A 57,671-nucleotide genomic window follows, 5' to 3' on the forward strand; every position below is an offset into this window, starting at 1 on the left:
CAGCATACTGGCAGCATAAGGGAGCAGTAGCAGCCCGACGATGATCCAGACCGTAGCGGCTCTGTTACTGACGCCTTCCGGGATTTCTGATTCTTGTTCATTTGTTAACGGATCGCCAGCCTGTTGGGCTTTGCGGCTGATTTTTAACATCGCCAGCAGGAAGAAAACGAATAAGACGACCAGTAATACACCTTCCCTGAAGCCCAGGTAGTTATCCCATAGCAGGAAACCGGCGATTAAGGTAACAGCCAGCATCAGCGGTAATTCCCGACGAATGATTGCAGAGCTGATGGACAGCGGTTTGATCAGTGCGGTCAGGCCCAGGATAAGCGCAATGTTGGCGATGTTCGAGCCCAGGACATTACCGACAGCCGTATCGGTTTTTCCAGCCAGCGAAGCGGTAGCCGAAACCATCATTTCCGGTGCCGATGAGCCCATCGCGAGGATGGTCATACCGATCACCAGCGGTGTAACACCTAAATTTTTTGCTAGCGCGGCAGCACCAAAAACGAGTCGATCTGCGCTCCATACCAGTAACACTAAACCAATACACAGCAACACAATGGATTCGAGCATTCTTATCCCTTTAGTTTTAAAACAAAGTTTGATTGTTATTCCAATCACATTAACTCACCGCATTGAATGGTGTGCTGGCAAATGCAATTGGCATATATAAGAGGGGGTAATTTTGACGGTAAGCAAGACAAAAGGGAAGGGAAAGCCGTGACTAATTGATTGGGGCAATACCTATTCTTATCAATACCGGTATTTATTGTGCCATTCTTTACTCAAATCATAATCGTGTGAAGGATCGCCATGGCTAAAGACGAGCTCATTGAAACGGCGTTCAAAAAAACTGTTATCCTTGAGCGAGGAAAATTATAATAGGGCTGCAGAGCAGAAGATGACAACCAGTTATCAGAGAACGAAGTTCGTGCAATTGGCCGTTTAGTGATGAAATAACAAGAAACTAACAATTAGTATCTTGAGTCGGTTGCATAATGTACTTATGATCGGCAGCTCTGATTAATGATGAATCCCTTTGTTGTTGAAAGATTGACTGTTGTTGAAAACATTTTTGTTAACAACAATGACGGCGAGCTAAGCCGCGGCAGAGGTCAATGAGATGAATGTGTTTGTATCCCTGTTAATGCATGGATATTGACCGGGAATAGGTTGAGGTGGCCAAAGTGGCCGACAGGATGGATATGGAGCCGACTGAAACGCTAGTTTCAATAAAAAACCTGACGTTCTCGCGAGGAGAACGGAAGATCTTTGATGATGTCAGCCTGGATGTGCCTAGAGGTCAGATTACCGCCATTATGGGGCCATCAGGGATCGGGAAAACCACCTTGCTACGCCTGATTGGTGGTCAGTTAGCCCCGGATAGCGGGGAGGTCTGGTTTGAGCAATGGAATATTCCCCGCTTAAATAGCCGGGAGCTCTATGTGGCACGGAAACAAATGAGCATGCTATTTCAGTCTGGCGCACTGTTTACCGATATGACTGTGTTCGATAATGTGGCCTATCCGCTTCGCGAGCACACAGACTTACCAGATGACTTGCTGCGTACTTTAGTGCTACTGAAGTTAGAGGCGGTCGGGCTGCGTGGTGCTGCGGAGCTGATGCCTAATGAGCTCTCTGGCGGCATGGCACGACGTGCTGCGCTGGCGCGGGCGATAGCGCTTGATCCAGATTTAATCATGTTCGACGAACCTTTTGTCGGTCAGGACCCGATCACCATGGGGATCCTGGTTAAACTTATCGACAGCCTGAATAAGGCGTTAGGGATCACAGCTGTGATCGTTTCCCACGATGTGCCTGAAGTGCTGAGCATTGCCGATCGGGTGTATTTATTGTCGGGCAGTAAAATCATTGGCAGTGGTACACCTGATGAACTTCAGGCCAATCCTGATCCTCGCGTCCGCCAGTTTCTTGATGGCGATGCAGACGGCCCGGTGCCATTTGACTTCCCTGCCCAACCATTGGAACAAGATTTGTTTACTGGCGCTGGCAGTAAAAGTATTAGCTGAAAATAAAAGGCAAGTCTAATCATGATTATTGATTTTATTGCGCGACTGGGCCGGAGAGGGATCGACAAATGTCAGCTCTTCGGACGCGCAACGTTACAGCTTTATGGCGCATTGGTAAGTAAGCCTCAGCCGAGAAAAATGTTTCCGCTATTGGTGAAGCAATTGTATTCGGTCGGGGTGTTATCGGTCGCCATCATTATGGTTTCCGGATTGTTTATCGGTATGGTACTCAGCCTGCAGGGCTACATTGTCTTAATCGATTTTGGGGCTGAAACCAGCCTCGGGCAGATGGTTGCCTTGTCGCTGCTACGTGAATTGGGCCCTGTCGTGACGGCCTTGTTGTTTGCCGGACGAGCCGGCTCAGCGCTTACTGCTGAAATTGGCTTAATGAAAGCAACAGAACAGCTTTCCAGTCTGGAAATGATGGCCGTCGACCCGTTGCGCCGGGTGATCGCCCCGCGTTTCTGGGCGGGAGTGATTTCGATGCCACTGCTGTCATTGATTTTTTGCGCCGTAGGTATCTGGGGCGGCCAACTGGTCGGTGTCGACTGGAAGGGTATTGACTATGGTAGTTTCTGGTCAGTAATGCAGTCTTCCGTCGAGCTGGGGCAGGATATTGGTAACAGTATTATTAAAGCGGTGGTCTTTGCCATAACCATAACCTGGATCGCGGTGTTTAATGGCTATGACACCGTGCCGACGTCTGAGGGGATCAGTCGGGCAACCACACGAACGGTGGTTAACTCATCTCTCGCGGTATTGGGATTAGACTTTGTACTGACGGCCTTAATGTTTGGGAACTAAAGGCTGTTTGGTCATTCATCGATTTTTGGGAATTAACGGATGCAACAGAATAAAAAATTAGAGTTATGGGTCGGATCGTTTGTTCTGGCTGGCATTGCAGCCTTGCTGGTGCTTGTTTTTAAAGTCGCTGATGTGCAGAACATCGGGGGCAATGATACCTATACGTTAAAAGCACAGTTTGACAATATCGGGGGACTGAAAGTGCGCTCCCCGATCAAGGTAGGCGGGGTCTCTGTCGGCAGCGTGACCGCTATCACGCTGGATGCTGAAACCTTTACGCCGGTTGTGACATTAGCGATCGAGAAAAAATACGGGAATTTTCCTGAAACCAGTTCTGCTGCCATCCTCACATCAGGGCTGCTGGGTGAGCAATACTTAGGCATAAGCCCGGGCTTTGTGGATGAGGGTATTGCCATGCTGGAAGATGGCGATCTGATTGAAGACACCAAGTCGGCATTAGTGCTGGAAGATATGATTGGCCAAGTGCTTTACAGCATGAACGGCGATAGTGATAAATAGGTGAGATGATGAAATTAGCACGATACATATTATGGTGGATGGTAAGCCTGCCACTGTTTATTCATGCAACATTTGCTCTCGCTTCCCCCGTGGATACCTCGGAACCTTATCGGATGATCGAGAAAGTTTCACAGATAACGTTCGACCGTCTGAAGTCTGAGCAAACGGTGATTCAAGGAAACCCGGACTATTTACGCACGGTGGTAAAAGATGAATTACTGCCGTACATCAATATCCGTTATGCCGCCTATAAAGTACTGGGTCCGCAATTAAAGAAAACTACGTCAAAGCAGCGCAACGAGTTTGTAGATGCGTTTAGTCATTATCTGGTGGCTTCTTATGCTCAGGTGCTGACCCAATATACGGATCAGGATATTAAGGTTGAACCGCCAAAAGCCATTCCTGCCGATCGTACCATTGTCTCGGTTCGGGTTGAAATTGTGGACAAGCAGCGCCCGCCGATCCGTTTGGATTTCAAGTTACGTAAAAACAAGAAAACCAATGAATGGCAGTGCTTCGATATGATAGCTGAAGGCGTCAGTATGATTTCCACCAAACAGAGCGAATGGAGTGGACAACTTCGTACTGAAGGCGTGGATGTGGTTACCCAAAGTCTGAAAGATCTTGCAGCCAAGCCGATCCGTCGGGAGGATAAGACGGATGAGTGAGCCAAAGATTGCATGGCAGGTGCTGGGAAATGGCCATTATCGCTTGTCAGGCGAGTTAGAACGTGACACAGTTCCGGACTTTTGGCGGCAAAGACGTGAATGGATGCCACAAGATTCTAAGGTAACGCTCGATCTTTCAGCCTTAGCTCGGGTAGACTCTGCAGGCATGGTTATGTTGCTTCATTTATCTCAAGAATTGAGCAGCACGGGGTGTGACTTCACCCTGTTAAACGTGCCGGAGCAGCTTAAAACTTTGCTACGCCTTAGCCATGTAGAATCAATGTTAGCTGCCTGTATAAAATGAGCAGCAAAGAGGATAGCTTGTGGAAATCTCTGAAATCAAACAAATTCTGGAAACAGCCTTAGAACTCGATGAAGTTATCGTGAAAGGTGAAGGCAGCCACTATGAAGTGATAGCAGTGGGTGCTCTGTTTGACGGCATGAGCCGCGTGAAGAAACAACAAACCATCTATGGTCCTCTGATGGGACATATTGCGGCTAACGATATCCATGCGCTAAGCATTAAAACATTCACGCCACAAGAGTGGGCGCGTGATAAAAAGCTAATGTCGCTGTCTTAAGAGGTTAATGATGCAGAAGTTTCAAATCCAGGGCGGTGGCCCATTAAGTGGCGAAGTCTCCATTTCTGGTGCCAAGAATGCAGCATTACCGATATTATTTGCTTCGCTGCTGGCCGAAGAGCCCGTTGAAGTGGCGAATGTTCCGAAGTTGCGCGATATCGATACCACGATGGAGCTGCTGGGCCGTTTAGGGGTGAAAGTTTCCCGTAATGGCTCTGTGTATATTGATGCTAGTGGTGTGAATGAGTTTCGTGCGCCGTATGATCTGGTAAAAACCATGCGTGCGTCGATTTGGGCGTTAGGTCCATTGGTTGCGCGTTTTGGCCAGGGCCAGGTATCGCTACCGGGTGGCTGTGCGATTGGCGCCCGTCCGGTAGACTTACACATTCATGGCCTTGAGCAGCTCGGAGCAAAAATTACGCTGGAAGAAGGCTATGTCAAAGCTTCCGTCGATGGTCGCTTAAAAGGCACCCATATCGTAATGGATAAGGTCAGTGTCGGTGCAACCGTGACGATCATGTCGGCAGCCACGCTGGCGGAAGGTACGACGGTCATTGAAAATGCCGCACGTGAACCTGAAATTGTTGATACGGCAGATTTTTTGAATGTGCTGGGTGCTAAAGTGACTGGCGCAGGTACCGACACCATCACGATCGAAGGTGTTGAGCGTTTAGGTGGTGGCTACCACGAAGTCGTTGCAGACCGTATCGAAACCGGTACGTTCCTGGTTGCATCAGCGGTATCTGGCGGTAAGATTACCTGTCGAAATACCCGGCCTTCACTGTTGGAAGCGGTGTTAGCTAAGCTTGAAGAAGCTGGGGCGGCAATTGAAACGGGTGATGACTGGATCAGTCTGGATATGACTGATCGCGAGTTGAAAGCGGTAAATATCCGCACCGCCCCGCACCCGGGTTTTCCGACTGATATGCAGGCACAATTTTCACTGCTTAACCTCGTGGCAAAAGGTACTGGCATTATTACTGAAACCATTTTCGAAAATCGATTCATGCACATCCCTGAGCTTATCCGGATGGGGGCGCATGCTGAGATCGAAGGTAACACGGTGATTTGCGGTGATACTGATGGCCTGAGCGGCGCCCAGGTGATGGCGACAGATTTACGTGCATCAGCAAGTCTGGTTATTGCAGGAAGCATCGCTGAAGGTGAAACGATTGTTGATCGTATCTACCATATTGACCGTGGCTACGAGCATATCGAAGAGAAATTCAGTGCGTTAGGCATGAAGATCAAGCGAATCAACGAAAGCGAATAAGCGAACGGCGGATTTGTTGATAACAAGAAAAAGCCTCGTTACGACGAGGCTTTTTGCTATTCTTCTTATTCCATCGCGACGAGGCCATAAAGCCAGACGTAAACGCTACATTAATAGCCGTTAGGCTCATCAGACACCAAAACAGACAGTATTTTGGGTTCACCATTGCGCAGAATCTTCATTTCAACAGTACTGCCCGGGCGGATCTCCGTCACAATATCCAGTACATTACGCTTGTCGGTGACAGGCCTGCCATCAATTTCCACCAGTATATCTTGGATTTTGAAGCCGGATTTAGCGGCTGGCCCTTCCGGATCCATCCCCATTACAATAATTCCGCTGATTTGGTCGGCATCATACAAGCGCGCCATCACGGGATTAATGTCTCGCCCGTCAATACCAATATAGCCGCGAATGACGCGACCATCAGCGATAAGCTTTTGCATGATTTTATGGGTCAGCTCGTAGGGAATAGCAAAAGAAATCCCATAGGTCTCAATGTCGGTTGCCTGCTGAAATGAGGCCGTGTTAATACCGACCAGCTCTCCTCGGGCGTTCACCAGTGCGCCACCGGAGTTGCCGTCGTTAATTGCGGCATCCGTTTGCAGGAAATCCTGGCGACCAAAGCTCATACCTGAACGACCTGTTGCCGAAATAATGCCGTAGGTCGTGGTTTGACCAAGGTTATACGGGTTACCAATAGCTAACACCACATCACCCACTGCCGGTTGGTAATTAGGGTTTAATGGGATAACGGGCAGGTTATCAGCCTGAATTTTTAAGACGGCAATATCGGTACGACGATCTTTACCAATCAGCTGGGCGGTGAAAAAACGCCCATCCTGTAGTGCAACAATCACTTGGTCGGCTTCTGCAACCACGTGATAGTTCGTCACGATATAGCCTTTATCGCTCATAATAACGCCGGAGCCTAACCCTTGCGTGCTTAATTTCAGGCGGTCTTCTGCGTTGTAGCGGCGGTTGTAAATATTAACGACGGCAGGTGAGGCCCGGCGAACGGCATAATTAAATGACATTTGGCTCTGGCTTGTTTCTACCGTACTCAGAGAGTCTGGTGCCGTGAAAACTTTATGACGTAACTCAGGGATGGCGACGAGTAAAACAACGGCCGTGATGATGCCAAGTAAGATGGATCGACTAAAAAAAGCCAGCATCAATGCTCCCCTGAAAACGGTTGGAAATAAAATATGAAAATCGTATTAAATAACTGAGCTGAATGTCACTTACTTAATATAATTGCAATTAATACGAGGCAGGATATCACTCCAGTGCCTTTATCAACAAGTTTTGATGGTGTGAGCCCCCCAGACCGTGATGATCTGGGGGGAGGGGATCAGGAGCGGAGGGGATGATTAACGAATAACCAGGTATAAGATATTGTCAGCACGCTTAATTTCCAGTGCGAGGACGTTGGGATTCTTATCCAGCGCTTTGCGCAGCTCACCTAAGTTCTTAATTGGCTTGCGGTTTAGTCCTATAATAATGTCATCTTTTTGCAAACCGTAACGGGCAACGAGCGATTTTTCATCAACATTGATGACCTTAACCCCGTTAACACTGTCGCTGCTGGTGGTGTTGGCAAACTCGGCACCGGCCAAACCCGGATGAAGGTTGTCGGCTTTAACCTTGTTCTGGGTTGCTTCTTGCAGGGTCACGGTAAAGTCTTTTTCTTTACCGTCTCGAATTACGCCTAAGCTGATCTTTTTGCCGGCACCTAATGTCGCAATTTTTGCGCGTAATTCACTAAACGTACGAATTTGTTTGCCGTTGACGGACACAATAATATCGCCGGCTTTAAGGCCCGCTTTTTCTGCTGCAGAGCCAGGCATAACCTGATTGATAAAGGCCCCCTGGTTGGTTTCATAGCCGAATGCTTCAGCCAGTTCAGCAGTGAGCTCCCCGCCTTGAACCCCGAGTACGCCGCGTTTGACTTCACCAAACTCCAGGATCTGTTCGGAGAGGTTTTTCACCATATTGGCAGGAATTGCGAAGCCAATACCGACGTTGCCGCCGTTTGGACCTAAAATGGCAGTGTTAATACCAATGAGCTCACCGTTGAGGTTGACTAAAGCACCGCCAGAGTTGCCACTGTTGATCGCAGCATCCGTTTGAATAAAGTTTTCAAAGTTCTCGATATTGAGGCCGCTGCGGCCCAGCGCTGAGATAATTCCCGATGTAACGGTTTGGCCTAAGCCGAAGGGGTTACCGATTGCGACGGCAAAATCACCGACGCGAAGTTTATCGGAATCAGCCAGTTTGATCTCCGTAAGGTTTTTGGCTGTTTCCACTTTTAGCAGTGCAATATCGGACATCTTATCGCTACCGATAAGTTCGGCCGTTAGCTCTCTGCCGTCATACAGTTGTACTAATATCTTGTCGGCACCGTTGATAACATGATGATTAGTTACAATAAAGCCCTTCTTTGCATCAACAATAACGCCGGATCCTAAGCCTCTGAACGGCTGCTCACGGACTTGTTCGGCGGGAAAGTCAGGACCAAAGAAAAAGCGGAATGAGTCGGGGATCTGCTGCCTTGAAACGTGCTTACCTTCTACCGCAATACTGACGACTGCGGGAGTCACTTGCTCCACCATTGGGGCAAGGCTCGGAAGCTGCTGGTGATCCACTGATAATGGCAGGGCAGCGGTTGCGGGAATTGGCGCGATAACAGAACTGATGCTTAATGCCAGCGCACTTAAAACAAGCAAAGGTTTTTTCATCATAACTAAACTCCGGGTGAACAAGTGATACCAATCCCCTTAAGCGATATGGAACAGTCCAGATCTTTAGGGGGATTGGTATATTTCGACTTAAAAACCGGAGTTTAGTTCAAAAAAATACCAAGTGGATCAAATTCACGTTAACAAACTACCAATATAACGGTGGATTAACTTGCCTTTGATTCTTCGAGTTTTTCCGGCCCACCTTTCAGCAAGCCAGTGGCACCGTTGGCATAATCTCGAGGTTGATCATGAATTGGCTCGGCTATTTGCTGCACCGATTCCAGAGTGCTGATGCGGCGAGAGAACGGGTTGTCCTGTTCCGGTAGATTCGGCATTAACTCGGTTGACGTTTTTGCCATGTGTTCGTAAAGCTTGCTGTAGTCTTTGGCTATATTATCAAGCAGCTCAGCACTGCACGCAAAATGGTCGACCAGCTCTTGACGATACTGTTCGAGTTCGTATTTTGATTTATCGAGATCTTTCTTAAGCTCTTTTTGTTGTTTTAGGCTTTTGTTTCCTAAACGGGCTGCAAACGCACCAATGACGATACCAGCAGATAAAATAAGAAGCGCATAAATCCAAGCCATAAAATACTCCTTGTGACTGAATTGAGAACGAGGTCAATACCTGTCTACTTACTATACATGCTGAAACATAGGCATGGTACTCTATTCGTTTGTTAATAGTGGTCGATCAAAGAGATGAGAATCAGTGGGGTGGTAAAGGATGACGCCAAAACAAAAATATCAGCAAGATCTCCAGCTGCCGGCATTTTTTGCTGATCAAGCGCAAGCGATCGCAGTCTCGCATCTTGATGATCTTTACCATCGCATGCAGGCCCCTAAACCTGAAAGGAAAAACTCCTTCGTCGACCGTTTCTTTAGGCGCCATCACAAGCAACCAGAGATTACACCTGTTAGAGGGTTGTATTTTTGGGGGGGAGTGGGGCGAGGCAAAACCTATCTCGTTGATACGTTTTTTGAGTGTCTGCCGATCGAACGAAAAATGCGGATCCACTTCCATCGATTTATGCACCGTGTGCATCATGAACTGCAGCTGTTATCGGCACAACCGGATCCTTTAGAGCGGGTGGCCGATACGTTTAAAGCTGAAACGGATATCATCTGTTTTGATGAGTTTTTTGTATCGGATATTACTGATGCAATGATCCTCGGGACGTTATTTGAGGCCCTGTTTCAGCGTGGTATAACCTTAGTGGCCACTTCAAACATCCCCCCTCAAGACCTTTATCGCAATGGTTTGCAGCGCGCCCGCTTTCTACCTGCGATTGCGCTGATTGAGCAGCATTGTAAGGTTGTGAATGTCGACTCAGGCGTTGATTATCGGCTGAGAACCCTAGAGCAGGCAGAAATCTATCACTCGCCACTTGATGCGCAGGCAGAGCAAAATATTGAGCAGTATTTTTATCAGTTGTCGGTTGAACCGCGAACACTCGACATAGAGATTGAGATTAACAATCGGATGCTGCCGACCTGCCATGAAGCGGATGGGATTGTGCATTTTACGTTTCAGGCCTTATGCCAGACAGCCCGTAGCCAGAACGACTATATGGAAATTGCGCGTATCTATCATACCGTATTGCTTTCAGAGGTGACTGTCATGGGCGAGAGTGAAGACGATTCTGCGCGTCGTTTTATCGCGATGGTTGATGAGTTTTATGAACGTAATGTTAAATTAATTATTTCTGCCGCCACCGGACTGGATGGCTTATATCGCGATGGACGATTGGAGTTTGAGTTTAAACGATGCTGCTCTCGACTTACTGAGATGCAAAGCCACGAGTACTTAGCAAAACCGCATTTGGCGTAATAGACTGATTCAAAATTGGCAGACTGGTCGTAGATTAATTGCCCGTCGATGAACCTTGTGAAGTGGGCGATATCTTTCTGTTTTAATCTGTGATTAGGCCATAGAGAAAAAATCGCATTTTTTTTTGAAAAAAAGGTGATTTTTTCTCCACCCTTCCCTATAATCTTGCGACCCACCGTACCTGTACGGCGAAAGCCGGGAGTGCCAACCGCTCGAAGGGGTGATGACTGGGCTCTGTACAGTAGGGAACGTTTTTGACGTTCCTTGTAGTGAATCAATTTAATATCGGGTAATTATTAGCATGAAAACTTTCGTTGCTAAACCAGAAACAGTAAAACGTGACTGGTACGTTGTTGACGCTGAAGGTAAAACTCTTGGCCGTCTGGCAACTGAAATCGCATCTCGTCTACGTGGTAAGCACAAGCCGGAGTACACTCCGCACGTTGACACTGGTGACTACATTGTAGTTATCAATGCAGAAAAAGTTGCTGTAACTGGCGCTAAGAAGACTGACAAAATGTACCACCACCACACTGGTTTCATCGGTGGTCTGAAGTCAATCAGCTTTGAAAAGCTTATCGATAAGAAGCCAGAAATGGTTATCGAAACTGCTGTTAAAGGCATGCTTCCTAAGGGTCCTCTAGGCCGTGCAATGTACCGTAAGCTGAAAGTTTACGCAGGTACTGAGCACAACCACGCGGCACAACAGCCGCAAGTACTAGACATCTAATTGGGGATTATGACAATGGCAGAGAATCAATACTACGGCACTGGCCGTCGCAAAAGCTCAGCTGCTCGCGTTTTCATTAAACCGGGTACTGGCAACATCGTAATCAACAAGCGTAGCCTTGACGTATACTTCGGTCGTCCAACAGCACGCATGGTTGTTCGTCAGCCGCTTGAGCTTGTTGAAATGACTGAGAAGCTAGACCTGTACATCACTGTTAAAGGTGGTGGTATCACTGGTCAATCTGGCGCTATCCGTCACGGTATCACTCGCGCTCTTATGGAGTACGATGAAACTCTACGTCCTGTTCTACGTGCAGCTGGCTACGTTACTCGTGACGCTCGTTGCGTTGAGCGTAAGAAAGTTGGTCTACGTAAAGCACGTCGTCGTCCACAGTTCTCTAAGCGTTAATATTACGCTCCAGAATTTATTCTGGTTACTGTGTACAGAAAAGCTCAACCTTCGGGTTGAGCTTTTTTTTTGCGCTCAATCTAGGGTCTGTTTATCTTTCAGCTGCAATGTCGAAAGATAAACAGGCCTTAGGCTTTTGGGCCTTTTCCGGCGATTTTTTATTTTTAAAGCAAAAAGAACATACCTCTCACATTTGTTGCGGAAAAGTAGCTTTATCTTGTCAAAATGTAGGCTTTTCTTTATCATTTAGTGGTTAGCAACAGCTAGAAAATGTAACTAAATATCTGTTGTTTCTTTCCGTTTTAAAGTTAGCCGCAAGCTCCAGGGACGCAAAAGGACATAATAATAATCCAGCGCGGGAGCACATTGGAGAAAGTTGGATGAGCAAAGCGCCAGTAAGTAACGGCCGACGCCGCTTCCTGACTGCGACGACTTCGGTTGTTGGAGGTTTGGGTGCAGCTGCTGTAGCTGTGCCTTTTATCAAATCGTGGAACCCGAGTGCGAGAGCGAAAGCAGCCGGTGCGCCAGTTGAAGTTGATATCAGTAAATTGGAAGATGGCCAGATGGTACGCGTCGAATGGCGTGGTAAACCTGTTTGGGTCGTGCGTCGCAGTGATGCAATATTAAAAGAATTGGCTGGTCATGATGGCCAGCTTCGCGATCCGGCTTCGGCTGAACCGCAGCAACCCGATTATGCCCAGAATCAATTCCGTTCAGTTAAGCCTGAAATTTTTCTGGCTGTGGGCATTTGTACTCATCTTGGTTGTTCCCCTACCTATCTGCCAGACAGTTTCAGTGAACAAGTGAGTGGTGTCAGTGCAGGTTTCTTCTGCCCATGTCACGGCTCCAAGTTCGATATGGCCGGTCGGGTATTTGCGGGAGTTCCGGCACCGCTAAACCTGGTGGTACCGCCTCATTTGTTTGTGGACGATCACACGATTATTGTCGGTGTTGATGAGGGGACAGCATAATGGACGCTTTACTCGGTTGGATTGAAAAACGTTTACCTATGATGGATGCTTACAAAAAGCATTTGTCTGAATACCCGATGCCGAAGACCTTCAATTTCTGGTATCTCTTTGGTTCGTTAGCCATGCTGGTGCTGGTTAACCAGCTTATTACGGGTATCTGGCTAACCATGAACTATGTACCATCTGGTGATGGTGCGTTTGCCTCTGTTGAATACATCATGCGTGATGTTGATTACGGCTGGCTGCTGCGTTATATGCACTCAACAGGCGCATCGGCGTTCTTTATTGTCATCTATCTGCATATGTTCCGAGGCTTGATCTACGGCTCATACCAGAAGCCCCGTGAGCTGCTGTGGCTGTTCGGTATGCTGATCTTCCTAGTGCTGATGGCAGAGGCCTTTATGGGTTACCTGTTACCTTGGGGACAGATGTCTTACTGGGGGGCCCAGGTTATTATTTCGTTGTTTGGTGCTATTCCCGTTATCGGTGATGATCTGACGCTGTGGATCCGTGGTGACTATGTTATCTCGGGGGCAACGCTGAACCGTTTCTTTGCACTTCACGTTATCGCGCTGCCAATCGTACTGTTGTTACTGATTGTTCTGCACATACTGGCACTGCATGAAGTGGGGTCAAACAACCCGGATGGTATTGAAACCAAGCTGCCTAAAGGCAGCAAAGGTGAAGGGTACAAAACGCAGTTCAAATTCCATAAGCAGTACAGTGATAAATACGACATTATCGATTCTATCCCGTTCCATCCTTACGGCACGGTAAAAGATATGGTCGGCATCGCAGTATTTGCCTTTCTGTTCAGTTATGTCCTGTTCTTTAACCCGGAAATGGGCGGCTATTTCCTTGAGCCACCTAACTTTGAAGCGGCTAACCCGCTGAAAACACCTGAGCATATAGCACCAGTATGGTATTTCACGCCGTTCTACGCCATCTTGCGTGCGGTACCTGATAAGTTATTAGGTGTTGTAGCCATGGGGGCGTCAATCGTCGTGCTATTCCTGTTGCCATGGCTGGATCGCTGTAAGGTTCGTTCATTCCGCTACCGCAGCAAGTTTCACCTGATCAACATTGCTCAGTTCACGATCAGCTTTATTGCACTGGGTATTTTGGGGGCCTTGCCGGCAACGGCAGCGTACACCCTGATGGCGCAGATCTTCAGCTTAGGTTACTTCATGTTCTTTGTTTTGCTGTACTTCTACAGTAAGAATGAAGCGACTAAACCGCTACCAGAGAGGGTGACATTCAAATGAAAAAATGGATTGTAATGCTACTCGCTCTGTTGCCGTCGTTTGGGATGGCAGCTGGTGGTAACCTGCATTTAGATGCTGCGAATAATGATATCTCTGATCAGGCATCGTTGCAGAGTGGTGCTAAAACATTTATGAATTATTGTTTTGGTTGCCATGCTACGCAATATCAGCGTTATGAGCGTGTCGCAACGGATTTGGGGATTCCGTTAGATTTGATGAAAGAGAACATGATCTTCGATAAAGACGCGAAGATTGGTGATCTGATGACAAATTCAATCTCTACCGAATATGCTGCCGCTTCGTTTGGTGCACCGGCACCGGATCTAACCCTGGTTGCTCGTGTCCGTGGTCCCGACTGGATCTATACTTATTTACGTTCTTTCTATGCCGATCCTAGCCGACCGTTCGGTGTCAACAATGTGGTATTCCCGAGTGTGGGTATGCCTCATGTTCTGGAAGAGCTGCAAGGCGTACCAACTAAAGTGTATGAAACTCGTCTGGTTGATGGCGAAGAAGTTAAAGAGTATGTGGGTATTGAGTCTGACGGTACGGGCGAGTTAAACTCGGACGAATACGACGAAGTAGTTCGTGATTTGGTTAACTTCCTTGAATATTCAGCCGAGCCTGTAAAACTTGAACGTCAGCGTTTAGGTTGGTGGGTAATGGGCTTCATTGTTATATTCTTTGTTCTAACTCTGCTGTTGAAGAAAGAATATTGGCGTGATGTCTACTGATCGGGTAATCTAGTCGGTTAAGAATCTCGCAATGGGGGCTCCAGCCCCCATTGCTTTTTGTGTATTTGATTATACTGGAGGGGTCAATGGCTGTTGCTGCCAATAAACGCTCTGTGATGACTCTGTATTCTGATGCTTCAGATATCTATAGCCATCAGGTGCGTATTGTACTAGCAGAAAAAGGTGTTAGTGTTGAAATTGAGCTGGTTGATCCAAATAACCTGCCAGAAGATCTACTGGACCTGAATCCATACAATTCTGTTCCAACTCTTGTTGATCGTGAGCTGGCTCTGTACCAGGCTGGTATCATTATGGAGTACTTGGATGAGCGTTTTCCTCACCCGCCTCTAATGCCTGTTTACCCGGTTGCCCGTGGTAACAGTCGTTTGATGATGTACCGTGTTGAACGAAACTGGTACACCCTGGCTGAAAAAATTAATAAAGGTACGGCGGAAGAAGCAGATAAAGCACGGAAACAATTACGTGAAGAACTGCTTGCTCTTGCACCTGTATTTGCTGAATACCCATACTTCATGAGCGACGAGTTTAGCTTGGTAGACTGTTACCTTGCTCCGTTACTATGGCGTCTGCCTGAAATGGGTATCGAATTAAGTGGTGTCGGCGCGAAAGAAGTGAAAGCATACATGACTCGTGTGTTTGAGCGTGATTCGTTCCTGGCATCTCTGACTGAAGCTGAACGAGAAATGCGCCTGGCTGGTCAATAATGGATATGGAAAAACTAACGCCGCGTCGTCCTTATTTGATGCGTGCGTTTTACGACTGGTTAGTGGATAACGACCTGACGCCTCACCTGGTAGCAGATGCTACTTTACCGGGTGTTAAAGTGCCGATGGAATTCGTTAGCGATGGTCAGATTGTTCTGAACATTGCACCACGTGCGGTAGGCAATCTGGAACTAGGTAATGAGGCTGTCAGCTTTAATGCCCGTTTCAGTGGCCGCCCACATTCTGTCATCGTACCTTTGTACGCCGCTGTTGCGATTTATGCGCGAGAGAATGGTGCCGGGACGATGTTCGAGCCTGAACCGGCTTATGCCGGCGATATGGCAGCTTTTGACGAACACGACGAAGCAGAACATGACAGCAGTGTCGAGCAAAAGGAAGAGGCGTTAACACCGGTTTCAGCTTTGGTTGAAGTCAGTGATGGCGGCGAACCTGATGATGAGCCACCACGCCCTCGCGGCCGGCCAAGTCTTCGAGTCGTAAAATAAAAAACGCAGCCAATTGGCTGCGTTTTTATTTATAGGTGTTTAAGATTTCGAGTTTCGAGTTTCGAGTTTCGAGTTTCTAATTTTCTCGCTTCTCGCTACTTTCCTATCCTTCCGGATACTCGAATACCTTCACCACTTTCTTTACCCCTGAGACATTACGGGCGATATCTGATGCGGTGTCAGCTTGGGCACGAGTGACATAACCCAGCAAATAGACTTCCTGGCCTTCCGTTACCACCTTGATTGAGACATCTTTCAGCTTTTTACTGCCGACCATCTGCGATTTGACTTTAGTCGTGATCCAGCTGTCTTTGCTCACTTCCGCCAAATTAGGCAATGGGCGAATGCGTACCTGGTTATAAACAAACCGGACGTTATCCAGCTGGCGAACTTTTTGGGCCAGTAACAGGTGAGTATCCTGATCAACGGCCTGGCCAACGATCAAGACTTTGCCCTCGATGGAAATTGCATTTATCCGAACTTGCTGGCGAAATGGCGGCTTATTCGCGAGTCCGCCAACTTCCATTTCAATTTGTTGATCATGCCATTGCTGTTTGGTATCGCGAGGATCTGCCGAAGAGAGTCCTGAACAGCCTTGGAGCAAGACTAACAAGGCAATCACCAACAAATGGAAATGGTGCCGTTTCATTGCTTATCCTTCATGTTGTGGAAATAACACCTGGTCAATCAGATCACATAAACAGTGTACCGTCAGCAGATGACCTTCCTGAATGCGAGCGGTGCGCTGGGACGGGATCCGAATTTCAACATCCTGCACCCCCAGCAGACCGGCCATTTCACCGCCGTCTTTTCCCGTCAGGGCGATAATGGTCATATCGCGGGTCAGGGCCGCTTCCATCGCCTTGATAATGTTCTTGCTGTTACCGCTGGTTGATAAGACCAGCAGAATATCGCCGGCCTGACCCAGCGCACGAACCTGTTTCGAAAATACTTCATCGTGGTGGTAATCATTGGCCACCGCCGTCAGGGTTGTGGTATCAGCGGTTAGCGACAGTGCTGGCAGGCTCGGGCGCTCTGTTTCAAAACGGTTGATCAGACAAGACGCGAAGTGCTGTGAGTTAGCGGCTGAGCCGCCATTACCGCAAGATAAAATTTTATTACCGTTCAGCAGGCTCTGTACCATAATCTGCGCGGCTTTTGAGATGGCATCAGGCAAAGCTTCCGCTGCCGCGATTTGAGTTTGAATACTTTCGGTAAAACTTTCTTTAATGCTTTCTAGCATGGATCAACCTTCAACTAGGATGTTGGTAAACCACTCAATCTGGTGATCGGGGCCTTGGATAGCGACCACATCAAACCGAAACGCGGTGTGTTCGGATGATAAGCCATTTTTTTGTAGCCAAAACAGCGCAGCACGCTTCAGCTTTTGCTGCTTGCGCCAGTTTACGGCTTCGGCCGGGGAGCCGAAGTGGATCTGCTTTCTGTACTTTACTTCGACGAAAACCCAGCAATCACCATCGCGCATGATCAGATCGATCTCACCGCTGCGGCACTGAAAGTTACGCGCAACAGGGATGAGGCGATGGCGCTGTAAAAAACGTTCGGCCATCACCTCATATACCTGGCCTTGCTGGCGCTTATTGAGCAGGCTCAATGCCGTTTCCTGTAAAGACAGCCCAACTGATCTGGCGCTGCACCACACACTGGTCGTCAATGCCAAGCTGGCCGGTTTTACCTGGCGTGGTGTAATTGTCGACGACACGCATTTGCGGCAGCTCAGTGATCATCTTATAGGCATCCATCCCGAAGGCGTGCAGACGAACAGTGGTGTTGTTCTGGTTCGGCCACAATTGGCTGAAACGTTCCATAAAGCGCTGGTCAGGATCAACCAGCAATGGAATATCACTGAACTCGATGCCTCGCAGCTCACTCATGTCAGTGCTGTTGCCAGGATTACTGCGCGAGCTGGCATACAGCTGCGGCGGTTTAACATCCGGGTTAATGGCAACGTCAATGAATGGTTTCAGCAGGGTTAATTCATTATTGCTGGCCACCAGGTAGACCGCATCGGTATCACGGCGGCTGCGTTGCTGAGATTCCAGCTCAATCTCTAACAGCTGCTGCATCTGATTGATGCGGGCCTGGCTGTCGTTAAGACCAAAAATGGTCGCGATTTGCTGCTGGATTTCTTTGCGTGAGCCGAAGTTCCTGGCATCCGGCGACTTGCCCGTCAGCTGTTGCCATTGCTCGGTGAAAGCATCGCTTACGCGCTGGCCAAAATTATTGTCGGGTGCCAGTACCAGCGGGTAACGATGACCCTTGGCAAACAGGTGCTGGGCGGCCTGCTCGGCTTCCTGCTCCGGCGACAGCGAGAAATAGCAGGCATTGGTCTGACGCAGATCCAGTTGTTCCGGCCGGTTCAACGCCAGCATGGTGATCTGTTCAGTATTATCTTGCTGGAATTCAATGACTTTATCTTTACGCAAAGGGCCGATAACAAATTGCACGCCATCTTGCTGCAGCTTGGCCATGATGGCATTTATCGATTCGGCTTCCGTATCGTAAATCGTCAGCTCGGTGTCGGCATCGCGGCCAGTGTCATCAAGCATGGCATTGACAAAGCCATCACGAACGGCCTTACCCTGCGATTCAAAACGTCCGCTAAGCGGCAATAGCAGGGCAACATTATCCAGCAACGTGATTTCCAGTGCCATAATGGCTTGCAGTTCAGCTGGCAAATACTGGTTAGCCGGATGGTAAGGGTTGCTGCCCAACCACTCATCCACCGCACTTTTCAGCCGTACCGGGCGCGGTGAATAGGTGTTTTTCAGAATGCCCAACTGAACCCAGCCACGCAGTACGGTTTCATCCTCGTTAAGGCGAAGTGACTGCAGCTGGTTATTGTTATAGCGTGACAAATCATGCCACAGGTTTTGCCAGTTAGCGTTTTTTTGCTCTGATGTCAGATACTGATCCAGCGCGGTACGTTCACGAGCCGCTTTGAACGCCTGATCGAGCTGGGAGAAAAGCTCAGCTCTTAGCATATGGAGCCGCTGATACTGGTTGTCGGCCAGCTGCCACCATGGCTGGAAATTCAGGGTATCCAGCGCCTGCTGTGGCTGACCTTGCTGGTAGCGAAGCGTTGCCCGGGCCAGTTGCCATTCAGCCATTTGGGCCTGGCTGAGTGACATCCGGGCAAGGCGTTCGGCCTGCTGCTCGGCTTGTGGCCAGCGGCCTTCTTTGATGAAGGCTTTCAGTGCCAGAATATGCCAGTTAATGCTTTCTAAACCTTCACTGGATTCGGCTTTTATCAGATAATTCGCGGCGCTGTCAGTCGCGGCGGCGGTAATATCAGTGTCCACGGCCTGCTGTTGATCCGACGAACTACAACCCGCCAAAATCACAGCAAGGGCTACAGGCGCCAACAGTCGTGATACACTTTTACGCTTATGGGTAAAATTGAGCATTGAATTCATTCAACTGTGAAAATTACTCTCTATATTAATTGCAGATGAGATCTTAAACAAATGAGTGAGACCAATTCATGCACGGTAGATGTCGCAACTTTGTACATCGTACCTACACCGATCGGTAATTTAGCGGACATCACGCAGCGTGCATTGGATGTTTTAGCAAATGTAGATTTAATTGCTGCTGAAGACACACGCCATACATCGCGTTTGCTGTCACATTTCTCTATCTCTACCCGCACCTTTGCGCTTCACGATCATAACGAGCAGCAGAAAGCTGACTTTTTGATTGAGAAGCTTCAGGCTGGTACCAGCATTGCACTTGTGTCGGATGCCGGTACTCCCCTGATTAGTGATCCAGGATACCACTTAGTCAATCGTTGTCGTCAAGCGGGTGTCAAAGTTGTGCCATTACCTGGCCCATGTGCCGTTATCACCGCGCTAAGTGCTGCCGGCTTACCTTCTAACCGATTTAGTTTTGAAGGCTTTTTGCCACCCAAAAGTAAAGGGCGTCGAGATTGTTTTCAGGCACTTGCCGCTGACGAGCGTACGTTGATTTTTTATGAATCTCCGCATCGAATTACAGACTCTCTGGCTGACATGTTAGCGGTGTTAGGCCCGGATCGCCAGGTTGTACTGGCTCGCGAGCTGACGAAAACGTTTGAAACCATTCATGGTGCCCCGTTGGGTGAGCTGATTGAGTGGCTGAAAGAAGACAGTAATCGTACTCGTGGCGAAATGGTTGTGCTGGTGACGGGTCATCGGGTTCAGAAAGATGAACTGTCGCCAGACGCATTGCGTACGGTTGGTTTATTGGCGAAAGAGTTGCCATTGAAGAAAGCGGCAGCGCTGGCCGCTGAAATCCATGGTGCGAAAAAAAATGCCCTGTATAAATGGGGGCTGGAGAATTTAGACTAGATAAAGCGGGAAGAGCGGTTCTATGGCCCTGAGGTTCTAGGGATAAGAGGCTTCGAGTAACTAGGTTCGAGCGGCGAGAAAAAGCGAATAGCTTGATTTTCAACTTGGATCTGTGAACCTGTCCTGCAGGACCCCAGGACGATCCTCAAATCTCGCCTCTAGACACTCGAATCTGACTTTTTTGCTCTCTTTTTGAGCGTTTTGGCGTGTTGTTGGAATTTTCTCTGGTAACCTGCGTCTGACTCTTATAATATCCGTCGCCGGAGTTGGCCAGGTAATCGCTGCTTCGTTGATGTCCTTAGGGAGACTGACGAAGGGGAGGAAAGTCCGGGCTCCAAAGGGCAGGGTGCCAGATAACGTCTGGGAGGCGCAAGCCTACGACCAGTGCAGCAGAGAGCAAACCGCCGATGACTCGCTTGCGAGAACAGGTAAGGGTGAAAGGGTGCGGTAAGAGCGCACCGCGCGGCTAGTAATAGTTCGTGGCACGGTAAACTCCACCCGGAGCAAGACCAAATAGGTCCCTAATGGCGTGGCCCGCGTTGGGGACGGGTAGGTTGCTTGAGCCTGTGAGCGATTGCAGGCCTAGAGGAATGATTACCACCGCGCAAGCGGTACAAAACCCGGCTTATCGGCCAACTCCCCTCTTTTAAAATAAAAGGTGGTGTTGATTTCTCTTGAGAAGTTAGCATCGCCTTTTGTCGTTTATACGGTCTAATATTTTTTCCGATTGGTGTAATATCAATATTCCACCCGAAAACTTGATCTGGCAAGGGATCTCTGGCGCTAAATCCCCAGCACTCGCTTGACAACTTTTTTGTCTCATACGTACACTTTGTGACGGGTTTTGTGGAAAATTGTGGTACAACAGCCCGTAATCATCGTTATTGTGTCAACAACACGTTGAACTCGATATACAACTCCAGGCTAAGGCCGCGACAGAACTGTCTGAGTGCCTTAGTGAGCTTTCACTTTAGCTGAACCTATTTTTATGTCTGAACAATTTGAGCACGTCTCCGTTTTACTCCATGAATCTGTTGATGGCTTAGCGATTAAGCCTGATGGTATCTATATTGATGGTACCTTTGGTCGCGGTGGCCACAGCCGCTTGATCCTATCGAAATTAGGTGCAAATGGCCGGTTGTATGCTATTGACCGAGATCCACAAGCTATTGCTGAAGCTCAGAAAATCGATGATCCCCGTTTTACTATCATTCATGGCCCTTTTTCCGGAATGGCTAAATACATGGAAGAACGTGACTTAATTGGTCGTGTTGATGGTGTCTTGTTGGATTTAGGGGTTTCTTCGCCACAACTTGATGATGCCGAACGTGGCTTTAGCTTCATGCGCGATGGCCCGTTAGACATGCGTATGGATCCAACGTCTGGTATATCTGCTGCTGAATGGCTAGCAGAGGCAGAAGCTGATGATATTGCCTGGGTGCTTAAAGAGTTCGGTGAAGAACGTTTTGCTAAACGCATTGCACGTGGCATTGTTGAGCATAGAGAAAATCCAGAAAAAGAACCGCTGACACGTACCAAGCACTTGGCATCACTGATTGCAGAAGTATCACCGTTCAGAGATAAGCATAAGCATCCGGCAACCCGTAGCTTCCAGGCGATCCGTATTTATATTAATAGTGAGCTGGAAGAGATTGAAATTGCACTAAATGGTGCGATGAAAGTGCTGGCACCACAAGGGCGTTTGTCGGTGATCAGTTTCCACTCGCTAGAAGATCGCATGGTTAAACGTTTCATGCGCAAACATAGCAAGGGGCCAGATGTGCCTGCAGGTTTACCATTAACGGAAGATCAAATTAAAGCGTTAGGCTCTGCCAGTCTAAAGCTCGCCAGCAAAGCCATTAAGCCATCTAAAAATGAATTGGGTGATAACACGCGTGCACGCAGTTCCGTCTTACGTCTTGCTGAGCGTTTATGACTCAAGAACCTGAATTGTCCTCTAATCTCGCTCGCCTGATCGCCCGTGATATCGTGTCGGTAGGGCGTGTTCCTGCGATTTTATCGGTTTTTATTCTGATTTCAGCCCTGGCGGTGGTGTATATCACACACCAGTCCCGCCAGCTGATCGCGCAGCAAGAGTTGCTGCTAATCGAGCGTGACCAGCTTGATATTGAATGGCGAAACCAAATTTTAGAAGAGAATTCATTAGCGGAGCATAGCCGTGTGGAACGGTTGGCAGAAACCGAGCTGGGGATGAAGCGACCTTCTGCGAGCAGCGAAATCGTTGTGCATTAATCATGTTTATGAAATTTTTCAAGCGTCCTGAAACTAAAAATCAACGTCGCCATGAAGCGCCACCGGTATTTATACCGTGGCGCTTTGGTGTTATATGCGGGTTTGTTGCTCTCGCCTTGTTCGCACTGATTGGCCGTGCGGCCTATATCCAAGTGCTGGAACCGGGCCGGCTAATTCAGGAAGGGGATCTACGATCGTTACGTGTCAAAGCAATGCCTTCAGCCCGAGGTATGATTTCTGACCGTAATGAAGAGCAACTTGCCGTCAGTGTACCTGTTCAGGCTATTTGGGCTGATCCGGTCCAAATCTACAAAACTGGCGGCATTCAAGAAGTTCAGCGCTGGCACGCCTTAGCGGATGTGCTGGGGGTCGACCGCCAGCAATTACTTACCCGCCTCGATAAAAATAAAAATCGCCGCTTTATCTACCTGCAACGTCAGGTCAGTCCTGCAATGGCTGCTTATGTCAGTAAGTTAAAGCTGCCCGGTATTGGCTTAAAAGATGAGTCCCGCCGTTTTTATCCCGCAGGCGAAGTCAGTGCGCATATTATCGGGGTAACCGGTATCGATAGCCATGGTCTGGAAGGCGTCGAGCGTACCTACGATGGTTGGCTGACGGGTGAGCCGGGACGACGTACCGTGCGAAAAGATCGCTACGGCCGTGTGGTCGAGAATATTTCATTGCAAAAGCGTGAGCCGGGTAAACCGTTGGTTCTGAGTATTGACCAGCGTTTGCAGGCTGTCGCGTACCGTGCGGTGAAGCAAGCTGTTGTGGATTACCGGGCGACTTCAGCGTCAGTGGTGATGGTTGATGTCCGAACCGGTGAGATCCTGGCGATGGTGAACGCGCCATCTTACAATCCCAATAACCGCAGTCAGTTACAAAGTTACCGGATGCGTAACCGCGCCATTACGGATGCCATGGAGCCGGGCTCGACCATTAAACCGTTTGTGGTGTTGGCGGCGATGGAAAATGGCACGGCTGATGAAAATACCATTATCAATACCGGTAACGGCATTTTTCAAATCGGTGGCAGCCGGGTACGGGATGTCTCAAAAGCCGGTAAGGCCAACTTGGCTAAGATTTTGCAAAAATCCAGTAATATCGGTGTAAGCAAGCTGTCACTGGCGATGCCGGTTGATGCTTTACTGGGGATGTACAGCAGTGTCGGCTTAGGTGATGAGTCAGGTATTAACTTAATTGGCGAGGCGATGGGATTTTTTCCCGATCGACGTCGCTGGTCTGATTTTGAGCGTGCGACCCTGGCATTTGGCTACGGGATTTCCGTCACGCCTATCCAATTGGTTCGGGCCTACGCCACGCTAGGGGCGCTGGGAGTAAATCGTCCGCTTTCGATTTTGAAAACAGAAGATGTAGTGCCGGGCCGTCAGGTGGTATCGGCTGAAAACACCCGTAAACTACTCAACATGCTGGAAACAGTGACCCATCCCGAAGGAAGCGCCAAGCGAGCGGCGGTACCGGGATACCGTGTCGGTGCGAAAACCGGTACTGCGAAAAAGGCCGCTGCAGGCGGTTATAGCGACGAATATGTGGCGATGACAGCTGGCCTTGCCCCTATCAGTAATCCTCGTCTGGCGATGGTGGTAGTGGTGAATGAGCCGCAGGGTGATCAGTACTACGGCGGGGCCATCGCCGCGCCGATCTTCGCCGAAGTCATGGGCAGTGCCCTCCAGATCTTAAATGTCCCGCCGGATGCCGGTACGGGAGATCAGTTAAATATCGTTCATAACAAGGGCAATACGCATGGCGACACCTAGTCATAACCGTAAGATAGGAGCGTTGTTGTCTCCATTGTTTTCAAACTTATGGTTTTCCAAATTACGGCTTTCCAATTTGCCTTTACCCCAACCTCTGGCTGAGCTTGAGGTCAATAGCCTGACCCTAGATAGCCGAGAGGTGCAGGCCGGCGGTCTGTTTGTGGCGATAAACGGTCATGCGGTTGATGGCCGTCGCTTTATCCCTGCGGCAATAGACGCGGGGGCGAGTGTTATACTGGCTGAAGCCGATAGTATTGCGGACCACGGTGATATCGTCGAGCAAGCGGGTGCCATCATCATTTACGTTGCCAATCTCGGCTCACAGCTTTCCGCCCTTGCCGGTCGTTTTTATGGCCAGCCTGACAGTCAGTTAACGCTGATTGCCGTGACCGGAACCAATGGTAAAACCACCATCAGCCAGTTGCTGGCCCAGTGGGCCGATTTGCTTGATTACCGGTCTGGCGTGATGGGGACAACAGGCAATGGTTTACTGAACCAATTGAAACCCGCCTCCAATACCACAGGCAGTGCCCTTGACATTCAGCAGGTGCTGGCCGATTTGGTTGCTCAGGGCGCGAATTTAGCGGCCATGGAGATCTCTTCTCATGGTTTGGTCCAGGGACGAGTCAGGGATCTGAATTTTAGTGCCAGTATTTTTACCAATCTGAGTCGTGATCATCTCGATTATCATGGTGATATGGAAAATTATGCAGACGCCAAGAAAACCCTGTTTACGGAGCATAACGCAGGCATCCCGGTGATTAATGCTGATGATGAAACGGGCAGAGCCTGGCTGTCAGAGCTGCCGAATGCCGTTGCTGTTGCGACAGATAAAGCGTCGTTCGCTGGACATCAAGGGCCGGCGTTGTGGCTTACCGCTGTTACGTATAGTACCCAGGGCGTGAGTATTGCGTTTGACTCCAGCTGGGGACAAGGACACTTTACCGCACCGCTAGTGGGATCGTTTAATGTCTCCAATCTATTGCTGGCACTTGCCACGTTATTAGCATTAGGTCACCCGTTAGCCAAGCTAACCGCGACAGCACCAAAGTTACAAGCTGTGATTGGGCGCATGGAAGTTTTTCAAAGACCTGACAAATCAATGGTTGTAGTTGATTATGCTCATACCCCTGATGCACTGGAAAAAGCCCTGCAGGCTTTACGGGTACATTGTCGCGGTAAATTGTGGTGCATTTTCGGTTGTGGTGGCGATCGTGACAGCGGTAAGCGGCCGATGATGGCACAAGTGGCCGAACGTTTGGCCGATCATATTATTCTGACCGATGACAACCCGCGCAGTGAAGATCCGGCCATCATCGTTGCTGATATGCTGCGGGGATTATGCCAGCCGGAAATGGCGACGGTGATCCATGATCGTAAAGCGGCGTGTCTGCAGGCGCTGGAACATGCCGATGCCGCTGATATTGTCTTGCTCGCAGGGAAAGGCCATGAGGATTATCAAATTCTGGCCGATCGAACTATCTATTATTCTGACCGTGAAACGGTACAAGCCCTGCTTATGGAAAGCGATGCTTCGGGAACAACAAATGGGGAAAACGCATGATCGACGTTCAGCTAACACAACTGGCTGACATTCTGGATGCTGAACTGATTGGTTGCGATGCCAGGATCGCCGAGGTATCAACGGATACCCGGAACATTACCGCTGAGACGTTATTTATCGCCCTGAAAGGCGAACGTTTTGATGCCCATGATTTTTGTCAGAGTGCCATGGATAATGGTGCCGCGGCACTATTAGTAAGTCGTTACTTACCTGTTGGCTTACCGCAACTGGTCGTCAAAGATACCCGTATTGCGCTGGGCCAGTTAGGTGCCTGGTTGAAACATACCATGCAGCAAGAGCAGGGACTTAAGACGTTGGCGCTGACTGGCAGCTGTGGCAAGACCACAGTGAAAGAGATGGCGGCAGCGATTTTAAGTCAGAAAGGCAAAGTACTGGCCACGGCGGGTAATTTTAATAATGACATCGGTGTACCGCTGACCTTATTGCGACTGACCCCGGAGCATGAATATGCGGTGATTGAGCTGGGTGCCAACCATCAGCATGAAATTTCTTATACCGTTAATCTGGTAAAGCCTCAGGTTGCCTTGATCAATAACCTGGCGGAAGCACACCTTGAAGGCTTTGGCTCCTTGGCTGGAGTCGCCAGGGCCAAAGGTGAAATCTTTGAAGGCTTAACGCCGTTGCCTCAAGCGTCGCAAGGAACGGCCATTATCAATCTGGATTCTAACGAACTGGCAATGTGGCAGCCATTATTGGCTGAACATCAGATTTTAACCTTCTCAACCACTCAATCTGGTGCCGATCTCTCAGCAACTGACATATTTATTAACTCTGAAGGGCTCGCTTGTTTTACAATGCGCACCCCTGAAGGCGAAACCGAGATCACATTAACGTTAGCGGGTACTCACAATGTGGCAAATGCCCTGGCTGCTGCTGCGTTAACAATGGCAGCGGGTGCAACCCTAGCACAAGTTAAAGCGGGTCTGGAGAGGGTGGCTAACGTTAAAGGGCGGGTTGAAGTCAGCCAGCCACGTGACGGGTTACGCCTGATTGATGATACCTATAATGCGAGTGTCGCTTCGGTGAAAGCAGCGATTGATCTTCTGGCATCGTTTAAGGGACAACGCTGGTTCATTTTAGGCGACATGGCTGAGCTGGGTGAAGACAGTGACAAACTGCACCGGGAGATCGCTGAGTATGCAACGCAAAGAGCGTTGGATCAGGTGCTGACTTATGGCTGTGCCAGTTCTGTCGTCAGCCAGATGAACCAGGGACAACATTTTGAAGACAAGTCGGCACTGATCCAATTGCTGACAGAGCAGCTTAATCCCCAGCACCCGGAGGTAACCGTGCTGGTAAAAGGAGCACGTAGTTCCCGAATGGAAGAAGTTATTGCCGCATTGCAGGAAAACATACAATGATTTACTGGTTAGCCGACTTATTAGAGTCCTCTTTTCCGTTTTTTCGCCTGTTTGAATATTTGACGTTTCGCGCAATCGTCAGTGTCCTGACCGCACTGATCCTCTCCCTGTGGATGGGACCTCGGCTTATCGCCCGTTTGCAAATACTGCAAATTGGCCAGGTAGTACGTAATGACGGTCCTGAATCTCACTTCAGCAAGCGTGGTACGCCAACCATGGGCGGTATCATGATCCTGGCGGCGATCACGATCACAATTTTATTGTGGTCTGACTTATCCAACCCTTATGTCTGGGCGGTATTGACCGTCATGCTGGGTTATGGTGCGGTTGGCTTTGTCGATGATTACCGTAAAGTGGTGCGCAAGAACACCGATGGTCTGGTTGCTCGCTGGAAGTTCTTCTGGCAGTCCATAATTGCTTTTGTGGTCGCTTTTGCCCTGTATGTATACGGTAAAGATACCGCCGCAACGCAACTGGTGGTGCCGTTCTTTAAAGACGTGATGCCTCAGCTTGGCCTGTTTTATATTGTATTCACCTATTTGGTGATCGTGGGTACCAGCAATGCGGTGAACCTGACCGATGGCCTTGACGGCCTGGCGATCATGCCGACGGTAATGGTTGCTGCGGGTATGGCATTTATTGCCTGGGCGACCGGTAACGTGAACTTTGCTAACTACTTGCATATTCCTTACCTGAAGGATGCCAGTGAGCTGGTGGTAGTGTGTACCGCGATTGTCGGGGCCGGACTCGGTTTCCTCTGGTTTAACACCTATCCGGCTCAGGTGTTTATGGGCGATGTCGGTTCCCTGGCGCTGGGCGGCGCTCTGGGTACGATTGCGGTGCTGGTACGCCAGGAGTTGCTGCTGGTTATCATGGGCGGGGTATTCGTGATGGAAACCGTGTCGGTGATCCTGCAGGTGGGCTCTTACAAACTACGTGGTCAGCGCATCTTCCGTATGGCGCCGATCCATCACCACTATGAGCTGAAGGGCTGGCCGGAACCTCGCGTTATCGTTCGTTTCTGGATCATCACATTAATGTTGGTATTGATTGCACTGGCAACGCTAAAGGTACGATAAATGAATGGCTTAGACGGTGTGAAAAAGGTAGTCGTCATCGGGTTGGGAATGACCGGCCTGTCGGTGGTTAATCATCTGCTACGTCAATCGGACGAACGCGAGATCAAAGTGATTGATACCCGGATCACACCGCCCGGGCAAGATAAGCTGCCTGCGAATGTGGAGTTATGCTCCGGGCAGTGGAACATGGATTGGTTATTAGAGGCCGATCTGATTGTTGCCAGTCCGGGTATTGCCCTGGCGACCCCAGAACTGCGGGCAGCCGCTGAAGCGGGCGTCGAAATTGTCGGCGATATCGAGCTATTTGCACGCGCCGTAACCAAGCCTGTTGTCGCTATTACCGGATCAAATGGTAAGAGTACCGTTACCAGCCTGGTCGGCGAGATGGCAAAAGAAGCCGGAATTAACGTCGGTGTTGGGGGCAATATCGGTTTTGCTGCACTGGATATGCTGGCGCAAGAACATGATTTGTATGTATTAGAATTGTCCAGTTTTCAGCTGGAGACGACCTCATCACTGCAACTTAAAGCCGCGGTGTATCTTAATTTGTCAGAAGATCACATGGATCGCTACCAGGGGCTGGATGATTACAGCCAGGCGAAGATGCGGATCTTTAATCATACGGATTTGGCTATCTATAACCGTGATGATCTGGCGACCCGTCCACAAGATTATTCCCATGCGATGACCAGTTTTGGTTTTGATGCAGAAGAATATGGCCTCAAACTGGAACAGGGTGAAGAATATTTAGCGATCGCCGGTCAATCGCAGATAAAAGCCCGCGATATTGCGCTAGTCGGTCGTCATAATGTTGCCAACAGCCTGGCCGCCCTTGCATTGGCTGACGCGGTTAATATTGATCGTCAGGCGGCTTGCCGGGCTTTGAAACGCTATACCGGCCTGACACACCGCTGTCAGTTAGTGGTTACTCAGCATGGGGTGCAATGGGTCAATGACTCTAAGGCAACCAATCTGGCCAGTACGCTGGCGGCGCTGAAAGGGCTGAACCTATCGGGGCGACTGCACCTGTTAGTGGGGGGGGACGGAAAAGGGGCTGATTTTTCTGAACTAAAGCCTGTTCTGGCTGACTTAAATGTACAGCTGTACTGTTTTGGCCGTGATGGTCATATTTTTGCGTCTCTGGTTGCAGCGCCGGTTTGTGTCGAAACCATGGCACAAGCGATGGACATTGCTGCAGAGGCGGCACTGGCGGGTGACATGATCTTGTTGTCGCCAGCATGTGCCAGCTTTGATCAGTTCCCTAATTTTATGGCGCGCGGAGATGCATTTATCGAACGGGCGAAAGTGCTGCAGCATAACGTAGCCGGAGCAACTGCATGCTAAGACAAGCCAGAGATGGCATGTTATCGGTGAGTGACTGGTTAACCAAACCGGCTGCGCCTTGCATGTATGACCGTCAGTTGGTGTGGATAGCCCTGACCTTGATGATGACGGGTCTGGTGATCGTCACCTCAGCTTCCGTGCCAGTGGCTACCCGTCTGACCGATATCCCTTTTTATTTTGCCTTGCGTCATGGTTTCTTTCTGGTTTGTTCACTGGTGATCGCCGCTTTTATCGTCCAGGTACCGCTGGAGCGCTGGCGCCAGCTCAGTGTGCCGATGTTGCTGGCGTCAATATTCCTGCTGGTCGCGGTACTGATGGTAGGCCGTTCGGTGAATGGTGCATCGCGCTGGATCCCGCTAGGAATTTTTAACCTGCAGCCTGCGGAGGTCGCGAAGCTATCGCTATTTATTTTTTTAGCTGGTTATCTGGTTCGTCAATACAGCCAGGTACGCGAGAGTTTTTTTGGCTTTATTAAGCCGTTAGTGGTCTTGGGTATTCTGGCTGTGCTGTTGCTGCAGCAACCGGATTTAGGCTCCTTCGTCGTGATGTTTGTCACTACCGTTGGCATGTTATTTATTGCCGGGGCGAAGTTATGGCAATTTCTGGCAATGATTGCGACCGCATTATTGGGTATTGGGGTTTTGATTGTGTTCGAGCCCTACCGGATGCGTCGTGTTACATCCTTCTTGGATCCGTGGGAAGACCCGTTCGGCAGTGGTTACCAGCTGACTCAGTCATTAATGGCCTTTGGCCGTGGCGAGTGGCTGGGGCAGGGGCTGGGTAACTCGATTCAAAAACTGGAGTACCTGCCCGAGGCGCATACCGACTTTGTATTTGCGGTGCTGGCTGAAGAGCTGGGGCTGATCGGGGTCACGGTTGTACTGATACTGATTTTCGCCCTGGTATTTAAAGCGCTGTTTATTGGCCGTAAATGCTTACAGTCAGAACAGCTGTTTGGTGGCTTTCTGGCATTTGGGTTTGGTTTTTGGTTCGCATTTCAGACTCTGGTCAATGTCGGCGCAGCTGCCGGTATGGTGCCGACCAAAGGCCTGACGTTACCCTTGATCAGTTATGGTGGCTCAAGTTTATTTATTATGGCAGCCGCGGTCGCTATTTTGCTACGCATCGACCATGAGCAGCGGCTGGCAGCGAAATACGGACCTGTAGACTCAGAACAATCGGATGACAAAAAGACCAACGATGAACAAGAATAAACGTTTATTAGTGATGGCTGGTGGTACTGGCGGCCATGTGTTTCCGGGATTGGCTGTCGCAAAGAAATTACAGCAAGAAGGCTGGGAAATTCGCTGGCTGGGTACAGCCGACCGTATGGAAGCAGACTTGGTGCCAAAACATGGCATTGAGATCGACTTCATTAAAGTGAAAGGCTTACGTGGTCAGGGCGTCATGCGTTTGTTGGCCGCGCCTTTTAAGATTGTCGGTGCGATCCTGCAAGCAAGAAAATACATTAAAGCCTGGCAGCCGGATGTCGTACTTGGCATGGGCGGTTATGTCAGCGGTCCCGGCGGTGTTGCGGCCTGGCTCTCGGGTGTCCCCGTTGTGTTACACGAACAGAATGCAGTGGCAGGTTTAACCAACCAATGGTTATCTCGACTCGCAACAAAAGTTTTACAGGCATTTCCCGGCGCTTTTGCCAACAAAGAGGTTGTTGGTAATCCCGTCCGTCAAGATGTGACAGCACTGGCAAGCCCTCAAGAGCGTTTTGCTGACCGCCAAGGCCCGGTACGTATTCTTGTTATGGGCGGAAGCCAGGGGGCCCGTATTCTGAATCAGACACTGCCTGAAGTCGCCGGTCTGTTAGGTGATAAAGTGACTATCTGGCATCAGGCCGGTAAAGGAAGCCAGGTTGAAACCGAGCAAGCTTATGCCGCTCAAACCGACAGGCCTCATAAAGTCACCGAATTTATTGATGATATAGCGGCTGCATATGCCTGGGCAGATGTCGTGGTGTGCCGTTCCGGTGCATTAACGGTTTCAGAGTTGTCGGCCGCCGGCGTAGGGGCGATTTTCGTTCCTTTCATGCATAAAGATCGTCAGCAGGCATTAAATGCCGATCACTTGGTACAGGGTGGTGCCGCTAAAATGATTGAGCAGACGGATTTAACCGCGGCAGGCTTAGCTGAAGAATTGAACCATTTAGATCGTCGCACACTTGAGAAGATGGCAAGTGCAGCACGGGATGCAGCGATTGTTGATGCTGACGTTCGGGTAGCGGACGTGATCAAATCGCTAGCAACAAAATAAGATGAGAACAGCGTGATGAGTAAACTGGATAACCAGCAATTAGCAAAAATCAGAACCATGGTGCCAGAGATGCGCCGCGTTGAGCGTATTCACTTTGTTGGAATTGGCGGTGCCGGGATGAGCGGCATTGCAGAAGTATTAGTGAATGAAGGTTATCGTATTAGCGGGTCAGATCTTGCCCCGAACGCTGTGACCGACAGCCTGACGAGCAAAGGCGCTGAAATATTTTTTGGCCACGCGGCTGAAAATGTCACCGGCGCCAGTGTGGTTGTGGTCTCGACCGCGATAGCGCAAGATAACCCTGAACTGGTTGCAGCAAGGGAAAAGCGTATTCCTGTGGTGCGCCGGGCAGAGATGCTGGCAGAGCTGATGCGTTACCGTCACGGTATTGCGGTTGCCGGAACCCATGGTAAAACCACCACCACCGCTTTGCTGACCCAAATCTATTCTGAAGCCGGCCTCGATCCGACTTTTGTTAATGGCGGTTTGGTAAAAAGTGCGGGTACCAATGCCCGTTTAGGCTGTAGTCGTTACCTGATTGCGGAAGCCGATGAAAGTGATGCGTCATTCTTGCATCTGCAGCCAATGGTATCGATCGTCACCAATATTGAAGCTGACCATATGGATACCTATGGCGGCGATTTTGAAGTATTAAAGCAGACGTTTATCGATTTTCTCCATAATCTGCCATTTTATGGTTTGGCGGTGATGTGTATCGATGATCCTGTTGTTCGTGAGCTACTACCCAAAATTGGACGCCAAATCATCACATACGGTTTTTCTGATGATGCTGATATGCGCATTGTTGATTATAATCAGCAAGGCCAACAGGGTTATTTTTCAATTTTACGCAAAGGCAAACCTAGCCTTACCGTAAAATTGAATGTTCCGGGTAAGCACAATGCGCTCAATGCGACGGCAGCGGTGGCCGTGGCAACAGAAGAGGGCGTCAATGATGACGCGATTGTTCACGCATTGGCAGAGTTTCAGGGAACAGGACGTCGTTTTGACCATTTAGGCGAGTTTGAAACAGGCAATGGCTCTGTCATGCTGGTTGATGACTACGGCCACCATCCAAGTGAAGTGGATGTGACGATTCAGGCTGCCCGCGCTGGCTGGCAAGAGAAGCGTCTGGTGATGGTGTTCCAGCCGCATCGATACAGCCGCACCCGTGATCTGTATGATGATTTTGCCAATGTATTAGAACAGGTCGATGTGTTGCTGATGCTGGATGTGTATTCGGCCGGTGAAACACCGATTGTCGGGGCCGATGGACGCGCACTGTGCAGAACGATTAGGGGACGTGGCAAAATTGATCCGATTTTTGTTCCGACGAGAGATGGATTACCGGCGGCACTGGCCAATATTCTTCAAAATGATGATTTAGTTCTGACCCAAGGTGCCGGCGATGTGGGCAAAATTGCGCGTCAATTAGCGGAAATGAAGCTGGATATTACCGAAATGAGAGGCGAATAGCCTCTCGGAAGCGTGTGGCGGTGGAAATGCCTGCATTATTATTAGTGCGCTTTGGCATTGTTTTTGTGGGTTTTATCACCGCCAGCATGGAATTAGCATCAGGTTATGCAATGAAAATGTCAACAATAGTTGGAGAGCAACGAGTTGGTCGGTATAATCGCTCAACTTTGCTTAGTAATACCTGGGTAGCTCCATGACTTACGGATTGGCAATATTGGCTAGTTAGGTAAGGGTAAGCAGACAAAGTATGGCTGAAGCAGTCGTAAAAAGAATAAGCTATCTTTCACCTTCAGTTGTTAACAGACACTGGGGGGGATTGGCGTTTTTTCTTTTTGTCATTGGTTTTACAGCATGGTTGATCAGTGCCGCGATGAACTGGATGACAGACGCAAATCGTTTGCCTCTGTCTCAACTGGTCATTCAAGGCGAACTGGATTATCTGACAACCGAAGATGTACGGCAGGCGATTTTACAGCTTGATCATCTGGGCAGTTTTATGACTCAGGATGTCGATGACATACAGGCAATATTAGAGTCGTTACCTTGGGTAGCACGTGCATCAGTACGTAAGCAGTGGCCAGAGACAGTAAAAGTGTTTCTTGTTGAGCATCAGCCTGCTGCGGTCTGGAATGACGAGCATCTGGTTAATCAGCAAGGTATGGTTTTTGCCGCGCAAGCACAGCAGGTGGCTGATTTAGGGTTGGCTCATCTGACAGGGCCTGATAAAAATAGTCAGGAAGTGCTTGCTGCGTTGCGTGAAATGCAACCAAGATTACAGCTTGCGGGCTTTGAAATTGATACGCTTGCATTAAACGAGCGACGATCCTGGCGAGTATGGCTGACCAATGGAACTCGGCTTGAACTGGGTCGAGAGGCCCGGATGGAGCGCCTGGAGCGCTTTATATGGCTTTATCCTGAGCTAGAACAGCAGGCTAAGGCGATAGAGTACGTAGACTTGCGTTATGATACTGGCGCAGCTGTGGGTTGGAAAATTGTTCCTGAACAAGAATAAGAGCGTGCGCTAATGACTAAGGCGGCAGATAAAAAACTCATAGTTGGTCTTGATATCGGCACCTCCAAAGTATGTGCTTTGGTTGGAGAAGTGCTTCCTGATGGCAATGTAAATGTCATTGGGGTCGGCAGCAGCCCGTCACGTGGAATGGATAAAGGCGGAGTCAATGATCTTGAATCCGTCGTCAAATCGGTTCAGCGTGCGGTTGATCAAGCGGAACTGATGGCAGATTGCCAAATCTCTTCCGTGTATTTGTCGCTATCAGGCAAACATATTCGTTGTCAAACAGAAAAAGGCATGGTGCCGATTTCTGACAAAGAGGTAAGCCAAGATGACGTCGATAATGTTATCCATACGGCGAAATCGGTAAAAATTAGCGATGAACACCGAACTTTGCATGTAATTCCTCAGGAATTTGCTATTGATTATCAGGAAGGCATAAAAAACCCGGTAGGTTTATCGGGGGTCCGCATGGAAGCCAGTGTTCATCTGATCACTTGTCACAACGACATGGCGCGTAATATCGTGAAAGCGGTTGAGCGTTGTGGGTTGAAAGTCGATCACCTTATTTTTTCTGGTCTGGCTGCCAGCCATGCCGTGCTCACAGCAGATGAACGTGAGCTGGGTGTTTGCGTGGTCGATATCGGTGGTGGCACCATGGATCTCGCCGTCTGGTCAGGTGGCGCATTGCGCCATGCAGAAGTGATTCCGTATGCCGGCAATGTTGTCACCAGCGACATTGCTTACGCATTTGGTACACCGCCAGGCGACGCAGAAGAGATCAAAGTGAAATACGGCTGTGCGCTGAGTGAATTGGTAAGTAAAGATGCCAAGGTTGATGTCCCTAGTGTGGGAGGTCGACCTTCACGAAGTTTACAAAGTCAGACCTTAGCGGAAGTGATAGAGCCTCGATACAGTGAATTATTGGGGCTGGTTAATCACAAGCTGGTCGAAATACAAGAACAACTGCGAGATGCGGGTGTAAAACATCATTTAGCGGCCGGTATTGTCTTAACAGGCGGTGCCGCGCAGATTGAAGGTTTGATTGAGTGTGCTGAGCGGGTTTTCCGCAATCAGGTACGTATTGGTCAGCCCTTGGAGCTAAGTGGTTTAACTGATTATGTTCAGGCGCCGCATTTTGCGACAGCAGTAGGTTTACTGCATTACGGAAAGGACAGTCAGGCATTTGATGATAGTGAACTGGAACCTAAACGCTCGGTTTCAGGAATATTCACTAAAATCAGTGGCTGGCTAAGAAAAGAATTTTAACCCTGATGCGAACAGGATGAACGGAGAGAACAAATGTTTGAACCGATGATGGAAATGTCTGATGAAGCGGTAATTAAGGTCATTGGCGTTGGCGGCGGCGGCGGTAATGCTGTCGATCACATGGTACGTGAATCGATTGAAGGTGTTCAGTTCATCAGTGTAAATACTGATGCGCAGGCACTTCGTAAAACCAGTGTAAGCACGGTTATCCAGATTGGTGGTGATATCACTAAAGGTCTGGGGGCTGGTGCAAACCCACAAGTGGGTCGTGATTCTGCGCTTGAAGATCGCGAGGCGATTAAAGCGGCGCTTGACGGTTCTGATATGATATTCATCGCAGCCGGTATGGGCGGTGGCACCGGTACTGGTGCGGCTCCTATTATTGCTGAAGTGGCGAAAGAACTCGGTATTCTGACCGTTGCCGTTGTGACTAAGCCATTTAGCTTTGAAGGCAAGAAGCGCATGGCTTTCGCGGAGCAAGGCATTGAGGAGCTTTCCAAGCACGTCGATTCCCTGATTACGATTCCGAATGAAAAGTTACTGAAAGTATTAGGTCGTGGTATTACTCTGTTAGACGCATTTGCGAAAGCAAATGATGTCTTGAAGAATGCTGTACAAGGTATTGCAGAGCTGATCACTCGTCCTGGCATGATCAACGTCGACTTTGCTGACGTACGTACTGTGATGTCAGAAATGGGCCACGCGATGATGGGTAGCGGTGTCGCTACCGGTGATGATCGTGCTGAAGAAGCGGCAGAAATGGCGATTTCAAGTCCGCTATTGGAAGACATCGATCTTGCGGGGGCTCGTGGCGTCTTGGTTAACATTACAGCTGGCCTGGATATGCGTCTTGACGAGTTTGAAACTGTGGGTAACACAGTGAAAGCTTTTGCATCAGACAACGCAACGGTCGTTATCGGTACTTCACTTGATCCTGATATGAGTGATGAACTACGTGTAACGGTAGTCGCGACAGGCATCGGTAAAGAATCTAAGCCGGATATCACATTAGTAACAACGGCAAAGCCCGTTCAGGCCGTGCAGCAGGAAAAACCAGCTGTACCAGTTGAAGAACTAAAGACGGCACCGCTTTCTCAGCCATCAGCGGCAGTAGAAAGTAGCGGTGTTCAGCAGTCTTCATCGACGGCAACGGCACAAAAATCTAAGCCTCAAGCTGAGCATGATTACCTTGATATTCCAGCATTTTTACGCAAGCAAGCAGACTGATTTTCAGTGAACAGTCAGTAATATTATTTTTGGGTGATCAGGTTGCAGTGATGTTGTTCTGGCGCAAGACGAGAGTGTAGAGTTTATAATGATAAATGAGCACTTTCGATAACGTTAATGAGCGACTATCGTTAAGGTCTGAAGAGCTGAAAAGTAAATTGTTTGGGTTATATCCGGATTTATGGTATGATTTCTGTCCATTTCTCTTATGTAACAGGTTGTTATTTAAACAGAGGAATGGGCGGGTTATTAGCCTGTAAAAGACAGGCTAGAAAAACAGTTGAGACAGATAGATGATCAGACAACGTACGCTTAAAAGCATTGTGCAAACGACTGGAGTGGGTCTTCACTCTGGGCGTAAAGTCACGCTTATTTTGCGCCCAGCGGCCGCAAATACGGGTGTGATTTACCGTCGTACAGATTTAAATCCACCAGTGGATTTTCCTGCAGATGCAAATTCTGTGCGTGATACCATGCTATGTACTGCGCTTGTGAATGAACAAGGCGTGCGTATCTCAACCGTTGAGCACTTGAATGCAGCATTAGCCGGCATGGGCATCGATAATGTTATTATCGAAGTTGATGCACCTGAGATCCCAATTATGGATGGCAGTGCAAGCCCGTTTATTTATCTGCTTCAGTCTGCGGGTATTGAAACGTTGAACGCCCCTAAGCGTTTTTTACGTATCAAAAAGCCTGTTCGCATTGAAGATGGCGACAAGTGGGCGGAGCTGGTTCCTTATAATGGTTTCCGTCTCGACTTTGCTATCGACTTTAACCATCCTGCGATTGATTCAGATCAGCAGCGCTTGGTGCTGGATTTTTCAAGTAAGTCATTCGTAAAAGATATCAGCCGCGCTCGTACTTTTGGCTTCATGCGTGACATTGAATATCTTCAGTCTCAGAACTTGTGTCTGGGCGGGAGTTTTGACAATGCGATTGTTCTGGATGACTACCGCATCCTAAACGATGAAGGTCTGCGTTTTGACAATGAGCTCGTGACTCACAAAGTATTGGATGCCATTGGCGACCTGTACATGTGTGGCCACAATATCATTGGTGAAATGCGCGCATACAAATCAGGCCATGCACTGAATAACCAATTACTGCGTGCGGTATTGGCTGATCAAGAAGCGTACGAGTGGTCAACCTTCCAGGAAGAGCAAGATGTTCCTGTGACGTTTGCCCAACCGGGCATGGTGCTCGCTTAAGTACAATTTAGAATTTAAAAAAAGCCGGACTCAGTCCGGCTTTTTTGTATCTGAAATTTGTCATTTTTGCGAAGAGATAGGCAATAAACAGAAGAGTATGAATGGCCAAAAGAAAAGAGTTAAGAGCGTGAACTATTTTTTTCTGCCAACTTAGCCAGTCGTTCAAGCTTCGCTTTCACTTTCTCGGGGGCGTTTGCCGCTGTTGCTAATAAGTGCTGAGCGGCAACCGCACTGATCGGTTTTTGCACAATATCCGGCATTTTATCTTCTTTCGCCTTCTGTACCGCAGCAAGTTCCGGGTTCACCTTGATCTCAATATTAACCAGCTTCGGCAGCAGGTTAGAGCGTAACTGGCTGATTAAGGTATTGCGTTCATAGTTGAGCCGCATAGACCAGGCCGCAGAAGAGGTTTCAATAATTAAGATCCCCTGACGATAGTTACTAACACGGCAATGTTGGGCGCAATTTAAATGCTGGCGCACGGCATCATTGAGCTTGCTGAGCGCAATCGCACGCTGCTGGATATTGCTCAGACTGCTGTCATCCAACAGGCTGGCTGTGGTTTGGGGGCGATGATCTCTCATAACATTTGTGTTTCCTGATCAAAATTAGGCTAACCAGACTGGTATAAGTTCTAATTTTTCATATATGGAAGCAAGTCACTTGCTTTTACCATAGGCGGCACCGTTAATATGGCTTATTATACCAGTTCCATGGGATGTCATGCGCCGAAATGATCTGTTAACCAATGGGAATGGCTGCTTATTATTGGTCGTTCCATCCGACATTATCTTATAACAATGGTATTGTTTTCTTATTTCCCTTGAAAGTGACAAGGAGTGCCACAATATCATTTACAACCATTGTTTTAGGTGTTGGCCTCATTGTCACACAAAGTGACGGATTCAGGCGGAACAGGGATGACTATGATCCCCGTCAATGACCCTCAGATTAAGCAATTCAGCGTGTATTGTGAGCTGAAATAACAAAGAGAAACGGCATCGTCATGTTATCAAAACTACTGACTAAAGTTATCGGTAGCCGTAACGACCGCACCCTGCGTCGTTTGCGCAAAGTTGTTGATGAAATCAACAAATTAGAACCTCAATTTGAAAACCTTCAGGATGAAGAGCTGAAAGCAAAAACAGCCGAATTTCGTGAGCGTTTAGATCAGGGTGAAACACTGGATCAGCTTCTTCCTGAAGCATTTGCAACAGTTCGTGAAGCATCAAATCGTGTGTTTGGCATGCGTCACTTCGACGTTCAGCTGCTTGGCGGTATGGTACTGAATGATTGCCAGATTGCAGAGATGCGTACCGGTGAAGGTAAAACACTGACCGCAACCTTGCCTGCCTATCTGAATGCGCTGACAGGAAAAGGCGTTCACATTGTTACCGTGAATGACTATCTGGCTACGCGTGATGCTGAAACAAACCGTCCGCTATTTGAATTCCTCGGTATGACCGTTGGTGTCAACGTACCCAACATGCCGCCGCAAGCGAAAAAAGAAGCTTACGCCGCCGATGTACTTTACGGTACCAATAACGAATTTGGTTTTGATTACCTGCGCGATAACATGGCGTTCCGTCCGGAAGATCGTGTTCAGCGTGAACGCTTCTTTGCTGTTGTCGATGAAGTCGATTCCATTCTTATCGATGAAGCCCGTACTCCGCTGATCATCTCCGGTCCTGCCGAAGATAGTTCAGAGCTTTATACCAAGATTAATAAGCTTATTCCCCAGCTGGTCAGGCAAGATCAGGAAGACAGCGAAGAGTACCGAGGCGAAGGTCACTACACTGTTGACGAGAAATCCAAGCAGGCGCACCTGACTGAAAACGGTCAGGAGTTCGTGGAAGAATTACTGAAGCAGAACGGAATGATGGCAGTGGATGATACCTTGTATTCTCCTTCTAATATCAGCCTGTTGCATCATGTGAATGCAGCATTGCGTGCCCATGTTCTGTTTGAACGCGATGTTGATTATATCGTTAAAGATGACGAAGTGATCATTGTCGATGAGCACACGGGGCGTACTATGCCCGGTCGTCGCTGGTCTGAAGGTCTTCACCAGGCTGTTGAGGCCAAAGAAGGTGTGAAGATCCAGAACGAAAACCAGACGCTGGCATCAATTACCTTCCAGAACTATTTCCGTCTGTACAGCAAACTATCGGGTATGACAGGTACCGCTGATACAGAAGCGTTTGAATTCCAGTCTATCTACGGTCTGGAAACAGTCGTTCTGCCGACGAACAAACCAATGATCCGTGATGATATGGGTGATTTGGTTTACATGACCGAGGCCGAAAAATTTACGGCAATTTGCGAAGATATTAAAGAGCGTGTAGCCAAAGGCCAACCGGTCTTGGTGGGCACCGTTTCGATTGAAAAATCTGAGTTGCTGTCTAATGCATTGAAAAAACAAGGTATTAAGCATCAGGTTCTGAACGCGAAATTCCACGAAAAAGAAGCCGACATTGTTGCTCAGGCGGGGCAGACTGGTTCCGTAACCATCGCGACCAATATGGCCGGTCGTGGTACGGATATCGTGTTAGGTGGCAGCTGGCAGAATGAAATTGCCAAGTTGGAAGCACCAACGGATGCCCAAATCGAACAGATTAAAGCGAAGTGGAAAGAAGATCATGCAGCTGTTCTTGCTGCGGGCGGCTTGCATATTATCGGTACCGAGCGTCATGAATCTCGCCGTATCGATAACCAGTTGCGTGGCCGTTCTGGTCGTCAGGGTGATGCCGGTTCTTCTCGTTTCTACCTATCGATGGAAGATGGCCTGATGCGTATCTTTGCGTCAGATCGTGTTTCTAACATGATGAAAAAATTAGGGATGGAAGAAGGCGAAGCGATTGAACACCCTTGGGTAACAAAAGCGATTGAAAATGCCCAGCGTAAGGTTGAAGGCCGTAACTTCGATATCCGTAAGCAATTGCTGGAATTCGATGATGTGGCGAACGATCAGCGAAAGGTCGTTTACGAATTACGTGATGAACTGATGAATGCTGACGATATCAGCGAGATGATCGGACATAACCGCGAAGATGTTCTGCTTGCTATAATTGACAGCTATATTCCGCCGCAGTCGCTGGAAGAAATGTGGGATGTGAAAGGGCTGGAAGATCGCCTGAAAGCCGATTTCGATCTGGATCTGCCGATTCAGGAATGGCTGGATACGGAAGATAAGCTTTACGAAGAAGCTCTGCGTGAACGTATTGTTGAGCAAGCGGTTTCCATTTACCAGCAGAAAGAGGATGTGGTCGGCGCCGAAGTGCTGCGTAACTTTGAAAAGACGGTTATGCTGCAAAATCTGGATATGCTTTGGAAAGAGCACCTTGCTGCGATGGATCACCTGCGCCAGGGGATCCACCTGCGCGGTTATGCCCAGAAGAATCCAAAACAAGAGTACAAGCGCGAATCGTTTGAACTGTTTGAGGAGATGCTGGAAAGCCTAAAATCTGATGTGATCGCAATCCTGAGCAAAGTGCGTGTACAGCAGCAGGAAGAAGTTGATCGGATGGAAGCAGAACGCCGTCAGCAAGCGGAAGAGCTGGCTCGCCGTCAGCAGTATCAGCATCAGAATGCCGATAGCCAAATCGCAGGTGACAGTGATGAGCAAGCATCTGCAGGTACTTTCCAGCGTGATGAGCGTAAAGTGGGCCGCAACGAGCCTTGCCCATGTGGTTCCGGCAAGAAATACAAACAATGTCACGGTAAGATCAATTAATTGATCCGCCGAATCACGGTTTTATAGAGTAAAAAGGTCGCGCAAGCGGCCTTTTTGTTTATAGTAGATACGAGATACGAGATACGAGATACGAGATACGAGATATGAGTAACGAGAAGATGATTTTTCGATACTCGGCACTCGCTACTCGACACAGACAGTAGGTTATCAGTTTGGATAAAAAGCGCATTTGGATCTCGGCCGGGATCATTCTTAACCCTGACCATGATCAGGTGTTTATTACCCGACGTGCAGCAAAAGCACATCAGGGCGGTTTCTGGGAGTTTGCCGGCGGAAAAGTGGAAGTCGGCGAAACGGCGGAACAAGCGGTCATCCGTGAGCTGTTTGAAGAAGTGGGTATTAATGCCACGGAACTAGAACATTTTATGGCCCTGGAGCATGATTTTCCCGATAAGGCGCTCAAGTTCGACTTTTACCTGGTTAAAGCCTTTCATGGTGAGGCCTATGGTAAAGAAGGCCAGCCGGGGGAGTGGGTAAAGCTGGCAGACTTGACGCGCTATGCGTTCCCGGATGCCAATGATGCGGTGTTGGAAAAGTTGATGGGGATGTAAATTGGTCCTATGGTCCTATGGTCCTATGGTCCGGGTATTAGTACCATAGGTCCTCAGGACCGCTCTTCCCGCTTTTTCCAGGAACTAGGTTCTCGCCTCTCGGAACTGGATTTAATCCCCCATATCTTCCGACCAGATATCGGAATCAGACGTATCAGGCGCGCCTGGGATCGCTTTATCTTCTTCCGCCCATTCGCCGAGGTCAATCAGCTGGCAGCGCTTTGAGCAAAAAGGTCGAAACGGACTTGCCTCACTCCATTCCACGTCGGTTTTACAGGTGGGGCATTTAACGATCATAGGTTTCTTTGATTGTGACACAAGGCGACCTCAGCAGATGGCTAGTTGAAATTCAATATTATCCGCAATCGTCGCGCCTTCCTCAAATGGCAGGAAACGTATGGCAAAACGGCTACGATGTCCGGATATCATAGGGTATACCCCATAGCTAGGGCAAATATGCAGACGTAATAAATGTGCATTTTCTGCATCATGCTGGAAAAAACCACCACGTGCAATTTGCGGTTGGAGTTGTCCTGATTCACGGGTAAAACGGAGCCATAAATTGAGCGCGAAGGTCATTTCTGCCAGTTGTTTAAGCCAGTTAGCAATATCATTTTGCTTATGGGCTAAAGGTAAATGCAGCCAGTGGTGCAGTGCCGGAAGGTCAAAGCAGCAACTGCCGCCGGGAATCGAGAAGCGTTGTCTGATGCCACTTAAAAAGCGGTCATCACGTAAATCCTGCCCCAGGCGCGTCGCGGCTATTAATTTGTGGTGCGCCATATCCATATTATCAAGTAACTCTAAAAGCGCGGTCTGATCCACGCCCTCGGCATTTAACCAATTCTTTAACCGGGCTCTTTGCTTCTCAAGATCTTTAGCCAGCTCGGTTTTAAGCTGAACCTGATCAAGAATTTCCAGTAAGTCAAACAGTGCGCGGAAGAACACCTGATGCTGCCATTGGTCGCTCAGCTGGCTGGCATGGGTCATTTGGCGGATCAAAGACTCAAGGCGTAAGTAAATACGCACTCTTTCATTCAACGGATGTTCAAAACGGTTTGTCTGCATGAGTGCACCTTGAATTGAACCTCTTGCGAAGGCTCTGAATATATCGTTACTTAATGCCAGTGAAATTACGGATAAAGCCGGCTCATTTCGAGATATTGTTGATGTAATTTCGCCACTTTATTTTCAAGTACTGTGCTGTCACCATTATTACAAATGATGTCGTCTGCGGCAGCGTTCCTTTTTTCACGAGAGGCCTGAGCCGCCAGGATCTTTTTCACATGCTCAGGATCAACTTGGTCGCGCTGCTGGGTGCGGGCTACCTGTATCTCTTCATCCACATCCACCACTAACAGGCGGTGAGTCATGACTTGCAGGTTTTTTTCAACCATTAACGGCACCACCAGCAAGCAGTAAGGAGAGGTTGCCTTCTTTATCTCATCCTGCATTTTTTCCCGGATAAGAGGGTGTAGCAGGCTGTTCAGCCACTCTTTCAGCGGTTGTTGATTAAAAATGGCTTGTCTGAGCTTACTTCGGTCAAGGGTGCCATCGGCCAGCAAGATGTCAGCCCCCAGCTTGTTGATAATCGCCGTTAATCCGGGCGTTCCCGGCTCAACGACTTCCCTGGCAATAACATCAGCATCGATAACGTTTATCTCATATTTAGCAAATAAATCAGCGACAGTGGTTTTTCCACTGCCAATACCGCCCGTTAAGCCAACGACCATAGTCATAGCGACAGTCCTAAATATGAACCGAGGTACCAGTCAATGATCTGGCTCCCCCATAAAATGCCGACCCAGCCAGCCATCGCAAGATAAGGGCCAAATGAAAAAGGTGTCTGTGAATCTGATTTTTGCATACGCAACAAGATGATGCCACAGATTGCACCTACCAAGGAAGAGAGCAGGACCACAAAAGGCAGAGTCTGCCAGCCCAGCCAGGCTCCAAGCGCGGCTAATAGCTTAAAATCGCCATAGCCCATACCTTCCTTGCCCGTTAGCAACTTAAAGCACCAGTATAAGCTCCACAGGGATAGGTAACCGGCCATCGCCCCGATGATGGCGTCTGGTAGCGAGACCGGACTCCAGCCAAGCAAGGCAACAAAAATCCCGGCCCACATCAGCGGTAAGGTGATTTGATCGGGCAGTAACATTTTGTCGATATCAATAAAGGTCAGAGCAATCAGTGCAAAGCTGAAGAAAATAACGGCCAGAGCCCATGGTGAAGGCGGCAGCATGATGGCAATGGTGGCGGTCATGATTGCCGTTAATAGCTCAATGGCCGGATAGCGTGCACTGATTTTGGCCTGGCAGGCACTGCAGCGACCTTTAAGCAAGAGCCAGCTGATGACCGGGATGTTCTCCCATATGGTGATAGCATGCTGGCAGTGCGGGCAGCGGGAACGAGGCACACTGAGGTTAAACGGTGCCGTCGTTTCAGCATTCGCGCCAAATTCAGGGAAGCATTCAACACAATCAGCTTTCCATTGCCGCTCCATCATAACGGGTAAGCGGTAAATCACCACATTCAAGAAACTGCCAATCAACAGCCCGAAGATAGCGGCGGAGAGAGGAAATAACCAAGGGTAGTAAGTAAGCAGTTCCATGAAAACATCTCATATTAGTTGTTGCGGTTATTGTAGGGGATTAGAGGGGCAGATCCTAGAACCGAGATTCTAGTGATTAGGAAGAGCGGCCCTATGGCCCTAGGATCCTATGGAAAGAGCGGAAAAGCTTGACTCCCCGTCGAGGCTCAGGGAGTCTGCCTGACAGGACCCCAGGACCGCTTTACTCTAGGATCTCGAACCTCGAACCTCTTACCTCAAACTTACCCCATCACGCTCATTAAGGTGAAAATAGGCATATACATGGCGATCAGCAGGCCGCCGATCAGCCCGCCAAGAATAATAATAATCAGCGGTTCGAGAATTTTGCCCAGGTTGTCGACCGTGTTATCGACATCGTCCTCATAAAGCAGGGCCATTTTATTGAGCATATCATCCAGCGCCCCCGACTCTTCCCCAATCATGGTCATTTGCAGCATCAGCTCAGGAAAAACATTACACTGGCGTAACGATAAGTACAGCGGCATTCCAGCAGCCGTACTGGTATATGCTTCGTTAATCGCTTGTTGAATATGCAGGTTGCCGGTCGTTCTTCCGGCTGATTGCAGCCCGGTGAGCAGCGGAATACCGGCACTGAACGTGGTCGCTAAGGTTCGGGCAAAACGGGCAATAGTGGCTTTTAACAACACATTGCCGATAAGCGGTAATTTAAGGGTAAAACGATTGACTGAAAGTCTTAGGCGATAGAATTTTTTATAGCTGTAACGATAGAGCAATAAGAAAACCGTCATCGCAATGGCCAGATAGCCGCCGTAGTTAATCAGAAAATCCGATGCCTTAATCACCTGGCGGGTAAACCATGGCAGTTCGGCTCCGAAGCTGCTGAAGATACTGGCAAATTGCGGGATCACAAAGACCAGCATCATAATGGTGACCAATATGGCCGTAAAGGTCACCATGGCGGGGTAAATCATCGCCTTGATGACTTTCTTGCGGGTGGTTTCGTTTTTTTCCCGGTAAGTGGCAACCCGGGAAAAGACTTCGCCGAGGTGCCCCGTCTGTTCGCCTGTTTCTACCAGGTCACAAAAAAACGTATCAAACAGCGGCGAGCTGGTTTTTAATGCCTTCGACAGCGACGAGCCTGCTTCAACCTGGGTTGTCACCTGTGACAGCGCGGCCCGAACTTCCGATTTATGGTGGCTCTGTGAGATAAGCTTGAGCGATTGTACGACTGGCACGCCGGATTCAATCATGGTGGCCAGTTGACGGGTCGTGTCGGTGACATCTTTTGATGTCATCTGATTTCGCAATTTGCTGAGCGTTGACGGTTTGCGGCGTTTGATTTTTTTTACCTGGATCCGTTGTTCCGTTAGCTTGCTGCGAATTTCCTGTTCCTGAAAGCCAATAATGACGCCGGAGACTTTTCGTCCCGCCTGGTTGACGCCGCGCCAGTGATAATAGCGTAATTTATTGGCTGGTTTCATGACGGATCCTTATTAGTTTCGAGTTTTCTAGCTACTCGCTACTCAAAACTCAATACGATTAATAATGCAAAACACGTTGCAGCTCAGCCAGGCTGGTAATGCCATCGGTGAGCTTTTCAATCCCCGATTGCTGCAGGCGCTGCATGCCTTGTTGACAGGCGATTGCTTCCAGCTCCAAGGTACTTGCCCCTGCGACCAGGGCTTCGGCCAGTTCACGGCTAAAGGGCATCACTTCATAGATCCCGACCCGGCCTAGATAGCCTTTATTACAATCATCGCAGCCGTGTTCGCTGGCTTTGAAAATCACGCTGGTTAGCGGGATCGCAAGCTTATCCCGGCTGACTGGGTCAATATCGTGGATCTGCTTACAGTGCGGGCATAAGCGGCGAGCCAGGCGCTGGGCGATAATCAGGCTAAGCGAAGAGGCGAGATTAAAGTCTTCGATCCCCATGTTGGTGAGGCGGGTGACGGTCTCTGCCGCAGAATTGGTATGTAAGGTCGAAAGCACCAAGTGGCCGGTTTGGGCGGCTTTTACCGCAATGGCGGCGGTTTCCATGTCACGGATCTCGCCGACCATCACGATATCCGGATCCTGGCGTAAAAACGACCGCAGCGCTTCGGCAAAACCCAAGCCAACCTGGGTATTGATGTGAACCTGGTTAATGCCCGGCAGGTTGATTTCTACCGGATCTTCAGCCGTTGACACATTGCGCGCGTCGGTATTGAGGATCTTAAGCCCGGTGTAGAGGGAGACGGTTTTACCGCTTCCGGTCGGCCCGGTCATCAGGATCATCCCCTGCGGCTGCTCAAGTGCCGCCAGGTAATCCTGCTTTTGCTTGGCGTTATAACCGAGAAGATCAATATCCAGGCTGGCGCTGGAGCCGTCAAGAATTCGCAGGACGATCTTTTCGCCCCACAGTGTCGGCAGGCTGGAAACCCGCAGATCAACCGCGAGGGTAGGGGTTAATTTGAGTTTGATCCGGCCGTCCTGCGGCTGGCGGCGCTCGGCAATATTGAGCTTTGACATCACCTTTAAACGGGTCGATAAGCGCCGTGACAGCTGAGCAGGCGGGGTGGCATGCTGATGCAGGATACCGTCACAGCGAAAGCGGATCCGGTAGCTCTCCTCAAAAGGCTCAAAATGAATGTCTGAGGCTTTTTTCCGGACCGCTTCAAGCAGTACCTGGTTGATATACCGGGTAACCGGCGCGCTGTCCTGGCTTAGATCGGTGGTGTCGTCAATTTCACTGTCGCTGATATCAACCAGATCGTCCAGATCCTGATCGCTGACATCTCGCCGGTGCTGGGTTTCACCAATGTCGCTGCCGTAAATCCGCCGGATGGCACTTTCAAGCTGTTTATTTTCCAGCAGCAGCGGCTCGATGTTTTTGCCGGTGGCAAAGCGAAACTCATCCTGGGCATCAATATAGGTGGGGTCGCTGATCCCCAGCAACAGGGTCGATTCGGTCAGCCCTAGCGGCAATACTTTGTGGCGCAGTATCAGCTCGCGCTGGTTGAGCGTTTTACAGCACCCGGTGTAATCGTACTGGTGGACATCGACCCGCTCGAGGGCAAAAATAGACTCAAGGTGGCGCGCCAGTTCGCCGTCGTTGAAAACGGCCAGAGACACCAAGGCAGAAGGTACGCTAGTGCCTTCTGCCCGGACAAAGTCCACCACTTGCTGCGCCTGCACCGGGCTGATCAAGTCAGCCTGATGCAGGATGGACGCGAGGTTGGTTTGCATCTACTAGCTCTTAGGACAGAAGTCCGTATGATCATCACCGGTACAAGTAACGCCCCAGACAACGCCGTTCTTACTTGCTGTTGGAGTAACAAGCACTACAGCATTTTTGGGTAATGAACCTTTGGTTTTTCCCGATGGTACATTGGCATACACCTTACCTGATGAAACTGATATTTCACCTTTATCAGAAACGGCAGCCTTTACGTCTGATGCAATTTCAAATGCGTCACCATTGTTTTTTTCAAACGTTTGTTTACCTGGAACACCATTTTTGCCGCTTGAACAGTCAATGGTACTGGCACTTCCTGATATATCGATGTTGCCATTAAGTAAACAAATACCAACCGACGTTTTCATTGCCGCTGTTGCATTTAACATTTCCGAGGCATGTGTACGTTTGGTGTAGTTTTGATAAGCGGGCATCGCGAAGGCTGACAGTGTGCCGATAATTGCCACTACGATCATCAGTTCAATCAAGGTAAAACCCTGTTGTTTTTTCATTTTTGTATCCTTTGAAAATTGCCGTCAGGCATTAGTAATTGTCCAGTGAGAATAAAGTTATAGCCAATTGGTTGAGTGCTAAACATGGAAGGAACAGTTGCTCGGCGCAGTTTGAAATATAACGCAATAGGTTGCACTTGTTGCATATGGCGGGGGGACGGAAAGCTTGTTTTCAAAGGACTGAGTGGTAAGCTTAAGTCTTTAATATATAATGATAAAGTTAAAGATAGATACGTGGAATGAATGGAAGGTAGAAAGTAAAAAGGAGAGCTTATTGCTCTCCTTTTAATTTACTGGTAATCAAATCGCTTTCCTAGAACCTAGAACCTAGATCCTAGAATCTCGGATCTTTATCACTTAAACCTCATCGACAGATCCATCGCCTTGAGGTGCTTGGTCAGCGCCCCGACCGAAATGTAATCGACGCCGGTTTCGGCAAATTCACGGATCGTCTCTAAGGTCACGTTGCCGGAATTTTCTAACGCAGCGCGGCCCTGGTTGATTTCAACCGCTTTGCGCATCATCTCGGTGGTGAAGTTATCCAGCATGATGATATCGGCACCGGCATCAATCGCCTGTTGCAGCTCGTCCAGACTTTCCGTTTCGATTTCCACCGGCTTGTCAGGGTTGAGCCTTTTTGCAGCCTCAACGGCTTGGGCAATGCCGCCGCAGGCGATGATGTGGTTTTCTTTGAGCAGATACGCATCAAACACCCCGATACGGTGGTTATAGCCGCCGCCGCAGGTGACCGCATATTTCAGTGCACTGCGCAGGCCCGGAATGGTTTTACGGGTATCAAGCAGACGGGTATGGGTACCTTCGAGTTGCTTGGCATACTGGGCAACAACGGTGGCGCAGCCAGACAGGGTCTGGATGAAGTTCATTGCATTGCGTTCACCGGTCAGCAAAATACGCGACGGGCCGGTCAGGGTGCAGAGTGTCTGGTTTGGCTCTACGGTATCGCCATCTTGCACATGCCATTCGATAGAAACTTCGCCGCCCAACTGCTTGAAGACTTCATCAGCCCATAGCTGACCACAGAACACGCCGTGTTCTCGGGTAATAATGGTCGCAACATTCTGGCTTTCTGCCGGGATCAGGCTGGCGGTAATATCCAGATCAGGATTGATCGTACCGCCCAGATCTTCACGCAGGGTATCAGCGACCGCACGGCTGATCTCTCGGGGTAATTGTTGTATTAAGTAGTTTAAGCGCGCTTGGCTGTCGTGCTTTCTTTCCATCTTAGTCATGGCGAATCCGTAGCAATAGGTTGAGCTGCTAATGAACAGGAAAAGCAGGTAGAATTTTCCCGGATTTTGATAACGCTGATCATACCTTGAGATGCCGCGAGATGCGAGAACCTAGGACCGAGGAAAAGCAAGAAAGAGCGGTTTTTAAGAGCGGTCCTATGGCCCTGAGAACCTATGAAAAAGAGACGAGTTGAGCGTAACGAGTATCGAGAAAGAGCAAAAGCTTGACATGACGAAGTGATTTTTGAACTCTGTCCCCAGGTCCCAGAAGTAGAAACGAGGGCGCTGCGCTTTGATAAGCGTGATTTGTCTTCTCGGATCTTTTCACTCGATACTCGCTTCTAGGATCTTAACCCCACAGGATTAACAAATGTTAACAATAAATAATAACCACTGGCTCGAAGGCGTCAAACACGTGCCTTCCCCGTTTTATGACCAACGCCCGGATGGCCAGGATATTTCGTTGCTGGTGGTGCATAACATCAGTTTGCCGCCGGGTCAGTTTGGCGGTCCTTATATCGAGCAACTCTTTACCGGGCAGTTGAACCCGACTGAACATCCCTATTTCGAGGTAATTTCCGGATTTCGTGTGTCAGCACACTGCTTAATTAGACGAAATGGCGGTATTATTCAGTTCGTACCGTTTGATTGTCGCGCCTGGCATGCCGGCGTTTCACGCTTTGCCGAGCGAGACAAATGTAATGATTTTTCTATTGGTATAGAACTGGAAGGAACGGACACCCTCCCTTATACCCAGGCTCAGTATGACACCTTAACAGGGCTTAGCCGGGTTATCATGGCACATTATCCCCACATTAACTCTTCCCGGATCACCGGGCATGAGTTTATTGCGCCTGGCCGCAAAACCGATCCCGGTCTGGCTTTTGACTGGCGACTGTTTAAAACCGCGCTGCTCAATGTTTGTTAGTGCCAGATGAGAACATCGTTGCTAAGAAATTGGTTTGACCATTGATACTTTTCTTCTCCCTATCTACCCTTCCCCTTGTTGCTCCCCGTGAACCACATTGTTTTAATAAGTTGTCATAAATTGACGTTTTTGTTAAATCACCCGCGATTCTATGATTTCCATCAAGTTGTGGGTGGACATCCTCAATTATTTCTGTAAACTTTCTTTCCATTGTTAAATTGGTAAGACCAATTGTCCGCACTTAGTCACATAGTGGATTTGTCTGAAACGATATAAGTACAAGAAGCATAAATAAAAAATGACTTATAAACGGATTCGCCAACCTAAGCTCTCCGATGCTATCGAGCAGGAGATTGAGCGTCTGATCCTCGAGGGCACCTTGTCCCCGGGCCAGCAGTTGCCTCCAGAGCGTGAGCTGGCTAAGCAATTCGATGTTTCACGTCCCTCTGTGCGAGAAGCTATCCAGCGACTTGAAGCTAAAAAACTGTTAACTCGTCGCCAGGGCGGAGGAACGTTTGTGACAGAGAAGCTATGGCAGAGCTTTTCTGAGCCTTTGTTGGATTTGATTGCGGCTCACCCGGAAACACAACTGGACTTACTTGAAGCCCGCCATGCCCTTGAAGGGCTTGCTGCTTATTACGCAGCACTGCGAGGCAACGAAGAAGATTTTACTCGTATCCGTGACTGCCATGTACGGATACAAGAGGCTCAGCAACAAGGCGATTTAAAAGCGGAAGCATCAGCGGTTATGCAGTACCTGATTGCGGTGACAGAATCCGCTCATAACGTGGTACTGCTTCATATCATTCGCAGCCTTGCCCCATTGCTAGAGCAAAACGTATTACAAAACTTTGAGCTTTTGAACCGCCGCCAAGAGGTGGTGGGAAAAGTGAGAAAGCATCGAGCCGATATTGTGCAGGCGATTGTTTCTGGTCAGCCAGAACAGGCGCGAGAAGCGTCGCATGCACATTTGGCTTACATCGAGGAGACCTTGTTGGATTTATCGCGTGAAGAGAGCAGGCGTGAACGCTCTCTTCGTCGGATTCAACAGCGCAAGGACGGGCTGGATTAATACCTTCATAACAATAACGTAAGGTATTGGGCAGTCGCGACAAGATTCCAGTCGTCATAATTATCTGTTCTTAATAGTTCAGATACCTATGACGATTGGTATTAAGTTTTGTAGATTATCAACGAAAGGATAGATCGCATGTCTGAAGTCATGAAAAATGACGTTGACGTACTTGAGACTCAAGAGTGGTTAGAAGCTCTGGAATCAGTCGTTCGTGAAGAAGGTGTAGAGCGTGCACAGTTCCTGCTTGAGCAAGTTCTGGATAAAGCGCGTTTAGACGGTGTAGATATGCCAACAGGCATCACTACTAACTACATCAATACGATTCCATCAGCACAAGAGCCAGCGTATCCTGGTGATACCACTCTTGAGCGTCGTATTCGTTCCATTATCCGCTGGAACGCAATCATGATCGTACTACGTGCTTCTAAGAAAGATTTAGACTTGGGTGGCCACATGGCTTCTTACCAGTCAGCTTCTGCCTTCTACGAAGTATGCTTCAACCATTTCTTCCGTGCACCAAACGAAGTTGATGGCGGTGACTTGGTATATTACCAGGGCCACATCTCTCCGGGGATCTATTCTCGTGCATTTGTTGAAGGTCGCCTGACTGAAGATCAGCTAGACAACTTCCGCCAGGAAGTTGATGGCAAAGGTATTCCTTCATACCCGCACCCTAAACTAATGCCTGAGTTCTGGCAGTTCCCGACTGTTTCTATGGGGCTGGGCCCAATCTCTGCTATCTATCAAGCACGCTTCCTTAAGTATCTGGATGGTCGTGGTCTTAAAAATACATCAGCTCAGCGCGTGTACGCGTTCCTGGGTGATGGTGAGATGGATGAGCCAGAATCACGCGGAGCGATCTCTTTCGCTGCCCGTGAAAAGCTAGACAACCTATGCTTCCTGATCAACTGTAACCTACAGCGTCTTGACGGCCCTGTTATGGGTAACGGTAAGATCATTCAAGAGCTGGAAGGCCTGTTCAAAGGTGCCGGCTGGAATGTGGTTAAAGTGGTTTGGGGCAACAACTGGGATGCGCTACTAGCGAAAGACACTACCGGTAAGCTTCTTCAGCTAATGAACGAAACTATCGATGGCGACTACCAGACATTTAAAGCGAAAGATGGCGCTTACGTACGTGAGCACTTCTTTGGTAAGTACCCAGAAACAGCGGCACTGGTTGCTGATATGACTGATGACGAAATCTTCGCGCTTAAGCGTGGTGGTCACGAGTCTTCTAAGCTGTTTGCTGCGTTCAGCAATGCAAAAGAAACGGCTGGTCGTCCAACGGTAATCCTGGCTAAAACAGTTAAAGGTTACGGCATGGGTGATGCGGCAGAAGGCAAGAACATCGCTCACGGTGTGAAGAAAATGGACATGACCCATGTTCAATACCTGCGCGATCGTCTTGGCCTGCAAGACCTTGTATCTGAAGAGGAAATGAAGAGCCTTCCATACCTGAAACTGGAAGAAGGTTCTGCAGAGTACAACTACCTGCACGCACGCCGTAACGCACTGCACGGTTACACGCCAAAGCGCCTGCCTAAGTTCACTGAAGAGCTGGCTATCCCGGAAGTTGAAGAGTTCAAGCCTCTGCTTGACGCGCAAAAGCGTGACATCTCTACCACGATGGCATTTGTTCGTACGCTGAACATTCTGCTTAAAAACAAAGGCATTGGTAAGAACATCGTTCCTATCATCGCCGATGAAGCACGTACCTTCGGTATGGAAGGTCTGTTCCGTCAAATCGGTATCTACAACCCGCACGGTCAGGAATATACTCCTGAAGACCGTGGTGTTGTTTCTTACTATAAAGAAGCAACGTCTGGTCAGGTACTGCAAGAAGGTATCAATGAACTGGGTGCAATGTCTTCATGGGTTGCTGCTGCAACGTCATACAGCACCAATGATCTGCCGATGATCCCGTTCTACATCTACTACTCTATGTTCGGTTTCCAACGTGTTGGCGACATGGCATGGATGGCAGGTGACCAACAAGCACGTGGTTTCCTACTGGGAGCAACGGCTGGCCGTACGACCCTAAACGGTGAAGGTCTGCAGCACGAAGATGGTCACAGCCACATTCAGGCGAACACAGTTCCTAACTGTATCTCTTACGATCCAACATTTGCGTACGAGCTTGCAGTTATCATGCAAGACGGTATCCGTCGTATGTACGGTGAGAACCAAGAGAACGTGTTCTACTACCTGACGCTTATGAATGAAAACTACGCAATGCCAGCAATGCCGGAAGGTGCTGAAGAAGGCATTCGTAAAGGTATCTACAAGCTAGAATCTTACGCAGGTTCTGAGTCAGCAAAAGCGCCTAAGGTTCAGCTGATGAGCTCCGGTACTATCATGAATGAAGTACGTAAAGCCGCTCAGATCCTGAGCGAGGATTACGGCGTAGCATCAGACGTTTATTCGGTTACTTCTTTCAACGAGCTAACTCGTGAAGGGCAGGACGCAGAGCGTTTCAATATGCTGCACCCGGAAGCTGAGCAGAAAGTCCCTTACATCACATCAGTAATGGGCAGTGAACCTGCAATCGCTGCAACGGACTACATGAAGAACTATGCAGAGCAAGTTCGAGCATTCATGCCGTCTGAATCTTTCAAAGTACTTGGTACTGATGGTTTCGGTCGTTCTGACAGCCGTGAAAACCTACGTCGTCACTTCGAAGTTAACGCAGGCTACGTAGTTGTTGCCGCACTGACTGAACTGGCTAAACGTGGTGATATCGAGAAATCTGTCGTTGCACAGGCAATTGCGAAATTCGATATCGACGCTGACAAGACGAACCCGCTATACGCGTAAGAGGCAATAAAACATGGCAATCGAAATTAATGTACCTGACATTGGTGCAGACGAGGTTGAAGTCACTGAGATCCTGGTTAGCGTTGGCGACAAGGTTGAAGAAGAGCAATCTCTGATCACGGTAGAAGGCGACAAGGCCTCTATGGAAGTACCGGCTTCTCAGGCGGGTATCGTTAAAGAAATCAAAATCGCAGAAGGCGACACGGTTTCTACCGGTTCTTTAATCATGATCTTTGAAGCAGAAGGCGCAGCAGCTGCGCCAGTACCTGCAGTTGAAGCGGCGGCACCTGCTGCACCTGCTGCGGCTGAGCTGAAAGAAGTTCACGTACCGGATATCGGCGGTGACGAAGTCGAAGTGACTGAAATCATGGTGGCTATCGGTGACAGCATCGAAGAAGAGCAGTCTCTTCTTACTGTTGAAGGCGACAAAGCATCAATGGAAGTACCTGCACCGTTTGCTGGGGTACTGAAAGAAATCAAAATTGCAGTTGGCGATAAAGTATCAACGGGCTCTTTGGTAATGATCTTTGAAGTGGCAGGCGCCGCGCCTGCACCAGTTGCAGCGGCGCCTGTTGCTCAAGCAGCCGCACCGGCACCAGCACCTCAAGCGGCACCAGACGCTCCGGCTGCTCCGGCTGCAACGGGCGACTTCCAGGAAAACAACGAGTATGCGCACGCATCGCCAGTTGTTCGCCGTATTGCTCGCGAGTTCGGTGTTAACCTGTCTAAGGTGAAAGGAACGGGCCGTAAGAGCCGTATTCAGAAAGAAGACGTACAGAACTACGTGAAAGAAGCGCTTAAGCGCCTTGAATCTGGTGCGGCGGCATCAGCTAAAGGTGGCGACGGTTCTGCACTGGGTCTGCTACCTTGGCCGAAAGTTGACTTCAGCAAGTTTGGTGACGTTGAGACTAAGCCTCTGTCTCGCATCAAGAAGATCTCTGGCGCTAACCTGCACCGTAACTGGGTAATGATCCCGCATGTTACCCAGTGGGATAACGCAGACATCACAGCGCTGGAAGCATTCCGTAAAGAGCAGAACGCAATTGAAGCGAAGAAAGACACAGGCATGAAGATCACGCCACTCGTGTTCATCATGAAAGCTGTTGCTAAAGCGCTTGAAGCATTCCCGTCCTTCAACTCTTCGCTTTCAGAAGACGGTGAAAGCCTGATCCTGAAGCAGTATGTGAATGTGGGTATCGCGGTTGATACGCCAAACGGCCTGGTTGTTCCTGTATTCAAAGACGTGAACAAGAAAGGTATCTACGAGCTGTCTGAAGAGCTAATGGCGGTTTCTAAGAAAGCACGTGCTGGTAAGCTGACGGCTGCAGACATGCAGGGAGGCTGTTTCACTATCTCTAGCCTTGGTGGCCTGGGCGGTACTGCATTTACTCCAATCGTAAATGCACCGGAAGTCGGTATCCTTGGGGTATCTAAGTCTGAAATGAAACCAGTATGGAACGGCAAGGATTTCGAACCTCGCCTGATGCTTCCTCTGTCACTGTCTTACGATCACCGCGTGATCGACGGTGCCGAAGGTGCGCGTTTCATTACTTACCTCAACGGTTGTCTGTCGGATATTCGTCGTCTGGTTCTCTAATTATTTTTTAATTAGGATCAGGCTTCTGTCACCGACAAGACAGCAACCGTAAGGTTATTACCGCCCAATTTCGGTATCAGTGGAAAAACTGATACCGGAATTGTTGTATAGCTCACAGGCTCTGTGATTTTATTTTTCACTCTGTTAACACCTCTGTAAAATGTTATACGGCTGAAAACCAATAAAATCGAATATCTTTACAAGCCTGTCAGGGATAAAAGACTACAACGAGGTCAAGATGAGCAAAGAAATCAAAGCCCAGGTCGTGGTACTTGGTGCCGGTCCTGCCGGTTACTCCGCAGCATTCCGTTGTGCTGACTTGGGTCTGGAAACAGTACTCATCGAACGCTACAACACCCTAGGTGGTGTTTGCTTGAACGTGGGTTGTATCCCATCGAAAGCACTACTGCACGTAGCTAAAGTTATTGAAGAAGCCAAAGCGCTGGCCGACCACGGTATCGTTTTTGGCGAACCTCAAACTGATATTTCTAAGATCCGTTTGTGGAAAGAAAAAGTTGTAAATCAGTTGACTGGCGGTCTTGGCGGCATGGCTAAGATGCGTAAAGTGACGGTTGTTAATGGTTTTGGTAAATTTACCGGCCCTAACTCGATTGTTGTTACAAACAACAGCGGTGAAGGCGAAGAAACAACAACAGTGAACTTCGACAATGCGATTATTGCAGCGGGCTCCCGTCCGATTAAACTGCCATTTATCCCGCATGACGATCCACGTATCTGGGACTCGACCGATGCGCTGGAACTGAAAGAAGTGCCAGAGAAGCTGCTGGTCATGGGCGGCGGTATCATCGGCCTTGAAATGGGTACGGTTTACCACGCTCTGGGTTCTCAGATCGACGTTGTTGAAATGTTCGATCAGGTGATCCCTGCGGCAGATAAAGATATCGTCAAAGTTTACACCAAGCGAGTGAAGAACAAGTTCAACCTGATGCTGGAAACGAAAGTGACCGCGGTTGAAGCAAAAGAAGACGGTATCTACGTATCAATGGAAGGCAAGAAAGCACCTGCTGAGCCGACCCGTTATGATGCGGTACTGGTTGCAATCGGCCGTGTTCCTAACGGTGCACTGCTTGATGCGGGCATTGCAGGCATTGATGTCGATGAGCGTGGTTTCATCAACGTTGATAAGCAGATGCGCACGAACGTTTCTCACATTCACGCGATTGGTGACATTGTCGGCCAGCCGATGCTTGCTCACAAAGGTGTGCATGAAGGTCACGTTGCGGCTGAAGTGATCTCGGGTAAGAAGCACTATTTCGATCCTAAAGTGATCCCTTCAATCGCTTATACTGAGCCGGAAGTTGCCTGGGTAGGTAAGACCGAGAAAGAAGCGAAAGCTGAGGGTATCAACTACGAAGCCGCAACTTTCCCTTGGGCGGCATCGGG

55 protein-coding genes and 1 other RNA gene (2 of these 56 cut by a window edge) are annotated in these 57,671 nt (G+C 49.0%); 39 read left to right on the forward strand and 17 right to left on the reverse strand.

Going from position 1 to position 57,671, the window contains the following annotated elements:
* On the reverse strand, window positions 1–576 hold the 5' portion of the coding sequence (locus C9I89_RS12330; protein WP_107283656.1) for a calcium/sodium antiporter. Its footprint begins 390 nt before the window's first position; 576 of the gene's 966 nt are visible here — the first part of the coding sequence; it begins with the start codon at window positions 574–576; its stop codon lies beyond the left edge, outside the window.
* A 632-nt stretch (window positions 577–1,208) separates the two neighbouring features.
* Between C9I89_RS12330 and mlaF the strand changes: the two genes are divergently transcribed.
* Genes mlaF through murA form a run of 7 tightly spaced genes read left to right on the forward strand, consistent with a single transcriptional unit; the run spans window position 1,209 to window position 5,878 of the window.
* Window positions 1,209–2,033 carry a phospholipid ABC transporter ATP-binding protein MlaF gene (gene mlaF, locus C9I89_RS12335; protein WP_107283657.1) on the forward strand — a complete coding sequence of 275 codons (825 nt, stop codon included), beginning with the start codon at window positions 1,209–1,211 and terminating at the stop codon, window positions 2,031–2,033.
* A gap of 21 nt (window positions 2,034–2,054) precedes the next feature.
* Entirely contained in the window at window positions 2,055–2,837 is a 783-nt protein-coding gene (mlaE, locus tag C9I89_RS12340; protein WP_107283658.1) for a lipid asymmetry maintenance ABC transporter permease subunit MlaE, read from the forward strand.
* Window positions 2,838–2,876: 39 nt separating this feature from the next.
* The gene (mlaD, locus tag C9I89_RS12345) at window positions 2,877–3,356 is read left to right on the forward strand and encodes an outer membrane lipid asymmetry maintenance protein MlaD (RefSeq protein WP_107283659.1); all 480 of its coding nucleotides are present in this window, start codon (window positions 2,877–2,879) and stop codon (window positions 3,354–3,356) included.
* An 8-nt stretch (window positions 3,357–3,364) separates the two neighbouring features.
* Complete coding sequence (gene mlaC / locus C9I89_RS12350) at window positions 3,365–4,024, forward strand: phospholipid-binding protein MlaC (RefSeq protein WP_107283660.1); 660 nt, start codon at window positions 3,365–3,367, stop codon at window positions 4,022–4,024.
* On the forward strand, window positions 4,017–4,328 hold the full coding sequence (locus C9I89_RS12355; protein WP_107283661.1) for an STAS domain-containing protein: 312 nt from the start codon (window positions 4,017–4,019) through the stop codon (window positions 4,326–4,328). Before mlaC ends, C9I89_RS12355 begins: the two co-directional genes overlap by 8 nt.
* A gap of 19 nt (window positions 4,329–4,347) precedes the next feature.
* On the forward strand, window positions 4,348–4,605 hold the full coding sequence (ibaG, locus tag C9I89_RS12360) for a BolA family iron metabolism protein IbaG (RefSeq protein WP_107283662.1): 258 nt from the start codon (window positions 4,348–4,350) through the stop codon (window positions 4,603–4,605).
* A gap of 10 nt (window positions 4,606–4,615) precedes the next feature.
* Window positions 4,616–5,878 carry a UDP-N-acetylglucosamine 1-carboxyvinyltransferase gene (gene murA, locus C9I89_RS12365; RefSeq protein WP_107283663.1) on the forward strand — a complete coding sequence of 421 codons (1,263 nt, stop codon included), beginning with the start codon at window positions 4,616–4,618 and terminating at the stop codon, window positions 5,876–5,878.
* A 110-nt stretch (window positions 5,879–5,988) separates the two neighbouring features.
* Here the strand turns inward: murA and degS are convergent, their stop codons facing one another.
* From degS to zapG, 3 genes are all read right to left on the reverse strand, one after another.
* Window positions 5,989–7,053 carry an outer membrane-stress sensor serine endopeptidase DegS gene (gene degS / locus C9I89_RS12370; RefSeq protein ID WP_107283664.1) on the reverse strand — a complete coding sequence of 355 codons (1,065 nt, stop codon included), beginning with the start codon at window positions 7,051–7,053 and terminating at the stop codon, window positions 5,989–5,991.
* 198 nt (window positions 7,054–7,251) lie between these two features.
* Window positions 7,252–8,619: a Do family serine endopeptidase gene (locus C9I89_RS12375; RefSeq protein ID WP_107283811.1), complete on the reverse strand. Its 1,368-nt coding sequence runs from the start codon at window positions 8,617–8,619 to the stop codon at window positions 7,252–7,254.
* 167 nt (window positions 8,620–8,786) lie between these two features.
* Window positions 8,787–9,209 carry a Z-ring associated protein ZapG gene (zapG, locus tag C9I89_RS12380; protein ID WP_107283665.1) on the reverse strand — a complete coding sequence of 141 codons (423 nt, stop codon included), beginning with the start codon at window positions 9,207–9,209 and terminating at the stop codon, window positions 8,787–8,789.
* A gap of 139 nt (window positions 9,210–9,348) precedes the next feature.
* Here zapG and zapE point away from each other — a divergent pair, with 139 nt between their 5' ends.
* From zapE to sspB, 8 genes are all read left to right on the forward strand, one after another.
* On the forward strand, window positions 9,349–10,452 hold the full coding sequence (gene zapE / locus C9I89_RS12385; RefSeq protein ID WP_107283666.1) for a cell division protein ZapE: 1,104 nt from the start codon (window positions 9,349–9,351) through the stop codon (window positions 10,450–10,452).
* Window positions 10,453–10,753: 301 nt separating this feature from the next.
* Complete coding sequence (rplM, locus tag C9I89_RS12390) at window positions 10,754–11,182, forward strand: 50S ribosomal protein L13 (RefSeq protein ID WP_107283667.1); 429 nt, start codon at window positions 10,754–10,756, stop codon at window positions 11,180–11,182.
* 15 nt (window positions 11,183–11,197) lie between these two features.
* Window positions 11,198–11,590 (forward strand): 30S ribosomal protein S9, encoded by a 393-nt coding sequence (gene rpsI / locus C9I89_RS12395; RefSeq protein ID WP_107283668.1) that lies wholly within the window; start codon window positions 11,198–11,200, stop codon window positions 11,588–11,590.
* A 380-nt stretch (window positions 11,591–11,970) separates the two neighbouring features.
* Window positions 11,971–12,561, forward strand: coding sequence for a ubiquinol-cytochrome c reductase iron-sulfur subunit (petA, locus tag C9I89_RS12400; RefSeq protein WP_107283669.1), 591 nt, complete (start codon window positions 11,971–11,973; stop codon window positions 12,559–12,561).
* Entirely contained in the window at window positions 12,561–13,826 is a 1,266-nt protein-coding gene (locus C9I89_RS12405; RefSeq protein WP_107283670.1) for a cytochrome b, read from the forward strand. The genes petA and C9I89_RS12405 overlap by 1 nt, the downstream gene beginning before the upstream one ends.
* Window positions 13,823–14,560 (forward strand): cytochrome c1, encoded by a 738-nt coding sequence (locus C9I89_RS12410; RefSeq protein WP_107283671.1) that lies wholly within the window; start codon window positions 13,823–13,825, stop codon window positions 14,558–14,560. The genes C9I89_RS12405 and C9I89_RS12410 overlap by 4 nt, the downstream gene beginning before the upstream one ends.
* Window positions 14,561–14,646: 86 nt before the next feature.
* Entirely contained in the window at window positions 14,647–15,285 is a 639-nt protein-coding gene (gene sspA / locus C9I89_RS12415; protein WP_107283672.1) for a stringent starvation protein SspA, read from the forward strand.
* Window positions 15,285–15,791 carry a ClpXP protease specificity-enhancing factor gene (gene sspB / locus C9I89_RS12420; protein ID WP_107283673.1) on the forward strand — a complete coding sequence of 169 codons (507 nt, stop codon included), beginning with the start codon at window positions 15,285–15,287 and terminating at the stop codon, window positions 15,789–15,791. The genes sspA and sspB overlap by 1 nt, the downstream gene beginning before the upstream one ends.
* A 103-nt stretch (window positions 15,792–15,894) precedes the next feature.
* On the opposite strand, the gene C9I89_RS12425 is transcribed toward sspB, so the two are convergent.
* From C9I89_RS12425 to C9I89_RS12440, 4 genes are read right to left on the reverse strand one after another with little or no spacing between them, the layout of a single operon-like run.
* A complete protein-coding gene (locus C9I89_RS12425) occupies window positions 15,895–16,440 on the reverse strand; it encodes a BON domain-containing protein (RefSeq protein WP_107283674.1) in 546 nt (181 codons plus the stop codon).
* Between the two features lie 3 nt (window positions 16,441–16,443).
* A complete protein-coding gene (locus C9I89_RS12430; protein WP_107283675.1) occupies window positions 16,444–17,034 on the reverse strand; it encodes a phosphoheptose isomerase in 591 nt (196 codons plus the stop codon).
* Window positions 17,035–17,037: 3 nt separating this feature from the next.
* Window positions 17,038–17,406, reverse strand: coding sequence for a YraN family protein (locus C9I89_RS12435; protein ID WP_107283676.1), 369 nt, complete (start codon window positions 17,404–17,406; stop codon window positions 17,038–17,040).
* Window positions 17,390–19,219, reverse strand: coding sequence for a penicillin-binding protein activator (locus C9I89_RS12440; protein WP_107283677.1), 1,830 nt, complete (start codon window positions 19,217–19,219; stop codon window positions 17,390–17,392). The genes C9I89_RS12435 and C9I89_RS12440 overlap by 17 nt, the downstream gene beginning before the upstream one ends.
* A 60-nt stretch (window positions 19,220–19,279) precedes the next feature.
* On the opposite strand from C9I89_RS12440, the gene rsmI reads away from it, so the two are divergent.
* The 17 genes from rsmI to lpxC all read left to right on the forward strand — a co-directional run bounded on the left by rsmI (window position 19,280) and on the right by lpxC (window position 38,000).
* On the forward strand, window positions 19,280–20,140 hold the full coding sequence (gene rsmI, locus C9I89_RS12445) for a 16S rRNA (cytidine(1402)-2'-O)-methyltransferase (RefSeq protein WP_107283678.1): 861 nt from the start codon (window positions 19,280–19,282) through the stop codon (window positions 20,138–20,140).
* 262 nt (window positions 20,141–20,402) lie between these two features.
* Window positions 20,403–20,784, forward strand: an RNA gene (gene rnpB, locus C9I89_RS12450) — RNase P RNA component class A.
* Window positions 20,785–21,128: 344 nt separating this feature from the next.
* Window positions 21,129–22,076 carry a 16S rRNA (cytosine(1402)-N(4))-methyltransferase RsmH gene (gene rsmH, locus C9I89_RS12455; protein WP_107283679.1) on the forward strand — a complete coding sequence of 316 codons (948 nt, stop codon included), beginning with the start codon at window positions 21,129–21,131 and terminating at the stop codon, window positions 22,074–22,076.
* Window positions 22,073–22,393 (forward strand): cell division protein FtsL, encoded by a 321-nt coding sequence (ftsL, locus tag C9I89_RS12460; protein WP_107283680.1) that lies wholly within the window; start codon window positions 22,073–22,075, stop codon window positions 22,391–22,393. The genes rsmH and ftsL overlap by 4 nt, the downstream gene beginning before the upstream one ends.
* A gap of 8 nt (window positions 22,394–22,401) precedes the next feature.
* Window positions 22,402–24,171, forward strand: a complete 1,770-nt coding sequence (gene ftsI, locus C9I89_RS12465; protein ID WP_107283812.1) for a peptidoglycan glycosyltransferase FtsI — start codon at window positions 22,402–22,404, stop codon at window positions 24,169–24,171.
* Complete coding sequence (gene murE, locus C9I89_RS12470) at window positions 24,158–25,735, forward strand: UDP-N-acetylmuramoyl-L-alanyl-D-glutamate--2,6-diaminopimelate ligase (protein ID WP_107283681.1); 1,578 nt, start codon at window positions 24,158–24,160, stop codon at window positions 25,733–25,735. The genes ftsI and murE overlap by 14 nt, the downstream gene beginning before the upstream one ends.
* Window positions 25,732–27,117 (forward strand): UDP-N-acetylmuramoyl-tripeptide--D-alanyl-D-alanine ligase, encoded by a 1,386-nt coding sequence (gene murF / locus C9I89_RS12475; protein WP_107283682.1) that lies wholly within the window; start codon window positions 25,732–25,734, stop codon window positions 27,115–27,117. Before murE ends, murF begins: the two co-directional genes overlap by 4 nt.
* Window positions 27,114–28,196 carry a phospho-N-acetylmuramoyl-pentapeptide-transferase gene (gene mraY / locus C9I89_RS12480; RefSeq protein ID WP_107283683.1) on the forward strand — a complete coding sequence of 361 codons (1,083 nt, stop codon included), beginning with the start codon at window positions 27,114–27,116 and terminating at the stop codon, window positions 28,194–28,196. The genes murF and mraY overlap by 4 nt, the downstream gene beginning before the upstream one ends.
* Window positions 28,197–29,540 (forward strand): UDP-N-acetylmuramoyl-L-alanine--D-glutamate ligase, encoded by a 1,344-nt coding sequence (gene murD, locus C9I89_RS12485; RefSeq protein ID WP_107283684.1) that lies wholly within the window; start codon window positions 28,197–28,199, stop codon window positions 29,538–29,540.
* Window positions 29,534–30,754: a cell division protein FtsW gene (ftsW, locus tag C9I89_RS12490; RefSeq protein WP_107283685.1), complete on the forward strand. Its 1,221-nt coding sequence runs from the start codon at window positions 29,534–29,536 to the stop codon at window positions 30,752–30,754. Before murD ends, ftsW begins: the two co-directional genes overlap by 7 nt.
* Complete coding sequence (murG, locus tag C9I89_RS12495; protein WP_107283686.1) at window positions 30,741–31,805, forward strand: undecaprenyldiphospho-muramoylpentapeptide beta-N-acetylglucosaminyltransferase; 1,065 nt, start codon at window positions 30,741–30,743, stop codon at window positions 31,803–31,805. The genes ftsW and murG overlap by 14 nt, the downstream gene beginning before the upstream one ends.
* Window positions 31,806–31,820: 15 nt before the next feature.
* Complete coding sequence (gene murC, locus C9I89_RS12500) at window positions 31,821–33,281, forward strand: UDP-N-acetylmuramate--L-alanine ligase (protein ID WP_107283687.1); 1,461 nt, start codon at window positions 31,821–31,823, stop codon at window positions 33,279–33,281.
* A 26-nt stretch (window positions 33,282–33,307) separates the two neighbouring features.
* Complete coding sequence (locus tag C9I89_RS22525) at window positions 33,308–33,478, forward strand: hypothetical protein (protein ID WP_170107692.1); 171 nt, start codon at window positions 33,308–33,310, stop codon at window positions 33,476–33,478.
* A 50-nt stretch (window positions 33,479–33,528) separates the two neighbouring features.
* Window positions 33,529–34,293 (forward strand): cell division protein FtsQ/DivIB, encoded by a 765-nt coding sequence (locus C9I89_RS12510; protein ID WP_107283689.1) that lies wholly within the window; start codon window positions 33,529–33,531, stop codon window positions 34,291–34,293.
* A 12-nt stretch (window positions 34,294–34,305) separates the two neighbouring features.
* Entirely contained in the window at window positions 34,306–35,562 is a 1,257-nt protein-coding gene (gene ftsA, locus C9I89_RS12515) for a cell division protein FtsA (RefSeq protein WP_107283690.1), read from the forward strand.
* A gap of 33 nt (window positions 35,563–35,595) precedes the next feature.
* Window positions 35,596–36,789 (forward strand): cell division protein FtsZ, encoded by a 1,194-nt coding sequence (gene ftsZ, locus C9I89_RS12520; protein WP_107283691.1) that lies wholly within the window; start codon window positions 35,596–35,598, stop codon window positions 36,787–36,789.
* A gap of 293 nt (window positions 36,790–37,082) precedes the next feature.
* Entirely contained in the window at window positions 37,083–38,000 is a 918-nt protein-coding gene (gene lpxC, locus C9I89_RS12525; RefSeq protein ID WP_107283692.1) for a UDP-3-O-acyl-N-acetylglucosamine deacetylase, read from the forward strand.
* Between the two features lie 119 nt (window positions 38,001–38,119).
* Here lpxC and C9I89_RS12530 read toward each other — a convergent pair whose 3' ends face one another.
* Window positions 38,120–38,584 (reverse strand): DUF721 domain-containing protein, encoded by a 465-nt coding sequence (locus C9I89_RS12530; protein WP_107283693.1) that lies wholly within the window; start codon window positions 38,582–38,584, stop codon window positions 38,120–38,122.
* 422 nt (window positions 38,585–39,006) lie between these two features.
* Between C9I89_RS12530 and secA the strand changes: the two genes are divergently transcribed.
* Together secA and mutT are read left to right on the forward strand one after the other, a co-directional pair.
* On the forward strand, window positions 39,007–41,733 hold the full coding sequence (gene secA, locus C9I89_RS12535; RefSeq protein WP_107283694.1) for a preprotein translocase subunit SecA: 2,727 nt from the start codon (window positions 39,007–39,009) through the stop codon (window positions 41,731–41,733).
* Window positions 41,734–41,906: 173 nt separating this feature from the next.
* Window positions 41,907–42,305: an 8-oxo-dGTP diphosphatase MutT gene (gene mutT, locus C9I89_RS12540; RefSeq protein WP_107283695.1), complete on the forward strand. Its 399-nt coding sequence runs from the start codon at window positions 41,907–41,909 to the stop codon at window positions 42,303–42,305.
* A gap of 111 nt (window positions 42,306–42,416) precedes the next feature.
* On the opposite strand, the gene yacG is transcribed toward mutT, so the two are convergent.
* The 8 genes from yacG to nadC form a co-directional block, all read right to left on the reverse strand.
* Window positions 42,417–42,602: a DNA gyrase inhibitor YacG gene (gene yacG / locus C9I89_RS12545; RefSeq protein ID WP_107283696.1), complete on the reverse strand. Its 186-nt coding sequence runs from the start codon at window positions 42,600–42,602 to the stop codon at window positions 42,417–42,419.
* Window positions 42,603–42,632: 30 nt separating this feature from the next.
* A complete protein-coding gene (zapD, locus tag C9I89_RS12550) occupies window positions 42,633–43,370 on the reverse strand; it encodes a cell division protein ZapD (protein ID WP_107283697.1) in 738 nt (245 codons plus the stop codon).
* 65 nt (window positions 43,371–43,435) lie between these two features.
* Complete coding sequence (gene coaE, locus C9I89_RS12555) at window positions 43,436–44,041, reverse strand: dephospho-CoA kinase (protein WP_107283698.1); 606 nt, start codon at window positions 44,039–44,041, stop codon at window positions 43,436–43,438.
* Window positions 44,038–44,916, reverse strand: a complete 879-nt coding sequence (locus C9I89_RS12560) for a prepilin peptidase (protein ID WP_107283699.1) — start codon at window positions 44,914–44,916, stop codon at window positions 44,038–44,040. Before C9I89_RS12560 ends, coaE begins: the two co-directional genes overlap by 4 nt.
* A 221-nt stretch (window positions 44,917–45,137) precedes the next feature.
* A complete protein-coding gene (locus tag C9I89_RS12565) occupies window positions 45,138–46,358 on the reverse strand; it encodes a type II secretion system F family protein (protein ID WP_107283700.1) in 1,221 nt (406 codons plus the stop codon).
* Window positions 46,359–46,416: 58 nt separating this feature from the next.
* A complete protein-coding gene (pilB, locus tag C9I89_RS12570; RefSeq protein ID WP_107283701.1) occupies window positions 46,417–48,102 on the reverse strand; it encodes a type IV-A pilus assembly ATPase PilB in 1,686 nt (561 codons plus the stop codon).
* 3 nt (window positions 48,103–48,105) lie between these two features.
* Window positions 48,106–48,603 carry a pilin gene (locus tag C9I89_RS12575; protein WP_107283702.1) on the reverse strand — a complete coding sequence of 166 codons (498 nt, stop codon included), beginning with the start codon at window positions 48,601–48,603 and terminating at the stop codon, window positions 48,106–48,108.
* 353 nt (window positions 48,604–48,956) lie between these two features.
* Window positions 48,957–49,844, reverse strand: a complete 888-nt coding sequence (nadC, locus tag C9I89_RS12580) for a carboxylating nicotinate-nucleotide diphosphorylase (protein ID WP_107283813.1) — start codon at window positions 49,842–49,844, stop codon at window positions 48,957–48,959.
* Window positions 49,845–50,223: 379 nt separating this feature from the next.
* Between nadC and ampD the strand changes: the two genes are divergently transcribed.
* The 5 genes from ampD to lpdA form a co-directional block, all read left to right on the forward strand.
* The gene (gene ampD / locus C9I89_RS12585; RefSeq protein ID WP_107283703.1) at window positions 50,224–50,781 is read left to right on the forward strand and encodes a 1,6-anhydro-N-acetylmuramyl-L-alanine amidase AmpD; all 558 of its coding nucleotides are present in this window, start codon (window positions 50,224–50,226) and stop codon (window positions 50,779–50,781) included.
* Between the two features lie 298 nt (window positions 50,782–51,079).
* Window positions 51,080–51,853: a pyruvate dehydrogenase complex transcriptional repressor PdhR gene (gene pdhR, locus C9I89_RS12590; RefSeq protein WP_107283704.1), complete on the forward strand. Its 774-nt coding sequence runs from the start codon at window positions 51,080–51,082 to the stop codon at window positions 51,851–51,853.
* Between the two features lie 138 nt (window positions 51,854–51,991).
* Window positions 51,992–54,670, forward strand: a complete 2,679-nt coding sequence (gene aceE / locus C9I89_RS12595) for a pyruvate dehydrogenase (acetyl-transferring), homodimeric type (protein WP_107283705.1) — start codon at window positions 51,992–51,994, stop codon at window positions 54,668–54,670.
* Window positions 54,671–54,683: 13 nt separating this feature from the next.
* The gene (gene aceF, locus C9I89_RS12600) at window positions 54,684–56,267 is read left to right on the forward strand and encodes a pyruvate dehydrogenase complex dihydrolipoyllysine-residue acetyltransferase (protein ID WP_107283706.1); all 1,584 of its coding nucleotides are present in this window, start codon (window positions 54,684–54,686) and stop codon (window positions 56,265–56,267) included.
* 238 nt (window positions 56,268–56,505) lie between these two features.
* On the forward strand, window positions 56,506–57,671 hold the 5' portion of the coding sequence (lpdA, locus tag C9I89_RS12605; RefSeq protein WP_107283707.1) for a dihydrolipoyl dehydrogenase. The gene runs 277 nt beyond the window's last position; only the first 1,166 of its 1,443 coding nucleotides appear in the window; it begins with the start codon at window positions 56,506–56,508; its stop codon lies beyond the right edge, outside the window.

Origin of the sequence: Photobacterium lipolyticum (assembly GCF_003026475.1) — a bacterium.
Taxonomy (GTDB): Bacteria; Pseudomonadota; Gammaproteobacteria; order Enterobacterales; family Vibrionaceae; genus Photobacterium; species Photobacterium lipolyticum.

Coding starts and splice junctions, on each gene's coding strand:
- C9I89_RS12410 (WP_107283671.1), top strand. CDS start 13,823: ATGAAAAAATGGATTGTAATGCTACTCGCTCTGTTGCCGTCGTTTGGG.
- murF (WP_107283682.1), top strand. CDS start 25,732: ATGATCGACGTTCAGCTAACACAACTGGCTGACATTCTGGATGCTGAA.
- murG (WP_107283686.1), top strand. CDS start 30,741: ATGAACAAGAATAAACGTTTATTAGTGATGGCTGGTGGTACTGGCGGC.
- secA (WP_107283694.1), top strand. CDS start 39,007: ATGTTATCAAAACTACTGACTAAAGTTATCGGTAGCCGTAACGACCGC.
- zapE (WP_107283666.1), top strand. CDS start 9,349: ATGACGCCAAAACAAAAATATCAGCAAGATCTCCAGCTGCCGGCATTT.
- aceE (WP_107283705.1), top strand. CDS start 51,992: ATGTCTGAAGTCATGAAAAATGACGTTGACGTACTTGAGACTCAAGAG.
- murC (WP_107283687.1), top strand. CDS start 31,821: ATGAGTAAACTGGATAACCAGCAATTAGCAAAAATCAGAACCATGGTG.
- murA (WP_107283663.1), top strand. CDS start 4,616: ATGCAGAAGTTTCAAATCCAGGGCGGTGGCCCATTAAGTGGCGAAGTC.
- pilB (WP_107283701.1), bottom strand. CDS start 48,102: ATGCAAACCAACCTCGCGTCCATCCTGCATCAGGCTGACTTGATCAGC.
- mlaC (WP_107283660.1), top strand. CDS start 3,365: ATGAAATTAGCACGATACATATTATGGTGGATGGTAAGCCTGCCACTG.
- petA (WP_107283669.1), top strand. CDS start 11,971: ATGAGCAAAGCGCCAGTAAGTAACGGCCGACGCCGCTTCCTGACTGCG.
- rsmI (WP_107283678.1), top strand. CDS start 19,280: ATGAGTGAGACCAATTCATGCACGGTAGATGTCGCAACTTTGTACATC.
- pdhR (WP_107283704.1), top strand. CDS start 51,080: ATGACTTATAAACGGATTCGCCAACCTAAGCTCTCCGATGCTATCGAG.
- ftsW (WP_107283685.1), top strand. CDS start 29,534: ATGCTAAGACAAGCCAGAGATGGCATGTTATCGGTGAGTGACTGGTTA.
- coaE (WP_107283698.1), bottom strand. CDS start 44,041: ATGACTATGGTCGTTGGCTTAACGGGCGGTATTGGCAGTGGAAAAACC.
- aceF (WP_107283706.1), top strand. CDS start 54,684: ATGGCAATCGAAATTAATGTACCTGACATTGGTGCAGACGAGGTTGAA.
- ampD (WP_107283703.1), top strand. CDS start 50,224: ATGTTAACAATAAATAATAACCACTGGCTCGAAGGCGTCAAACACGTG.
- C9I89_RS12565 (WP_107283700.1), bottom strand. CDS start 46,358: ATGAAACCAGCCAATAAATTACGCTATTATCACTGGCGCGGCGTCAAC.
- sspA (WP_107283672.1), top strand. CDS start 14,647: ATGGCTGTTGCTGCCAATAAACGCTCTGTGATGACTCTGTATTCTGAT.
- mlaF (WP_107283657.1), top strand. CDS start 1,209: ATGGAGCCGACTGAAACGCTAGTTTCAATAAAAAACCTGACGTTCTCG.
- ftsL (WP_107283680.1), top strand. CDS start 22,073: ATGACTCAAGAACCTGAATTGTCCTCTAATCTCGCTCGCCTGATCGCC.
- lpxC (WP_107283692.1), top strand. CDS start 37,083: ATGATCAGACAACGTACGCTTAAAAGCATTGTGCAAACGACTGGAGTG.
- mlaD (WP_107283659.1), top strand. CDS start 2,877: ATGCAACAGAATAAAAAATTAGAGTTATGGGTCGGATCGTTTGTTCTG.
- rplM (WP_107283667.1), top strand. CDS start 10,754: ATGAAAACTTTCGTTGCTAAACCAGAAACAGTAAAACGTGACTGGTAC.
- C9I89_RS12375 (WP_107283811.1), bottom strand. CDS start 8,619: ATGAAAAAACCTTTGCTTGTTTTAAGTGCGCTGGCATTAAGCATCAGT.
- C9I89_RS12355 (WP_107283661.1), top strand. CDS start 4,017: ATGAGTGAGCCAAAGATTGCATGGCAGGTGCTGGGAAATGGCCATTAT.
- C9I89_RS22525 (WP_170107692.1), top strand. CDS start 33,308: ATGCCTGCATTATTATTAGTGCGCTTTGGCATTGTTTTTGTGGGTTTT.
- ftsZ (WP_107283691.1), top strand. CDS start 35,596: ATGTTTGAACCGATGATGGAAATGTCTGATGAAGCGGTAATTAAGGTC.
- ftsI (WP_107283812.1), top strand. CDS start 22,402: ATGAAATTTTTCAAGCGTCCTGAAACTAAAAATCAACGTCGCCATGAA.
- sspB (WP_107283673.1), top strand. CDS start 15,285: ATGGATATGGAAAAACTAACGCCGCGTCGTCCTTATTTGATGCGTGCG.
- C9I89_RS12405 (WP_107283670.1), top strand. CDS start 12,561: ATGGACGCTTTACTCGGTTGGATTGAAAAACGTTTACCTATGATGGAT.
- C9I89_RS12560 (WP_107283699.1), bottom strand. CDS start 44,916: ATGGAACTGCTTACTTACTACCCTTGGTTATTTCCTCTCTCCGCCGCT.
- rpsI (WP_107283668.1), top strand. CDS start 11,198: ATGGCAGAGAATCAATACTACGGCACTGGCCGTCGCAAAAGCTCAGCT.
- degS (WP_107283664.1), bottom strand. CDS start 7,053: ATGCTGGCTTTTTTTAGTCGATCCATCTTACTTGGCATCATCACGGCC.
- mlaE (WP_107283658.1), top strand. CDS start 2,055: ATGATTATTGATTTTATTGCGCGACTGGGCCGGAGAGGGATCGACAAA.
- rsmH (WP_107283679.1), top strand. CDS start 21,129: ATGTCTGAACAATTTGAGCACGTCTCCGTTTTACTCCATGAATCTGTT.
- zapG (WP_107283665.1), bottom strand. CDS start 9,209: ATGGCTTGGATTTATGCGCTTCTTATTTTATCTGCTGGTATCGTCATT.
- C9I89_RS12510 (WP_107283689.1), top strand. CDS start 33,529: ATGGCTGAAGCAGTCGTAAAAAGAATAAGCTATCTTTCACCTTCAGTT.
- murE (WP_107283681.1), top strand. CDS start 24,158: ATGGCGACACCTAGTCATAACCGTAAGATAGGAGCGTTGTTGTCTCCA.
- C9I89_RS12430 (WP_107283675.1), bottom strand. CDS start 17,034: ATGCTAGAAAGCATTAAAGAAAGTTTTACCGAAAGTATTCAAACTCAA.
- C9I89_RS12575 (WP_107283702.1), bottom strand. CDS start 48,603: ATGAAAAAACAACAGGGTTTTACCTTGATTGAACTGATGATCGTAGTG.
- ftsA (WP_107283690.1), top strand. CDS start 34,306: ATGACTAAGGCGGCAGATAAAAAACTCATAGTTGGTCTTGATATCGGC.
- nadC (WP_107283813.1), bottom strand. CDS start 49,844: ATGGAAAGAAAGCACGACAGCCAAGCGCGCTTAAACTACTTAATACAA.
- mraY (WP_107283683.1), top strand. CDS start 27,114: ATGATTTACTGGTTAGCCGACTTATTAGAGTCCTCTTTTCCGTTTTTT.
- yacG (WP_107283696.1), bottom strand. CDS start 42,602: ATGATCGTTAAATGCCCCACCTGTAAAACCGACGTGGAATGGAGTGAG.
- C9I89_RS12440 (WP_107283677.1), bottom strand. CDS start 19,219: ATGCTCAATTTTACCCATAAGCGTAAAAGTGTATCACGACTGTTGGCG.
- murD (WP_107283684.1), top strand. CDS start 28,197: ATGAATGGCTTAGACGGTGTGAAAAAGGTAGTCGTCATCGGGTTGGGA.
- zapD (WP_107283697.1), bottom strand. CDS start 43,370: ATGCAGACAAACCGTTTTGAACATCCGTTGAATGAAAGAGTGCGTATT.
- C9I89_RS12425 (WP_107283674.1), bottom strand. CDS start 16,440: ATGAAACGGCACCATTTCCATTTGTTGGTGATTGCCTTGTTAGTCTTG.
- C9I89_RS12530 (WP_107283693.1), bottom strand. CDS start 38,584: ATGAGAGATCATCGCCCCCAAACCACAGCCAGCCTGTTGGATGACAGC.